We start from the raw sequence: 57,671 nt of genomic DNA on the forward strand, positions 1-57,671 counted from the left end.
AGATACAGCGATTCTGTCACTGATGGGCTTGGGTTTGGTTTGCTTGGTACGCAGGCAAAAAGAGACGTTTAGTCACAGGTTTTTAAAGGGTTAACACATGGCTGCTACCAACAATTAGCAAGTGTAGCAGCCATATTTTGACAATCTCAGCGCAGCCAACATCAATGAATATTGTCAGTTTTTTTTCAATATCAACTCAGTTAACTCGACTCATTTTTTTATCAGTGATTGCATCTAGCGCACTCTCTGCTGAAGCGATGCAAAATGGACTGTCTCCATTGGAGGGACCTCAAAATAAAAATCCATATCGGGGCAATCGCACGGCAGAAAATATTGGTTATCGGTTATATAAAGCGCACTGTGCCCTCTGTCATGGGGAAAATGCTGTCGCCCATGGCAAAGCCCCAGATTTACGTTTTTTACCTACAGCAGAAGAGGGGGATGCTTTTTACTTCAAATCCGTGCATGAAGGAAAAAACAGTAGCAATAGCAAAATATCCATGCCGGCTTTCGCAGATAAATTGACCCAAGAGGAAATATGGGCAATTCGTACCTGGTTGGAAACTATACCCAATGGCGATGAGTAATTCTAATCAGTAACATGACATACCGCTTGACTCGAGCCCGATTGTGAGAGCATGAAAGGCTATTGTCTTTTTGTGTTGTGACTAAATCAACGCTTATTCTCAACTTCTTAATCGTTTACAGACTGCTCCTGGCAGTCCTGATTAACCAATGACAAGCCAGCCACCAGCCGGTTTTCTGTATTCATTGACTCGGGTATCAATTCAAAAAATGGGGCAGATTCAAAACGATAATGCATGAATTGCCTTGCTGCGATCACCGTTATGATTTGCCATAATTGATTAATGGGGTGACAACCATGCACCATATTCCCAGGCTAGGTAGCCGTCTTTTGTTGGGCATTTTGCTGACTTTTCATACTGCGATCTATGCAGAGGAAGGCGGCGTGAGCAGTGTGTATGAGGCGATTCACCAGGGCAAATCGGTATCACAATTCCGGTTTCGTTATGAGTATGTAGACCAGGCCAACAAGCCAGACGACGCCAACGCATTGACCTTGCAGTCCTTGCTCGGATGGCAAACCGCGCCGTACAAAGACCTCAGTGTTACGGCGCAGGTGATCAATGTAAGCCATTTGAATCAGGATTTTTACGATAACAATCTGGGGCGCAATCATTCCAGTCCGTTGCCAACGGTGCAAGATCCTGAAATCACGGATATTAACCAGCTCTTTATTGATTACACCGGTATTCCTCATAGCAAAGTGCGGCTAGGCAGGCAAATCATCCGGATTGATAATACCCGTTATGTGGGCGATATTATTTTCAGGCAATCGTCTCAAGTGTTTGACGGGCTGACCTTGACCAATCACTCGCTGGCAAATACCGAGTTTTTGCTGGGGCATTATGAGCATTTACGCCAAGCTACAGGCAAATACCGTAATACCAATTTTGATATTGTGCATGCCAGTTATCAGTATGCGCCCAAGGCGAGTGTCACCGCTTACGGCTATTTTATGGATCAGCCTGAAACAGGCCAGAATACTGGCGTTTTGAATAATTCGCACAAGGATATTGGTTTGCGTTTTGATGGCGCAATCGAGGTGCACCCTGACTGGCGCTGGTTGCATACGCTGGAGCTGGCCAGGCAAACCGCCTTCCAGGGCGGCGCCAGTGCCATTGATGTGTCTTATCGCAGAATGGGCTTGGGGCTGGGTTACAAACAATGGTTTGCCAGGATCGATCAGGAAATTCTATCGAGTAACCGCGGCTTATATGCGTTTCAAACGCCGTTTGCCACCTTGCATCCTTTTCAGGGCTGGACTGATTTGTTTACCACCACGCCGAGGCAAGGCATGATAGACCGCTATTTGACGCTAGGTGGCAAGTTTGAGCAGTGGACATTGCATACCGAGTGGCACACCATGTATGCCGACCAGCGCTATCAAACGCCGTCAGGCATGGGCGATCATTACGGTAATGAGTGGGATGTTTCCTGTGCTTATCAATATACGCCCAAGTTGCAGGCCAAATTTGAGTATGCACGTTTTTATGAGGATGACACGCTAGGTAGCAGCCTTACAGCGGCCTCACGCAAGCCTGATACAACCAAGGGCTGGTTGACGTTGTTGTATCAGTTTTAATTCTTTCTTGTTGACGAGTCCCAATCGAAATGCGAGTTTTACTTGAGCGATACTAACTCAGTGGGGCTGCTGGGGACAGTCACCAGTGTCTTGAAGTTACTGTAAGGCATGGGTTTATAAAAGTAATAGCCTTGCACGAACTTGCACGAAGTGGTGTTCAAAAAGTTTAACTGCTCCAGAGACTCTATGCCTTCTGCCACTACTTCAAAGTGCAGAATTTCGGCCAGTTTGACGATGGCCTTCACCAGCTCGGTATTGTCCAGATGTAAGGGAATGTCGTTCATAAAGGCACGATCTATCTTGATCTGGCTGATCGGGTATTTGGTTAGATAGCTCAGTGAGGAGTAGCCTGTCCCAAAGTCATCCAGCGAAACTGTAATGCCCAGTGATGCGATCTGTAACAGGGTTTTTAGTACCTCTTCACTCTTCTCCAACAGCACAGACTCTGTGATCTCCAGTTTGATCCAGGCCGGATCGCACTGCCAATGGCTTAATTTTTGTTGCAAGCTGTCAAAAAACTGCGGCGCCTGAATCTGGTGCGAAGACAAATTGATTGCAATCGGGATCATGTCAAGTCGGTTCTGATTGATTTCGACGGCATAAGCGATGCCTTGATTCAGAATCCAGTCGCCTATTTCCAGAATCTGCCCGTTGCGTTCAGCCACAGGAATAAATTTATCTGGCGGGATAAAGCCTTTGAGCGGATGTTTCCAGCGGATCAAGGCCTCGGCACCGGCAATCCGGTTGTCGCGAATATCCACTTGCGGTTGCAGGTAGATTTCAAATTCCTTGTTTTCAAGCGCATGTGACAGTGCGGCTTCCATTTCAATATAATCAAGAGACTCTTGTAAAAACCCCGGGGCAAAAAACAGGTACTGCTGTAGTGTTTTTTCCGCCTTGGTTGCTGTCAGCGTCGTGTAGGGAATCAAAAGCTTGAAGTTCTCAGTATCTTGCGGCAGCTTCATGATCCCGGCAAAGGTCTTGATCTTGATGGCGCGTATGCCAAGCGAATAAGGGGCTTGCAGGCGTGCAATCAGTGTTTCAATTTCGGTCACCAGCTTTTTATCATCCCCGCATTCTTCTCTGACCCATAGAAAACTCGAATAGGCGACGCGTGCAATCATGCTGTTTGACACGACTCTTTCTTGTAGCCGTGCCAAAAACTGGTTCAATAGTTCAGTGGTGCTGGCCGGTCCAATAAACTCTGACAGCTCTTCGAGTGACTGTACCCTGATCAGGGTCGCAACGACGGGTTGGTCTGCGGAGAATCGCTGCGGGTAATGGTGCAAAAAGCCCAGTTTATTCAGCACTCCGGTTTCCCTGTCAAACAGCAAGGACTGCTGCAGACGGAACATTAGGCTGTTTTCTTGCACTTGTTGTGGCGGCGTTTGCTTGCCTTCCAGTAAACCATTAATCACACCTATAAACTCATTTGGCTCTGACCCCAACACCGCCAGAATCCTTGCATAGGTTTTTTTGCCCGCAAAATACAACACGGCCAGCAGGAGCAGCATGCTGGCCAGATAAATACCGATATTGGTAAATTCAAGATATTCCAGTGACTTGAACTCTTGCCAGGTTTGCGAAAGATTCCCGGCCAGTGCGGTGTCCACGCTGTCTATGGTCGCTTTCCCGGCATGAAACAGAGGTGTAAATCGTGTTGTCACTGAGGCTTCTGACTTATCAGCCGGTTGCTGGATGAGTAACTGGTTGAGTTCGTCTTTAAACAGATGGAAGTTGCTCTCTATTTCGTCAATCAAACTGGCATTTTGCGAGTTGATTGCAGGGAGTTGTTTCAACTGCTCCACCTTGTTAGTCAGCACATGGAGTTTGTTCAATATTTCTGGCAGGACGTGATTGCGTTCATATAAATCCTGCGTTCTGAGCGACTCTCGTACATCGGCAATCAGCATCAGGGTTTCTGTTCTGACCTCGTTCAGCGCCTCCATATTCGGGATCAAGATATTCATGATCACGCCGCGTGAGAAGTAGGTTTTATGTGTCATCCAGATCAGACAGCCAACGGTCAAGGTAATGCTGATAATCATCATGAAGACGAATTTCAACAAGGTCCGTTTGATGTTGAGTTCCTGCATTTTCATAGCTAATTCCTTGTTTTAACGTGAAAAATTCACGTTGGCGGTTATGCGCCGCTCGTCTCTCTATAACGCCATAAATAGCGCAGGCTTTAGGGTTAGCCTCAAGCATTCGATTAGGATAAATAAACCCACGCTTATTAGAGGATTAACGCATCCGTCAGTCTCTTAAAATTGAGCTAAACAAATGTAATTTCATTGGCACTACTGTAAGGATCCCATGAATGCAAAATTATTACGATCACACCGCGAGCAGCAATGATATGCCTGAATTTCACAATGAGGAATTACAGCAGTTGTGCCAATCGGTGCTGCCACTATGGGCAGATCAGATCCATGCTGCAAAAACACTGACCAGTAGCTCGATTGATGAGTTAAGTGCCAAGTTTGCAGGATTGTCGCAAAGCGTACGTGCGGTCACCAGCCATGGACAATCGCAGAGTAATGCGCAATTGCTTGAATTGCTCAATTTAAGCCAGGATCAGTTAGCCATGGTGATTGCCTTGCTCAAAAACAGCATCGAAGAAAAGCAGACGCTGCTAGAGGCCGTGTCAACCTTGTCCAGTTACACCAAAGAGCTGTTGGATATGGCGGATATCGTGACCCGCATTGCCAAGGAAACCGGGATGGTCGCTGTGAACGCGGCGATTGAAGCGGCGCGTGTAGGTGAGCGCGGCCGAGGCTTTGCCGTGGTGGCGGATGCCGTGAAACGACTTTCCTCAGATGCTGGCCGCACTGGCTCGCATATTTCTGAAACCGTGAATCGTGTGTCGCAAGCGATTAAAAATGTATCGCAAGTTTCAAAAGAGTTTGAAAAGAAAGATGCGCAAACTCTGGTTGAGGCCGAACAGATTGTGAATACCGTGCTGGATAAATTTGGCCATACCGCGAATGAAGTGGTCGCAGAGAGTCAGCAGATGGTTAAAGAAAGCCAGCATGTGGCACAAGAGATTGATCACGTGTTGTTTTCATTGCAGTTTCAGGACCGCGTCAGTCAAATGCTAAGCCACGTTCAGCAGGATATCGAAAAACTGAATCAGCGCGTGGACGATGTGAACGGACTGGGCAGTGTTGATGAATGGTTAAAACAATTGAAGTCCACTTACACCATGCGTGAGCAAACTCAGATCCACGACAAGCGATCCAGACCAACTGTTGCTGCCAGCAAAAAATCTTTCACTGCGAGTGCCGCGCCACCGGCCAGCACCAGCAACGATGCAGATGACATCACTTTCTTTTAAACGCTTTAGATAATAAGGAATTAGCCATGGCAAAAACCATACTTATTGTAGATGACTCTTCTTCTTTGCGATCCGTAGTTGGCACCGCTCTCAAAGGCGCCGGTTACGATGTGATTGAAGCCGAAGACGGCAAGGATGCACTGACCAAGTTAAACGGGCAAAAAATCCACCTCATCATTAGTGATGTGAACATGCCCAATATGAACGGCCTTGAGTTCCTCAAAGCCAGCAAGCAAATCCCCGCCTACAAATTCACACCAGTGATCATGCTCACCACCGAGAGCGCCGAAGAGAAAAAAATGCAGGGTCAGGCTGGGGGCGCCAAGGCATGGATGGTGAAACCTTTCCAACCGCCACAATTGTTGAACGCCGTGTCCAAGCTGGTGTTGCCATAGCGCATCACCCTTAGCCATCCGTCGATTTTCTATCTCAGGGAGTTCCAGTATGCCAGTCATGATTGATACCAATGAAGCGCGTTGTGCGCTGACCTTTAGTGGTGAACTAAATATTTACAACGCGGCAGAAACCATGGCACAGGTGAAGGCGGAGCTAAGCAAGACCTTGCCCTTGCAGCTTGATTTGGCTGAGGTGGACGAAGTCGATGCGGCTGGTCTACAAATTTTGATGGCAATCCGCTTGCATGCACTCTCACATGGCGTGGATTTCCAACTTGTAAATCCCAGTGATGCGGTCATGGATTTGATTGAGCTTTCTGATACCGCTGGCTTTTTTGGCATCACCCAGGTGCTGACCGAAGTTGCCGCTTGAGACCACTATTTAAGGAGGAAACAAGATGCAACTAGATGAGTCCCTACAGATTTACATCATTGAAAGCCGTGATTTGCTACAGCAGATGGAAGAAGCGCTGCTGACGCTGGAGCAGAATCCCGGAGACGAAGAAAAGATTAATGCCATTTTCCGTGCGGCCCACACTATTAAAGGCTCGGCCGGCTTGTTTGGCTTGGACTTTATCATCAGCTTCACCCATGTGGCTGAAAGCGTGCTGGATAAAGTGCGGAATGGTGAAATTGAAGTCACTGAAGAGATCGTGGCCCTGTTTCTTGAAGTGGGCGACTTTATCAGCAAGCTGATTGATCATGTGGCCGAAGGCACTACCCCAGATGCCGACACCCTGGTGGTCAACGACAGTTTGATTCACCGTCTCAATGTTTACCTGGAAGCCAAGCAGACGGCTAATGCCGTGGCTGAGTTGCCAGTTGCGGCTGTCACCGCCGCCGAGCCTGGCACGGTAGAAAGTATGGACACCGCAGAAACCGGTTGCTGGCATCTCTCCTTGCGCTTCGGCCCGGATACCTTCCGCAGTGGCATGGATCCGTTCAGCTTCTTGCGTTACATGAATACCATGGGCCGCATTGTGCACATGGTCACCCTCACACAAGCCCTGCCTGCACTCGAAGAGATGGATGCCGAGAGCTGCTTTCTGGGTTTTGAAATCAGTTACGAAAGCCAGGCCAGCAAAGTCGAGATTGAAGGTATTTTTGATTTTGTGCGTGATGATTGCGAGATTCATATCCTGCCGCCGCATGGGCAGATTCAACACTATATCGACTTGATCGACCGCCTCTCCAATGAAGACATGAAACTGGGTGAGATTTTACTCAAGTGCGGCACACTGACGCCCAATGAGCTAGAGGCGGCGCTTGCCAAACAGGCCAACCCTGCAACTGGCGACAAGCAGCCCATCGGCCAGACACTGGTCAATGAGCAACTGGTGCAACCCGCGGTGGTCAATGCGGCGCTGGAAAAACAGCGTCAGGTCAAAGAAACCAAAAATGCCGAATCCAACTATATCCGCATTGATGCCAACAAGCTGGATGAGCTGATCAATCTGGTGGGCGAACTCATCATTGCAGGGGCTGGCGCCACACTGATTTCCAATAAGATCGGTGATAGCGCCATGAATGAAGCCACTTCCAATATCTCTACGCTGGTGGAGCAAGTACGTGACTCAGCACTGGCCTTGCGCATGGTGCAAATCGGCGCCACTTTTAGCCGCTTTAACCGTGTGGTACGTGATGTCAGCAAAGAGCTGGGTAAAGATATCCGCCTGGAGATCAGTGGCGAAGAAACCGAGCTGGATAAAACCGTGGTGGAGAAAATCAGTGATCCACTCACACATCTGGTACGCAACTCCATGGACCACGGCATTGAATCAGCCGAGGTGCGTGTTGCCAAAGGCAAACCCGCTTATGGCACGCTCAAACTCAATGCTTTCCACGACTCCGGCAGCATCGTGATTGAAGTCAGTGATGATGGCGCAGGCCTTAACCGCGACAAGATTCTGGCCAAAGCCATCGACAAAGGCTTGGTCAGTCCTGAGCAGTCACTCAGTGACAAAGACATTTATAACCTGATTTTTGAAGCAGGCTTTTCTACCGCAGACGCCGTCAGCAACCTGTCTGGCCGCGGGGTGGGCATGGATGTGGTCAAACGTAATATTCAGGCCCTGCGCGGCACCATTGATATCCAGTCACGGCCTGGCTTGGGTTGCACCATGAGCATCCGCCTGCCACTCACACTCGCCATTATTGATGGCTTTCTCGTGGGCGTGGCCGACTCTTCTTACGTGGTCCCACTCGATATGGTGGTGGAATGTATTGAGCTTTCTGCAGCGGATTATGAATCCTCTGTCAATGATCAAAGAAACTTTATTAACCTGCGAGGCGAGGTGTTGCCTTACCTCAAACTCAGGGATGAGTTCGAAAGTAAAGGTGAGCCTCCTGCACGGCAAAACATCGTTGTGATGCAGTATGCAAACCAAAAAATAGGATTAGTGGTGGATAAGTTGATTGGTGAATTCCAGACCGTGATTAAACCCCTGGGTAAGGTGTTTGAGAACGTCAAAGGGATAGGCGGCTTCACCATTCTCGGCTCAGGCAGTGTGGCACTGGTATTGGATGTGCCGCGCATGATGCAACTGGCCAATATGGAAAGCATAAAAGAGCAGGCGCTTGTGGACAGTTAAGTGATCACTCTCCCAGTGGCGTAACCAAACAATTTATTGATTAAAGAAAGCGGGTTTGTAATGAAAGTTTCTCACAAGATCTCCCTCATGATTGCCATCGCAATCCTTGGATTATTCAGTTTGATCGGTCTCAGCTACAACAGTATCGACAAAGTATTTGATGCCACCAATATGTCAAATGTGAACTCTATTCCGAGTATTAATAGCTTAAACGAAGTGATGAAACGGTTTAGTCAATTACGTGTGCGCGTCTATCGGCATGTTTTGAATACCGATGCAAATGCGATGACCGGGATTGAGCAAGCGATCAATGATGCCAAGCAAGGTGTAGAAAGCGGACTAACCAAGTATGGCAATGAATATGTGGCTGATGCAAAAGATAAAGAGTTATTGGATAGGGTTCGTAAAGGTTACGAAGCTTATTTACCGGGTGTGAGTGAGGTCATTAAGTTTTCAAGAGATGGCAAGCAGAAAGAAGCCTTGGCTGTGTTGACTTCAAATGCAAAAGTGGCTGAAGACTTAAACAATGCAATCGACGAACATATGGCTTATAACCAGGCACTAGCTAAATCTTCTGCCGAAAATGCGTTGGAAATCAAGGCGACTGCGATTAAAACGGGCTTAATTATAGGTGGCTTGATTTCACTGTCTGTCTTGGCACTGGCATTTTTCATCATTCGGTCCATCACACGCCCCCTTAACAATGCAGTGATTTCTGCCAATGCCATTGCCAATGGTGATTTAACGCAAACCGTTGAAGTGACCTCCAATGATGAAATCGGCCAGATGATGGCCTCCATGAAAACCATGTCTCAAAAAATCAGCACGGTGATTAACGAGATCAAGGCCTCTGCTGACAACATTGCCAGTGCCTCCGAGCAAGTGAGTGCGACCGCACAAAGCATTAGCCAGGCGACCAATGAGCAAGCCGCTTCAGTAGAAGAGACCTCTGCTTCTGTAGAGCAGATGAGTGCTTCCATCAACCAAAACGCTGAAAACTCTAAAGTGACCGATGGCATTGCCGGTCAAGCGGCTAAAGACGCCAACGAAGGCGGGGCGGCGGTGAAAGATACCGTGATTGCCATGAAGAGCATCGCTGACAAGATCAGCATTATTGATGACATTGCCTACCAGACCAACCTGCTGGCTTTGAACGCGGCGATTGAGGCGGCACGTGCAGGCGAGCATGGTAAAGGCTTTGCCGTGGTGGCAGCCGAAGTGCGCAAACTGGCGGAACGTAGCCAGGTGGCGGCGCAAGAGATTGGTGAAGTGGCTAAGAATTCCGTGGGTCTGGCTGAGCGTGCCGGTGACTTGCTGGATGAGATCGTGCCTAGCATCAACAAAACCAGTGATCTGGTACAAGAGATTTATGCAGCAAGTGAAGAGCAAAGCAGTGGAGCCTTGCAGATTACGGCTGCGATGAATCAACTTAGCCAGGTGACCCAGCAAAACGCCAGTTCAAGCGAAGAGCTAGCAGCGACCGCTGAAGAGATGAGCGGTCAGGCCGAGCAACTGCAACAACTGATTGGATTCTTCAAGGTGGGGGTAGATGATCATCTGGTCTCGGCAGCCACTAAAAAGGTGATCAAAAAAGTCTCTAAACCAACGATTGGTCATGTGACTGGTGCCAAGTCAACTAACGACTATGCAACTCAAGTCGATGAAGCACAGTTCGTAAAATTCTAAGGAATATTGATTGTCGACATTCGCAGCAGCCTACAGGCGAGATTGCGAGAACTGCCGACAACTGTGAAAGGAAAAGTCATGAGTGAACTGAGTGTTGCAGAGCCACCAAAAACGCAGCAAGCAATATTAGAAAACGGGATTCAGCAGTACCTGACGTTTATCCTTGGTCGGGAGACCTTTGCCCTCAATATTCTCAATATCAAAGAGATTATTGAGTATGGGCAGCTCACTGAAGTGCCAAAAATGCCTGGTTTTATCAGAGGTGTGATTAATCTAAGGGGGGCGGTGGTGCCTGTAATTGATATGGCAGCGCGTTTTGACAAGCCCAGCGCAGATATCACGCGTAAAACCTGCATTGTGATTATTGAAGTCACTCATGCAGAAGGAACGCAGGTCGTTGGTGTGATGGTAGATGCCGTGAATGAGGTCGTGGATATCGAAGCAGGCAATATCGAGCCTGCGCCAAGCTTCGGTGCCAATATCCGGGCAGACTTTATTGAAGGCATGGGCAAAATTGATGGCAAGTTTGTGATTATTTTAGACGTCAATAGTGTCCTTTCGGTTGATGAAATTGCCACCTTAGCAGGTAGTACCGTCAACGGTTAAGCCAATAATTATATAAATGTTGTAGTGAGAGACTCTAAAAGTAAATCTGGATTTTAAATCCATATAAATGAAGGACATAACATGAAACTGACTGTTGCGAAAAAAATGCTGTTGTTGATATTTACGGCCATTGTTGGTTTGGTGGGCCTTGCTGTCATGGGTAGCATCCAGATGAACAAGATCTTTGATACCACCAACTATACAAACATTAACTCAGTACCAAGTCTGATTGATCTTGATCAGGCCAGAAAGCATGTGTTGCGTTTGCGGATTCAATTGAACCGTTATGTTTTGAATGTGGATCATAAAATTCAAGAAGAAGCACTTGCCAAAATTGAAGAGCACAACAAGGGGCTCAATGACGTGATAGATCATTATTTGGCAAATTATGTTTCTGATGAAAAGGATAAGGAAATTGCCCAGCGCATGAAACAAGGGGCGAGAGATTATGAAGCTGCTTATAAGCCATTAATCCTCGCTGTGCAGGAGGGAAAACGCGACCAGGCGAGAGATATTATCAACACAATCTCTCCGATTGCCGAAAGAGTCAGTGGGGCTGTAAATGATGATTTTGACTATAACGTTGAGTTAGCAAAAAAAGCAGCTGAAGAGGCGCAAGCAACCAAGTCACAAGCGAACACGATTGCGATGACGGTTGCCGGGATTGTGGTGGCGATTGCCGCTGCATTGGGTTGGTTTATCACTCAGGGTTTACTGAAACAATTGGGTGGTGAACCTGACTATGCCGCATCTGTGGTCAAAACGGTCGCTTCAGGGGATTACACCGTTCAAGTTGAAACCAAACCTGGCGATACCAGCAGCTTGTTGTATTCAATGAAGCAAATGGTCGAACAATTATTGGCTCAAATTGGTGGTGAGCCCGCCTATGCCGCAGGTATTGTAAAACGTGTCGCTGAAGGGGATTTAACCGTCAAAACGGATATCCGGGCAGGGGATACTGGCAGCATCCTGTTTGCAATTGACGGTATGGTCAACCGACTGACAGGCATTATTTCTGAAGTGCGTGGCTCTGCCGATAACATTGCCAGTGCCTCCGAGCAGGTGAGTGCGACGGCGCAAAGCATTAGCCAGGCGACCAACGAACAAGCGGCTTCTGTCGAAGAAACTTCTGCCTCCGTTGAGCAAATGAGCGCTTCTATTAACCAGAATACAGAAAACTCCAAAGTGACCGATGGCATTGCTGGCAAAGCGTCTAAAGACGCCAACGAAGGTGGGGCTGCGGTAAAAGACACTGTGATTGCCATGAAGAGCATTGCTGACAAGATCAGCATTATTGATGACATTGCCTACCAGACTAACTTGCTGGCCCTGAACGCTGCGATTGAAGCCGCGCGAGCAGGTGAGCATGGCAAAGGCTTTGCCGTGGTAGCGGCAGAGGTTCGCAAGCTGGCTGAACGTAGCCAGGTGGCCGCGCAAGAGATTGGTGAAGTGGCGAAAAACTCCGTGGGTCTGGCTGAGCGTGCCGGTGACTTGCTGGATGAGATCGTGCCTAGCATTAACAAAACCAGTGATCTGGTACAAGAGATTTATGCCGCGAGTGAAGAGCAAAGCAGTGGAGCCTTGCAGATTACGGCTGCGATGAATCAACTGAGCCAGGTGACCCAGCAAAATGCCAGCTCCAGTGAAGAACTGGCGGCGACCGCTGAAGAGATGAGCGGCCAGGCCGAGCAACTGCAACAACTGATCTCCTACTTTAAAGTGGGTTCAGAAGAGACTGCTTTTGCCTCTTCAGTGAAAAAGAGCGTTAAAAAAGTGACCACGCCAGCCAGTAGCAAGTCAGCACTTCATGTAGCGACAGCGGCCGATATTGATGAGTCACAGTTTGTGAAGTTTTAACTTGAGTGGGATCTGTGTGGCTTGTGCCGGGAAGCATAGGTCACACGGCCAGTCGGCCAGAGGTTTGTCAAATCACATGTGATCAATTTTGGGGGAAAGCATTATGTCTATCTTGAACTACAGGGCAGTCAATAAAAGTCGTATTCAAATTGCGCAGCAATATTTAATGCAATTGGCGAAGGGGCAATTGAATCAAGCCATTGATTTAAGCGTTCAAGATGAATTAACCCCCTTATTCCTGCAGATTTCTGAGTTGCAACAGCAGTTGGCGCAGAAGCAGCAATCGCTGGATGCTTTTACGCATGAGCTAAATCATATGTCTAAAGAGCATGACGCAGGCGATATCGATGTCGTCATGAATGCAGACAAGTTTCAGGGCGAGTTCAAGACCATGGCTGTGGGGGTGAACACCATGGTCGGTGGCCATATCGCCGTGAAGAAAAAAGCCATGGCAGTGATCAAAGCCTTTGGCGAGGGTAACTTTGATGCACCCATGGAGCAATTGCCGGGCAAGAAAGCCTTTATTAACGATACCATCGAAAAGATGCGCAGCAACCTCAAAGGCTTTATTGCGGACATGAGTCACATGTCCAAAGAGCATGATGCCGGCGATATTGATGTGGTGATGAATGCAGACAAATTCCAAGGCGACTTCAAGACCATGGCGGTCGGCGTGAACACCATGGTTGGTGGCCACATTGCCGTGAAGAAAAAGGCCATGGCAGTGATCAAGGCCTTTGGTGAAGGTAACTTTGATGCGCCTATGGAGCAATTGCCTGGTAAAAAGGCGTTCATCAATGACACCATCGAAAGCATGCGTAGCAACCTCAAGGGCTTTATTGCGGACATGAACCATATGTCCAAAGAGCATGATGCGGGCGATATTGATGTGGTGATGAATGCAGACAAATTCCAAGGCGACTTCAAGACCATGGCGGTCGGCGTGAACACCATGGTTGGTGGCCACATTGCCGTGAAGAAAAAGGCCATGGCAGTGATCAAGGCCTTTGGTGAAGGTAACTTTGATGCGCCTATGGAGCAATTGCCTGGTAAAAAGGCGTTCATCAATGACACCATCGAAAGCATGCGTAGCAACCTCAAGGGCTTTATTGCGGACATGAACCATATGTCCAAAGAGCATGATGCGGGTGATATTGATGTGGTCATCGATGCAGACAAATTCCAGGGTGACTTCAAGAGCATGGCGGTCGGTGTGAACACCATGGTGGGCGGCCACATTGCGGTGAAGAAAAAAGCCATGGCGGTGATCAAGGAGTTTGGTGAAGGTAACTTTGACGCACCTATGGAGCAGTTGCCAGGCAAGAAAGCCTTTATCAATGACACCATAGAGATGGTCCGCAGCAATATGAAAGCCATGTCGCGTGAAATTAACCTGCTGATTGAGGCGGCTTCACAAGGCAATTTGACCATACGTGCAGATTCCAGTTTGTATAAAGGCGATTACCGCAAGATGGTGCAAGGCCTCAATGACATGCTGGATAACATAGTCAATCCGCTGGTAGAGGTCATGGCATTGATGAAAGAGGTCGAACAGGGTGATTTGACCCAACGCATTGACAATGAATACCAAGGCCAGCTTGAAGAGTTGAAGCTGTCCGTGGTCAATACGGTAGAGCGCTTGATGCAAGTGATTGTAGAGGTCAGGGGTTCTGCAGACAACATAGCCAGTGCCTCCGAGCAAGTGAGTGCCACCGCACAAAGCATCAGCCAGGCGACCAATGAACAAGCCGCTTCTGTCGAAGAAACCTCTGCTTCAGTGGAGCAGATGAGTGCTTCGATTAACCAGAATACCGAGAACTCCAAAGTGACCGATGGCATTGCCGGTAAAGCGGCCAAAGACGCCAACGAAGGCGGGGCGGCGGTGAAAGATACCGTGATTGCGATGAAGAGCATTGCTGACAAGATCAGCATTATTGATGACATTGCTTACCAGACTAACCTGTTGGCCTTGAACGCTGCGATTGAAGCTGCGCGAGCCGGTGAGCATGGCAAAGGCTTTGCGGTGGTGGCAGCCGAAGTGCGCAAGCTGGCTGAACGTAGCCAGGTGGCGGCGCAAGAGATTGGTGAAGTGGCGAAAAACTCCGTGGGTCTGGCTGAGCGTGCCGGTGACTTGCTGGATGAGATCGTGCCTAGCATCAACAAAACCAGTGATCTGGTACAAGAGATTTCTGCCGCGAGTGAAGAGCAAAGCAGTGGTGCAGAGCAAATCACTGCAGCCATGAACCAATTAAGCCAGGCAACCCAGCAAAACGCCAGCTCCAGTGAAGAACTGGCGGCGACGGCCGAAGAGATGAGCGGCCAGGCCGAGCAACTGCAACAGTTGATCGCTTTCTTTAAAGTGAGTGGTGAGCATCACGTGCTCAAGGGGGCAGACAAGCCAAAAGCAAAATCACAGGGCAGTAAGCCTACGGTGAGCAAATCTTTCAATAGCCCAGTGATACAAACGCCTAAAACCGGCACCTTTGGTGGCGGCATTGATGAGGAGCAGTTCGTGAGGTTTTAAGTCGTCACGGCGACGTACAGTGTCGCGTGATTGTGATGCGCTTGAAACCAACAACGAGAGGATAGAAAAATGAGTGAATTGGTAATTGCAAGAGGTGAACAGCATCAGTTAAACGGTTTTTCTGATGCCATGCAGCAGTATTTGACGTTTGTCCTCGGACGAGAGGTGTTTGCGATCAATATCCTGAATGTGAAGGAAATTATCGAGTATGGGCAGTTGACTGAAGTGCCCAAAATGCCTGCGTTTATACGAGGTGTGATTAACTTGCGCGGGGCCGTAGTGCCTGTGATTGACATGGCGGCACGTTTCGACAAGCCGACGGCGGAGATCACACGTAAAACCTGTATTGTGATCATTGAGGTTGCACATGCGACGGGAACGCAAGTGGTGGGCATGATGGTGGATGCCGTCAATGAAGTGGTGGATATCGAGGCGGGCAATATTGAGCCAGCGCCAAGTTTTGGTGCCAATATCCGCGCAGATTTTATTGCAGGCATGGGCAAGATAGAGGGTAAGTTCATTATTTTACTCAACGTTAACAAGGTACTTTCTGTCGATGAAGTGTCTAGCCTGGCGACTGGCTCGACCTTGGCCAGTGAGTCCGCAGCGAGTTAAGTAGTGAAGGGGTAGCACATGGATCAGATTGAGTCATTGACAGTAAAAGAATTTGGCTTGTTTAAAAGCTTTATCTACGCACAAGCCGGCATTGCCCTGTCAGACGTTAAAAAACCGTTGGTCAGTGGCAGGCTCAGCAAACGCTTGCATTTTCATCAACTCAATTCGTTTACGCAGTATTACAAATTGATCAATGATCCCGCCAATGCCAAAGAAAAGCAGATTGCGATTGATTTGCTCACCACCAACGAAACGCATTTTTTCAGAGAGCCCAAACACTTTGACTTCTTTAAAGAGGTGATTCTGCCCAAACGTAGCAAAGGCAAGCCTTTCCGGGTCTGGAGTGCGGCGTGCTCGTCAGGTGAAGAGCCCTATACGATTGCCATGTTGCTCGATGAACATCTGGGCAAAGAGCCCTGGGAAATCGTCGCCTCAGATTTAAGCACCAAGGTCTTGCAGCAGGCGCAAAGCGGTTGTTACAACATGCAGCGTGCCTCCGAGATCCCCAGACCTTATCTGACCAAATATTGCCTGAAAGGCACCGGCGATCACGATGGTGAGCTGCTGATTGTGAAAGAGCTCCGCCAACGCATCAAATTCTTGCAGGTCAATCTGACCAAGCCTTTTCCTGATCTGGGCCAGTTTGATGTGATTTTTTTGCGTAACGTGATGATTTACTTTGATGTCGAGACTAAGCGACAGATTACTGATCAAATGTTGCCTTTGCTCAAGAATGACGGGTACTTCATGATCAGTCATTCCGAGAGCTTGAATGGCGTCACTGAGAAATTTGTCTCTGAAGCGCCTTCTATCTATAAAAAAACTGCTAATTAGTTGTTATGTTGATGCGTACCCAGCCTGCCTTGAGTTTTGGATTGTTGGATAAGAAGCCTGAAGAGGTTTTTGAGGTTTTTTTGCAGCCTGGCGAGTGGTATTGGGGCGATGCAGACACTAGAATTCGTACTATTCTGGGCTCCTGTGTGGCAGTCACGATCTGGCATCCGGCAAAACAGATGGGGGGCATGTGCCATATCCTGTTGCCGCAACGCCATGTTTCACATAAAGAAAAAAATGAAACTGCTGCTGGCAAGTCAGGCAAGTATGCAGATGAAGCGATTGCCTTGATGATGGAAGAAATGGCCAAGTGCAAGATTCGACCACAAGACTGCCAGGTGAAAGTATTCGGCGGCAGCAATATGTTCCCGAAATTGCAGATCAATCAAAAAAACCATATTGGTGACCGTAACCTGCATGCCGTTCTGATGCTTCTGGCAGAGTATGGTTTTCATGTGCATGCCAATCATTACGGTGGCGAGGACTCACGCTATATTATTTTTGATATCTGGAGTGGGTTTGCCTGGGTGAAAAGCAAGGTTTAACGAGAATATTAATTATGAAAAAAATCAGGGTCATGATTGTGGATGATTCAGCAGTGGTCAGAAAAGTCCTTGCTGAGAAAATTTCAAAATCTTCAGAGATTGAGGTCATCTCTGCAGCGGCAGATCCCATTTTCGCCATGGATAAAATGATGAAAGATTGGCCGGATGTGGTGATTCTGGATGTGGAGATGCCCAGAATGGACGGCATCACCTTTCTCAAGAAAATCATGTCGCAGCGCCCCACGCCGGTCATTATCTGTTCGACACTGACCGAGAAGGGCGCCGAAACCACCATTCAGGCGCTGGCGGCCGGGGCGGTGAGCATCGTGACCAAGCCTAAAGCGGGCTTGAAAGATTTTTTAGAAGATGATGCCAATGACATTATCAATGTGATCAAGGTCGCGGCAAAAGCCAATCTGAAAAGAATCTCGCATGCTGAGCCTGTGGCCAAGGTCGCCCCTAAACTGACGGCGGATGCGGTACTCGCGGCGACGAATCGTGCCATGGCGCAAACCACCGAGGGGATAGTGGCAATTGGGACCTCAACAGGCGGTACGCAAGCACTGGAGGCCGTGTTGACTTCGTTACCACGTGTTTGTCCTGGCATGGTGATCGTGCAGCATATGCCCGAAAACTTTACTGCAGCATTTGCCAAAAGACTGAATGAACTGTGCGAGATTGAGGTCAAGGAAGCCGCCCATGGCGATCGCGTGATTGCCGGTCGCGCTTTGATTGCGCCTGGTGGTAAGCACATGCTGCTTAAACGCAGTGGTGCTCAATACCATGTTGACGTGATTGATGGTCCGCTCGTCAGTCGCCATCGCCCTTCGGTCAATGTGCTCTTCCGTTCGGTTGCCCAGCAGGCGGGTAAGAATGCTCTGGGCATCATTATGACGGGCATGGGGGATGATGGCGCCCAAGGTCTCAAAGAAATGCGAGAGGTGGGCGCAAAAACGCTTGGTCAAGATGAAAGAAGTTGCGTTGTATACGGAATGCCTAAAGAAGCAAACAAGCTGGGAGCCGTTGAACGGGAGGTTTCTCTGGCAAAAATTCCACAAGAGATTGTGATGTATGGTAGTGGGAGATAAGGTGAAAGCGCTGATTGTGGATTCTTCCAAGTCAACAAGAAAAATATTGTCATCTTTGTTGAAGAAATACGAGATTGAGGTTGAAGAAGCTGCAAGTCCCTTACAGGCAATCGAGTTATTAGACGGGCAGCATGTTGATTTGCTTTTGTTTTCTTACCATCATAAATCCATGAATGGGATTGAATTTTTTAAAGCATTGCCTCCCAAAACACGTAGCAGCTGCGTGAGTTTGTTGGTCGCATCAAATGCCATTCACCAAATTGCGCATGAATCTATTGAGGTGGGAATTACAGCCTGCTTTAGTAAATTAAATATCTCCTCTTTAGATACATTCATTCAGAACTTTGCACAGGCTAAGCGCAATAAACTCCAAGGTCGGGTGTTGCTCATTGAAGATAGTCCGTCTCTTTCTCAAGTCTATGGCGAGCGATTAGCAAGCATCGGGCTTGATTGCGAATTTTGTGTCGATGCTGAAGGCGCGATTCAGCGCATCAGCGACAACACTTACGATTTGGTGATTACAGACTTTAGCTTAGCCGGGATAGGCGATGGATTCTCCGTGATTAGCGCAATAAGAAATTCTCATGACGCGGCTAAGTCACGTATTCCGATATTGGCTATTTCAGGCTTAAATAGTCCTGCACGGCGAACACAATTGCTCCTCAATGGTGCAAATGACTTTTACTCAAAAGACTCATCTCTGGAAGAGTTTGAAATCAGGGTCAAGCATTTGCTGGAGAGCTATCAACTATTGCTCACATATGAGATGCAATATCAAACCATGCAATCACTGGCAACGCATGATGCATTGACCAAGTTATATAACAGACATTATTTGCGTGATGTACAGCAGCAAGTCATTTCTGAAGCCTATATGTCTTCCAAACCATTGGCACTAATCGTGGCAGATGTTGATTTTTTTAAACAGATCAACGATACCTATGGCCATAAGATTGGCGATGAGGTATTAGCTGCGGCCGGTGCTTTATTTGCAAATTTCTTTGCGAATGAACTGTGCTTTCGTATTGGTGGGGAAGAGTTTTTAGTGATTTTGAAAAATACAACAACGTTAGCGGCCAGTCAGTATGCACAAGGCTTTTGCGACTACTTTGCGAATCAACATTTATCTGGTTTGAATGTCACGATCAGTGCTGGTGTTGCCTCGTATGAGTATGGAGACGATTTTGAACATCTCTTTGCGCGTGCGGATGATGCGTTAAGCAAAGCTAAACTTTCAGGTCGAAATCAGGTGGTACTTGATCAGTCCTTGAATATGTTGTCGCTGATGGCCTGATGAGTGAGATCTGATCATCGCTTAATTTATAACTTTTGATGGGGCGTTACCGTGCGTGTATTTAGTTGTGTCATCGTTTTGATTTCTCTCATTTTTTCAAGTTTTGCTCGGGCAGAAGTTGAAGAAGACGGCCGTTATTGGCTCAATATTTATGCGCAAGGTAAATTGCCGGTAGAGAATTTATACTGGAGCATGGACACGCATCCGCGCTGGCGTGATGAGGGCAAGCATTTTGATACGCTGATTCTGCGCCCGTCCATTTTTTACAAGGTGACGCCCAAGGCCAGTGTCTGGTTGGGTTATGACACGATTATCAATCATCCGGCAGGCGCCTCGGCCTATCAGGAAAACCGCTTGTGGCAGCAGTTTTCTTACCAGTTTGACCCGATTGGCGGCGTGAGCTTGAGCAGCCGTTCCAGGCTGGAAAACCGTGAGCGCGAGGACTTTAGCCAGCATGCCTATCGCTGGCGGCAAATGGTGCGCGCCAGTCTGCCTTCGAGCTTGAATCCGCAATTATCCTGGGTGGTGTATGACGAGTTGTTTATCAACTTTAACGATACGCACTGGGGTCCACGAAAAGGGTTTGACCAGAACCGCCTGTTTCTGGGCGTGAACTGGAAATTCAGTGACTTTAGCAATGCAGATATCGGCTATCTGAACCAGTTTATAAATACCAAAACCGTAGACCGTGAGAATCATGTCCTCATGACGGCGATCCGTTTTAATTTTTAGCGGAATCTGTCGTTAAATGCATATGAACTTAAGTAAGATTGTTTCGACTCTGTTGGTGTTGACCAGTAGTTTGCCACTGTCTGTCAAGGCGGAGGAGACGCCGGTAGCGGTGTCCTCACCCTTGAGCTTGAGTGGCTACCTCGAGACCTACTATGTGCGTGATTTTAATGATCCGCCCAACCATAAACGGCCCGACTTTATCTATAGCCATAACCGGGCCAATGATTTGAGCATCAATCTGGCCATGGTCAAGGCCAGTTTGAATACGCAACGTGTGCGCGGCAATCTGGCGCTGGCTTCGGGCAGTTATATGCGCGCCAATTACGCTGCCGAGCCCAAAGACTTGCAACATATCTTTGAAGCCAATGCGGGTGTCAAGCTTTCTGACAAACACGATCTCTGGCTGGATGCCGGGGTGATGCCCTCGCATCTGGGTTTTGAAAGTGCGATCGGCACCGAGAACTGGACGCTGACGCGGAGCTTGATGGCAGAGAGTTCGCCTTATTTTGAAACAGGGGCCAAACTCAGTTATACCTCAGCCGATGGCAAATGGATGGCGAGTGGCCTGGTGTTGAGTGGTTGGCAGCGCATCCGTGCACCGCAAGGCAACACAACACCGTCCATCGGCCATCAGCTCACCTATAAACCGAATGATCGGGTGACGCTCAATAGCAGCTCGTTTATCGGCAATGACAAATCTGACCGTGCGCGGCAGATGCGTTATTTTCATGACTTTTATGGCATCTTCAAGCTGGATGAGCAGTGGAGCCTGATTACCGCGTTTGATATTGGCGCCGAAGAAAAACCGCCAGGAGAGGGCGACGGCTACAATGTGTGGCTGGCGCCTGCTGTACTGGCCAAGTATCAGTATTCCAGCCAGTTCAGTGTTACCGGGCGCGTGGAATACTATCAGGACAAACAGGGGGTGATTATCAACACCGGCACTCCCAACGGTTTTAAAACCATGGGTTACTCGGTGAATGCCGATTATAAAGTGTGCCCGCGTGTCACTGTGCGTGCCGAGCTGCGTCAGTTGCAAAGCAGGGATGATATTTTTAATGAGTCGGGCCGTCGTCAGACTGATCAGAGTTTGATTGCAGCGACGGCGATTGCTATTCAGTTTTAATCAAGCCCATACTGAGGGCCAGGCAAGTGCGATGCGATGCAGACAAGGGTTTGCTTGCATGGCTCTACCCCAAAAATGTCAGTGTGTATGAGTTCATCTAAGGAAGCAGTTATGAATGCAGCGACACAAAATAACAGTGCAGACAGTGCAAGCGCAAAACAGACAGCGGGCGAATACCTGACTTTTATTCTCGGCAACGAGCAATACGGGATTGATATCCTCAAAGTACAGGAGATCCGCGGCTATGATCCGGTGACCCATATTGCCAATATGCCTGCCTTTATCAAAGGCGTGGTCAACCTGCGCGGCAAAATTGTGCCTATCGTGGATTTGCGTATTAAGTTTGATTTGGGCGAGGTGGTCTATAACGAATTCACGGTCGTCATTATTCTGAACCTCAGTGGTCGCGTCGTCGGCATCGTTGTCGATGGTGTATCGGATGTGCGGGAGTTGTACGAAGAGAATCTGCGTGAAATGCCGACACTGGTGACACGGATTAACACCAACTATGTGATTGGTCTGGCAACAGTTGAGAGTGAAATGATTATTCTGGTGGACATCGAGCGGTTGATGGCCAGTGATGAAATGGAGTTGATGGATAAGCCCGCCGAATAAATGCGCCGCTGCCAAACAAAAAAATAAACCTGCGCAAGCAGGTTTATTTATTGGTGGCTACTCAGGCTTACTTTTTAACCGTCTCGCTAGGGTTGTGATATCTCGCCAGCCAATGGGCATACGGGGCTGGCAACACCCAGGCGGCCTGATCTTGACCCAGCGCCTTGGCCGCAAAATAAGGCCAATGCGGATTTTCAAGGTGCGCGCGGCCGATCATGGCCAGATCCAGTTGCTCGTTGCGGATGGCGCCATCCGCCAGGGTGGGGGCACCAAAGCCCCAGGCGGAAGACACCGGAATCCCGGCTTCTTGACGCACGCGCTGTGCAATCGGCGCCAGAAAAGCGGGTCCCCAGGGAATATTGGTTTCAGGGATGGTAAAGCCGACACTCACACTGAGCATATCCAGGCCACGATCACGCCAGGCTTTCACCAGCTGGATAGACTCATTCAAGGTTTCTTCATCTTTGCCATCATACTCAATCACGCCAAAGCGGGCTGTCAGTGGCAGATGCTCCGGCCAGACGGCGCGAATGGCTTCCAGGGTCTCAATGGTAAACCGTGAGCGGTTTTCAAAACTACCGCCATATTGGTCGGTCCGCTGGTTAGAGTGCGCCGAGGTAAAGCTTTGCCCCAGATAACCATGTGCAAAGTGGATTTCCAGCCATTCAAAACCAGCGGCCAATGCACGTTTGGCCGCAGCCACAAAGTCATTTTGTACGCGGGCAATATCCGCTAGCGTCATGGCTTGGGGGACACGCGGCAAGCCACCACCAAAGGCCAGGGCAGAAGGTGCAATCGGTTGCCAGGCACGCGGATCACTTTCGGCCATATGGTCATCGCCCTCCCAGGGTTTGTTGGCACTGGCTTTGCGGCCGGCATGCGCTATCTGGATGCCGGGGACTGCGCCTGCAGCTTTGATGGCCGCCGCAATCTTGCGCAATTGCTCTGCTTGCGCATCATTCCAGATGCCCAGACACCCAGGTGTAATGCGGCCTTCAGGTGCTACGCCGGTCGCCTCCACAATCACCAGGCCACTGCCACCGCGGGCCAGTGTCGCGTAATGCGCCTGGTGCCAGTCATTGGCGACACCATCTTCGGCCATGTACTGGCACATGGGCGGCACCGCAATACGGTTTCTTAAGGTCACTGCTTTTAACTGGAAACGAGAAAACAAATCAGCCATAAAACGTCCTTTAACAAATGTGTGTTGCAGAATGGGTTTAAATTCTATTGTTCGAATATAATCGAACAATAGAATAATATCAAGAGGTATGATAAATTCAGACCATGCGACAAATTAAACATCCCAGCATAGAACAGGTCGAACTTACCGACCTCATGTATGCCTTGTCTGACCCAACCCGGCTAGAAATTGTCGGGCGTCTGGCAGCCGCGGGCCGAAAGATGACTTGCGGAGAGTTTGATCTTAACCGGCCCAAGTCCAGCCTGTCGCATCACTTTAAAATCCTACGCGCAGCCGGCGTGGTCGAAACCATCATCGAAGGCACCGAGCATATGAATGCCTTGCGGCTGGCAGAGATCGAACAGAAGTTTCCTGGCGTATTGCAGTCTGTGTTAAGTGCGCTCCGCCAGTCGCCCTGACGCATTGAGAAAAGCGCAGGATCTGACTGCTTCTATGCAGTCTCCGTCATCGTTACAAGTCTTGTTCAGCGTGAACGTTGACTCATCTCCCAATGATGGTTGCTTGATGTGGCTGACCATTGGGACTCACCAGTTACTCTAGGAATCAATATGTTTGCTGATCAATCCTCACTGAAATTTTCTGAAATCAAGACCAATGTGCTTAGTGGGCTCACGGTGGCGCTGGCCATGGTGCCAGAAGCCATTGCTTTCGCCTTGATCGCACATGTGTCGCCGCTCACTGGGCTGTATGCGGCAGTGCTAGTTTCTTTGATCACCTCTGTTTTCGGCGGTAGACCAGGCATGATTTCCGGTGCTGCAGGGGCCCTGGCGGTGGTGATGGTGGCGCTGGTCGTTCAGTATGGGGTGCAGTATCTGTTTGCGACAATTATCCTGATGGGCTTATTACAAATCCTGTTTGCGGTGGCCAAACTGGGCAAGTTTATTCGTATGGTGCCGCATCCAGTGATGCTGGGTTTTGTAAATGGATTGGCGATAGTCATATTTCTTGCACAGTTTAATCATTTTAAAACGATACAGGCAGATGGCTCATATGGATGGATGAGTGGTGCGCCGCTCTATATTATGCTAGGGCTGATTGCGATCACCATGGCCATTATTTATTTGCTCCCCAGATTGACGAGAGCGATTCCCTCTACGCTTGCAGCAATCATTGTGGTGTCTACGAGTGTGATTTATTTGGGGTTGGATACCAAGACGGTAGGTGATTTGGGCTCGATTGCCGGTGGATTACCAACGTTTCATTTCCCGGAAGTGCCCTGGACGTTAGAAACACTTTATATCATTTTCCCCTATGCACTCATTCTGGCTGCCGTTGGCCTGATAGAAACCTTGCTCACACTCAATTTGATTGATGAAATGACAGAAACACGAGGGCGCCCCAACCGGGAAGCCATGGCGCAAGGGATGGCAAATGTTGTGACCGCTTTTTTTGGTGGCATGGGAGGCTGCGCGATGATTGGTCAAAGCATGATCAATATCAACAATGGCGCCCTTAAAAGGCTGTCTGGCATTGCGACCTCACTTTTTCTACTGTCATTTATTTTATTTGCATCGCGCTGGATCGAAATGATCCCGCTGGCCGCGTTGATTGGCGTGATGTTTGTGGTGGCCGAGAAAACATTTGAATGGGGCACGCTGAATTTGTTTGGCAAAGTGCCTAAGCAGGATGTGTTTGTCGGCTTGTTAGTCGGTGGCGTGACTATTATCGCTGATCTGGCGATTGCTGTGATCGCTGGCGTGATTGTTTCTGCGCTTGTGTTTGCCTGGGAGCATGCCAAACAACTGAAGGTTTACACAGAAAAAGATAAGAACGGCATGACCGTACATCAACTACATGGCACCTTGTTTTTTGCATCGATTGCTAATTTCCAGGCCCTGTTTAATCCCGCCAGTGATGACGCGCAGGTTGTGATTGATTTTAAACATGCAAAAGTGATGGATCATTCTGCCTTGATGGCGATTGATAGCCTGGCTGCAAAATATCGTGCGGTAGGCAAGTCACTGCATTTACGGCATTTAAGCCCTGATTGTCAGGAACTGCTGGAAAGTGCCAAAGCCATTATAGAAGTCAATCTGCTGGAGGATCCAACGTATCGAGTCTCGGATGATAAATTGGCATAAGCAAGCACAGCCAAGTTCTACAAAATGGTATGAATAAGTAAACGATGAGTATGAGATGAGTCTGATTAAAACCTATGTGATGGCTACCCTGGCAGCGATTCTGTGGGGAGCCAATTTCAACCTGGCAAAACCTGTGCTGGCTGAAATGAGCCCTTATCTGGCCGGTGCCAGCCGCTATACGATTGCGGCGATGGTCATGATCCTGATTGCCCGGTTTTCACAGGCGGTAATTCCCTTACGTGAGTGGAAGGCGTACTTGACGCTGGGGATTGTGGGTGTCTTTGGTTTTAACTTGTTTTTCTTTTTGGGCATGGCACATTCCTCGGCGATTAATGGCGCGTTGATCATGGCCTTAAACCCGCTTTTGACCGCGATCTTAAGCTATTTCATCCTCGGTGAGCGGCCCAAGCTGGCGCAGCTGCTGGCTTTCCCGGTGGGCATTGCTGGCGTCGCCATTGTGGTGCTGGGGGCAGGGGCGGAGTGGACGATTGCGACGGGCGACCTGTATATCATGATTGCATCGCTCAACTGGGCGGTTTATAACGTGTTGGTGAAGAAAATGATGCCTAAGCAGGTGAGCGGGATTGCCAGCACTGCCGGCATCATGACCGTGGGGGCGCTGGCATTGAGCCTGGCTGCGGCATGCAACGGTAGCCCGTTGGTGATGCCAACGGCACATGCCGGGTTGGCCTTGTTGATTATGGCACTGGGCGGCGGCGTCCTGGCTTACCTGTTCTGGAATGCCAGCATTAAACATTTAGGCCCTGCCAAAGCAGCGATTTTCATGAACCTGATTCCAGTCACCACCATGGTGATTGCCGCTTTTGAGCACGTTCCACCTACGCAGGGGCAATTGTTTGGTGCCGTGCTGGTGATCAGCGCCGTCAGTTTTAGCGCGCTCTCAGGGGCAAAAGCCCGTTAAGATTCACAGGAAACTTAAGGTTGATCTTGTCACCACGGCCAATGTGAGCCCGCTCATGTTCCCGTCATGCGCATGAGAGCATCTTCCTCTTCTTCAGGCTCGGTCGACTTCCAGCTATGGGGTGTATGGTCGGGTTGATCCAGTTTGAAGCGTTGGACGGACTGGCTCAGCTGGTTAGCCTGATCCAGTAATGATTCTGCTGCCGCGGCGGCTTCTTCGACCAGTGCCGCATTTTGCTGCGTGGCTTCGTCTATGTGGGTGATTGCCTGATTCACTTGTTCTATGCCTTTGCTTTGCTCAAACGAGGCTTCACTGATGTCTCGCATGATTTCAGAGACTTTTTTCACTGAACTGACCACCTCTTCCATGGTTTTACCAGCAAGGTCTACCTGTTTGACTGCATCGTAGGTGTTATTGACCGAGGTGCTAATCAAGCCATTGATTTCTTTTGCAGCGACGGATGAGCGCTGTGCCAGTGCGCCGACCTCATTCGCCACCACGGCAAAGCCTCGGCCCTGTTCGCCGGCGCGCGCCGCTTCTACGGCTGCGTTCAAGGCCAGGATATTTGTTTGGAAGGCGATGCCATCAATCACGGCAATGATGTCTTCAATCTGGCGTGCACTTTCATTCATTGCATTCATGCTGGCAATGGCCTCGCGTACAACCTGGCCGCCGTTTTCAGCCACGTTTGATGCTGTCAGCGCCAGTTGGTTGGCTTCTTGAGCATTCTCTGCATTGTGTTTGACGATAGAAGCGAATTGCTCCATGCTGGCGGCGGTTTCTTCAAGGCTCGCTGCCTGGTCTTCCGTCCGGCGCGAAAGTTGGTTATTGCCACTGGCGATCTCACTGGCTGCAGTATCAATCGCTTCAACTGCCTGTCGTACGGCTTTAATCGGTTCAACAATCAGGTCCAGCGTCTGGTTAACGCCAGCAATCACCTTGCGGAAATCACCAGCATGTTTCATTTCGTCAGCCCGCACCTGGATACGTCCTTCCTTGGCCGCTTGTGCCAATAGCGCAGAGTCCTCGAGTAGTTGATTAATCGCCTGGATGCAAGTATTCAGGTTGTTTTTTATTTCGTTGAAATCGCCGTAATACGGGGCGGTAATCTCGGCAGGAATGTCGCCATGCGCGATCCGCGCGACATAGCTGGCCGCCATATTCAGCGGCACAATCACCGCATCCAGCGTGTGATTCACGCCCTCAATAATTTTTCTAAAATCGCCATTATGTTTACTCGCATCCGCCCGTGTAGACAGCTTGCCTTTGACGGCGGCCTGTGACAGGTGATTGGCATCCATAATCAGCGCATTGACGGCATCAATGCACTGGTTAAGGTTATTTTTAATGGTGTTGAAATCGCCATGGTAAGTGTCCGTGATTTTAGGTGGAATTTGGCCTTTGGCAATATGATCCACATATTCTGCAGCGACATTGAGTGGAGAAATGACCGCATCCAGCGTATGGTTCACGCCCTCAACAATTTTGCGGAAATCGCCTTCATGTTTGCTCGCATCTGCACGTGTAGACAAGCGTCCGGCAACCGCCGCCTCTGACAGCATATTGGCGTCCGCAATCAGCGCATTCACGGCATCAATGCAATGATTAAGATTATCTTTAATGGCATTGAAATCGCCATGATACGTTGCAGTAATCTTGTCAGGGATATTGCCTTTGGAGATATCTGCCACATAGCTCGCCGCCACATTTAACGGCACAATCACACCATCCAGCGTCTGGTTAAAGCCCTCGACCAAGCGCTTGAACTCGCCATTAAAGGCTGCCGTCTCTGCACGCGTAGACAATTGCCCTTCAATCGCTGCCTGTGCCAGCCGGTTGGTTTCCGTTGAGAGTTTGCTCAGCGTGCGTTGGAGTACCTGCATGGAGTGCGCGACACTGGTTTCATCGCCAACAGGCAATGCAATGTGCGCTGAAAAGTCACCATCAGAAAAACGGCCAGCCAACTCTGACAACTCAACAGGATCCATACCCAAACGTTTTTTAACCGTGCTGACGATGAAATAGCCTAAGCCGCTGGCAAACGCGATCAGCAGCAACACCATCACATAATTGGCGATCTCACCCTTGGAAATGACTTGCGCTGTTTCAGCTTCCAGCGTTTGCGCTGTCTTGTTTGTGTAGATGACCACCTGATCAACAATTGTTCGATGGGCCTCGTAGGCAGCGTTTAACTCGTGCAATGCAGACTCAATCTGCTTTTTATCCTGCGCATTCAGCGCAGGGATAAATTTGTGATCGTATATTGCAAAAAAAGCCTGGCCTGAGGCATACAGCTGTTCAGCCATCAAATGCTTGATCTCGGGGTTATTAAGTTTCTTCTCCCAGTAAGCATGGCGTTTTTCAAACTCGGCCCTAAGGACGCTGACTTTTTGCTGCAGGGGGCCCGCGGATGATGCATTCATGGCGACACTTTGCAGAATCAGTTGCCAGGTTTCAATCAGGTATTCCGGTGGGGGTAATACGTCAGCGACCAGATCCTTCTGGTCTATGATCTTGTTGTATTGCTCCCCATTAATCGCCACTGTTTTATTGGCCTGCATATTCAAAAATACGAACAGGCAAACAGCCAGCAGGATAGTCGTCAAAACGCTGACTATCAAGGTAGACAGCTTGAGACGTGCAATTTGCATGAAAAAAGTCCTCTTTAGTAATTGTTACACGCTATGAGTCTGCTATTAAACCTTTAAGTCGTTGGTGAGTATGTGCCAATAAAAACCGATTCATACGCTTAAATGATTGATTTTTATGAATATAATTATCTAGGATATTTATTTATGTTAATTTATTCTGGATGCTGACCTCTGCATACGATGGCATATGTCGATAGCGGCCTCAAGGCCGGATGAGGCGGTTGCATGCCAATATCCGTCAATGGCAATGGCTGGATGACGGGTTAAAACAGCGTGTTCTCGGCGGACATCGTGGTTAGCAAATAGGTACAGATGGCTTGCAATAGGGTCGGATTCGCATGATGTTTATGCCAGTAAACGCCAATCGAGCGACCAATCGCCGGTAAGGCAAAGGGGATATAGTGCACATCATGATCCTCATGGTTGATGGCTGTGCCAGGAATCACGGCCAGCCCCAAACCATGTTTGACCATCATCCTGAGCGCTTCAAAACTCACCGCCTTGAAATCATCATCTTTGTCCAAATGCTGCCGGGCAAAATTGGCATCAAAATGCTCCAGAATTTGCCGGTAATGCGACTGATCCTCCACCAGAAACAGCAGGGGTTGCTGGTTTAAATCACTGAGTTGCAGGCTTTTGCATGAGGCATAGGCATGATGGCTGGGCACGACTACGTACAACGGGTCATCCAGCAGTTTGATGCCCATCAGACTGGCATGCGTGACCGGCAATGGCAGTAAGGCAAAATCAATTTCCTGATTCACCAATAAATCGATGAGCACATCCACATCTTCTTCCACATGTTGCACTTTAAATGGCTTGAACTGCTGTTTTAGATGGAAGATGTATTGCAGTGGCAGGGCATGCCCAAGAGACGGAAAACTGCCAAAGGTGAGCTTGGCAGAGGCATGCTGCCTGGCTTCACGAGCAATGTGAACAATCTGGTTTGCATGCTCGATCACCTGCGTGGCCGCCTCAATAATCTTTTCTCCCACAGGGGTGACGCGCACAAAATGCGTGCCTCTTTCAAAGATCTCCACCTCCAGATAGTTTTCCAGCTTTCTGATCTGATTGCTCAAAGTGGGCTGCGTGGTTGCACAATGTTCAGCCGCCTTGCTAAAGTTTTTATATTCAGAGACGGCTAATAAATACTTCAAATCACGTAAGTTCATGGCTTATCGGTCCTTGGCTGAGTGTGGGGTCAGAGGCGCTGGCAGGCAATCTTTTCCACATTGGTCAAAACGAATGGTGGGGCATGCATCTCATCATTCCGGTGGCGGCGCAGGGTCAGGCCCCGGCTTGGGCAAGACAGGCGGATAGGGTTGCGGCGGACAGGAAATCCGAACCGAATGTTGACGTAACAAGGTCTGTGGTGTGTGAACTGGTGTCAATTTCAAGAGACTTGTCCCAAGCTTGGTTTCAATATCAGGACAAGGCGTATGGTCGTGTCTACACCCCCCGTCCCGGGTTCGTGTAGACATCATCAGCACTGGGCGGTTGAGGAAGTATTTACTCGCGACTCCCAAGGAGGAATGTCATCTCCTATGGGGTTTGATATTAGATGGGCATCAATCTATCGTCAAGGGAATCTCCTCCCTATTTAAGCCTTTGTAAGCTCGCCGTAAGACGCCAAAGGTTCCATTGTTTGTTTGAATAAATCCATTCAAACAAACAATTTCATTTCCTCCCAGACTCCGCGTAAATTTCACCTCACAACGTACTGTTGTTTATCACTAGGAGTCAAAAATGAAACTGTTATCTACCCTTGTTCTGTTGTCTTTTTCAGTCGCTGGTTTTGCGGCCGACAACTCAAACGCCACAGATTTGAACGCGGTTGAAACGATGCTGCATACCAAGTTTGAATCGAGCCAGGCCAGCGCACAAAGTGCGTCTGATGATAGCCTCAGCCAGAATCCCTTTATCGAGCAAGTGATGGAAAATAATGTGCAGTCACAGCATCAAGTGGCTGCTGCCCATGAACACCACGGCTAACCCATGGGGAATGATTGCGTCATCCCCGCATAATGCGCGACGACAGTGACTGGCACTGCCGTTCGCCCGCAAACAAATCACCATCATCCATCAGCGCTGATGGTGATGGTGTTTTTATGGCGTTAATCACTCACCAGCGCTTTAGCCACCAGTTGTTCAATTTCATTGGTGATGTCGGTCATGACGCTGGCGACCACGGCAAACTCCTTGCCGGCGTCGCCAGACCGTGCGGCGATGACCTGCGCGTTAAATGAAACAATCTTGGCTTCTTTGGCGATCTTCTGGATGCTGCTCATCAGGTTTTCCTGCTTTTTGCGTCTGAGCAGTTCGCAGTGTTTGGATTCATTTTCGTACGTGACCGTAATCTGGTTGAGGACGGCCACGATCAAGCTGGCCTCTTCGCCCAGCAAGGGGATCATGGCTGCAGGCAGACCCTGATTACTTTCGCAGGCGCTAATCGCCTGTTGGCAATGTTGAATAAATTGCCGGATTTTGGCCTCGTTATCTTCCGGGCCAAACAATACTTTTTCCAGCGCGGCAAAATAAACACCGGGATACTCATGGTTGCCTTTGACCAGAAGTGTATGCGTCTGGCTAAACAAGGCCAGCGCTTCTTTAGCATGGGCCAGCGCTTCTGGGTGGTGCGTACTCATCATCAGGTTGAGCACGATCCGTTGCGACAACATGCGCTGGCGGCCAGAAAGGTTGATCAGCGCCACCATGCGGTCACTATTCAGGATGGTGTGCTGGCCGGGTTTGTCGGTCTTTTTCATGGCGTGCATCGGTCTGTCCTCTGAGTCACCCTGGTTATCGTTGCACCCATATCTTGCCATCCCTGACTTCGACCGGGTAAACATTCAGACACACGGTTGCGTCCTCAAGACAGAGGCCAGTGCGTAGCTGGTAGTGATGCTTGTAAATCGGCGAGGCGACTACAGGCTCGCCGCCCAAATCACCGACCAGGCCGCGGGATAGCACATTGGCCTCGCTATGCGGGTCGTGATTATCCAGCGCGTAGAGCTGGTCGTCTTTAAGGCGGAAAATAGCAATTTGTTGGCCTTCAATCAGGGCACAGACCCCCATATTCGGCCAGATATCCTCGAGTGCGCACACTGGGTGCCATGCGCCTGCCTCGGCAGGCTGGGCGTTTGTTGCTTGTAACTGATTCATAGACGGTTTCCTTGATTACTCTGTTGCTGCCAGGATGGGGATGACCTTGGCGGCAGGTGCGGTCTGCTGTTTTTCTGCGGGCGTGGCCGGGCGGATCTGGTTGCGCTCATTGACGAAGACAATATTGTCGTCACCTGCCACACTATTGACGAAGCTGCGGAAGCGCTTGCGCACTTCGGGGTCAGTAACGGCGGTTTTCCACTCGTCCTGATAGTTGTCTACCACGTGTTGCATTTGGGATTCCAGTTCAGCGCCCAGCCCTAACGAATCCTCAATCACGACTTGCTTGAGGTAATCCAGGCCGCCTTCGAGGTTATCACGCCAGGTGCTGGTGCGTTGCAGGCGGTCAGCCGTGCGGATATAGAACATCAGGAAGCGGTCTATCATGCGGATGGCGTCTTCTTTGCTGAGGTCGCTTGCAAGCAGCTCGGCATGGCGTGGCTTCATGCCACCATTGCCGCACACATAGAGGTTCCAGCCATTTTCAGTCGCAATCAACCCCACATCCTTGCCTTGCGCTTCGGCGCATTCACGCGTGCAGCCCGAGACACCAAACTTGATTTTGTGTGGGGCGCGCAGGCCTTTGTAACGGTTCTCCAGCTGCACGGCCAGGCCGACACTGTCATCCACGCCATACCGGCACCAGGTGGAGCCGACACAGCTTTTGACGGTACGTAACGATTTGCCGTAGGCATGACCAGATTCAAAGCCGGCAGCAATCAACTCTTCCCAGATATTGGGTAATTGCTCCACGCGGGCGCCAAACATGTCCACGCGTGCGCCGCCGGTGACCTTGGTATACAAGCCATATTTTTTCGCGATCTGGCCGATGGCGATCAGGCCATCAGGCGTGACTTCGCCGCCCGGCATGCGTGGCACCACCGAGTAGCTGCCGTCTTTCTGGATGTTGCCCAAGAAGTAGTCATTGGAATCCTGCAAGGACGCCAGGTCTTTTTTCAGGATAAATTCGTTCCAGCATGAGGCCAGAATGCTAGCGGCGGTGGGTTTGCAGATATCGCAGCCCAGGCCCTGGCCGTGTTTATGCAGTAACTCGTCAAACGATTTGATCTGGCCCACACGTACCAGGTGGTAAAGCTCCTGGCGCGAGTAGGGGAAGTGTTCGCACAGGTGATTGTTGACGGTCATGCCCAGTTTCACCATCTGTGCTTTCATCACCTGCGTCACCAACGGCACGCAGCCACCACAGGCGGTACCGGCTTTGGTGCAGGACTTGATGGCGCCTATGCTGCAATTGCCAGCCGCCACCGCTTCGCCAATCGCGCCCTTACTGACATTATTGCAAGAACACAGCACCGCGGTATCCGGCAGGGCATCCACGCCCAGGCCAGGTTTTTCCTTGCCATCACTGGCTGGCAGAATCAGGAATTCAGGATTTTCCGGCAGCGGCATTTCGTTGATGGTCATCTGTTGCAGCGTGCCGTATTCATCGGCATTGCCAATCAGCACGGCGCCCAGCAGTTTTTTGCCATCTTCGCTGACGACGATTTTTTTGTAGATATTGCGCACCTCATCGGTGTACTGGTAGCTTCGGCAGCCATGGGTTTTGCCATGGGCATCGCCCACGCTGGCAACGTCCACCCCCATCAGTTTGAGCTTGGTGCTCATATCTGCGCCCTGGAAAGTGGTCGATGTTTCACCCAGCAGGTGTGCGCAGGCAGTACGGGCCATGTCATAGCCAGGGGCGACCAGGCCGAACATCTCGTCGTTCCAGCTGGCACATTCGCCGATGGCGTAAATATTGTGGTCACTGGAGCGGGAAAAGTCATCAATGGCGATACCGCCACGCGCGCCGATGGCCAGGCCGGATTCACGTGCCAGTTCATCGCGTGGACGGATCCCGGCAGAGAACACGATCATGTCGGTTTCCAGCCAGGTGTCATCAAAAAACACCATGCGGTGGCGTGCAGTCGCTCCATCGACAATCGCCGTGGTATTGCGGCTGGTGTGCACGTGTACACCCAGCTCCTCAATTTTGCTGCGCAGCACTTTGCCGCCCGCTTCGTCTACTTGCACCGCCATCAAACGGGGCGCAAATTCAACCACATGGGTTTCCAGGCCCATGTCTTTCAATGCCTTGGCACATTCCAGGCCCAGTAGGCCACCGCCGACCACCACGCCGCTCTTGGCGGTTTTGCCTGCTGCTGTCATGGCTTCGAGGTCTTCAATGGTGCGGTAGACAAAACAGTTTTCACGGTCACGCCCGGCGACAGCAGGGACAAATGGATAAGAGCCAGTCGCCAGCACCAGTTTGTCGTAGGGCAAGATCGTGTCGTCTGTCAGTGTCACGGTATGCTGGTGGCGGTCAATCTGGCTGACGCGCGCATTCAGGCGTAACGTCAGGCCTGGCCGTTCATAAAACCCAGGCTCGACCAGCGACAGGTCTTCCGCCGTGCTGCCCGAGAAAAAACTGGAGAGGTGCACGCGGTCATAAGCCGGGCGTGGTTCTTCGCCTAGCACGGTCACTTGCAGGTTGGCGGCGGCAAGGTCAGGGTGGCGTTTCACCAGTTCTTGCACAAAGTAGTGTCCCACCATGCCGTTGCCGACGACGAGGATGCGTGTGTGTTGATTCATCTTGTATTCCTAATCAGATGCAAGCAGGCAGTGTCACGTTGTTTTTCATGTCAGTTGCGAGCATTGCGTTATCAAACTCAAAGCCTAAAAACAAAAACGGCGTCCATAGCCTATGCCGCGATTGCACATTGCAATCCTGCGAAACAAGCTATGGACGCCGTTGTCCAGTATGAGATTTGCCGACGATGGAAAATCTCTGATTTAAAAATGGCATGATAAAACGCCACTTTGTGATAAAAAAAGCAATTGGCATGCCAACCGCCAGGATGGGGGCGCAGATGAATCAGGATTTATGCTAAGTCATTGTTCCTGATGTGTTTTATCTGCAAGCTTGCGTGTATGTTTGAGCTTGCGGGCACCGTGCTATCCATCTGCCATTGGTCTGGTGCACGCTAATGAGGCATGTGCACAGGATTGCACCATTCTTGGCGCAATCCTGTGCCGACAGGCGTTCAACTGCATTCAGGTGCGCGCGTGATGTCCTTATCCCGCATGGGTTTTGCCATGCAGTTTGACCAGCCGCTTGAGTTCCGGCACGCAGGAGCCGCAACTGGTGCCACATTTCAGCTTGGCTTGCAGCGTCGGTAAATCCGCTCCCATTTGACAGGTCTCGATAATCTCGTTTTCTGAGACATCCAGGCAGTTACAGACGATCTTGCCGCGTGATTTTTGTCCGGTGGGTGGGGCTGCCAGCGGCGCCAGTGCCCATTTGCGCAATTCATCGGTGAACTGGCCTTCGAGCATGACTTGCTTGAGCCAGTCTGCGGCCAGCATTTCACCAATCAGGCGCACCGCACTGACTTGGCCTTGCTCGACCAGAATGCGTTTACTGATGCCGCGTTTGACATCATCCAGCCGTAGCATGGGCGCATCTTCGACCATGCCAAGCAACTGATCCAGCCGGGCGATCAGTTGGCTATCCGGGGCAGCGTGGTGCGCCGCGCGCAGAATCAGCATGCCGTTGCCACGGCCATACAGTCCCACGGTGGCGTAATCAAAGGCCACCAACAGCGCGCGGATGTCGGCGAGCAAGTGCAGGTCGTTGCAGCTGCGCATCACCGTCATTTGCCAGGGCAAGCTCAACTTTTCGATCTTGACCGCCGTATGCTTGAGTTCCGGTTGCTTGGAGGTTTTATCAAAAGCCGGTGGCATCAACACATTCACGCCCAAGCCGTGCATAAACTGGCTGCCCCAGTGCATGGGAATAAACAGCTCCGCCGGTTTGACTTCGTCGGATTGCTGTACCTTGATGATTAACTCACCGCGCTTGTTACTCAGTTTAACGATGTCGCCCTCGCTGATCTGGCGACGTTGCATGTCATCGGCATGCATGGAGACCACGGGCTCTTCGACGTGGTTGTAAAGCTGCGCCAGGGTGCCGGTACGGCTCATGCCATGCCACTGGTCGCGCAGGCGGCCGGTCAGCAGGCGGAAGGGATGGCGCGCGTCCGGCTTGTCGGCGGTCGGCTTGTACACCGCGCTGACAAAATGCGCCTTACCGCCCGGTTTCTGGAACACGCCATCGGTGTACAAGCGGGCTTCGCCCTGGCTGGCGCCCGATTTAAACGGCCATTGTTGTGGCCCGCGGGTTTCCAGAATCTGGTAACTCAAGCCAGTGATATCAAGGTCGCGGCCACGCGTGCTTTCACGGTGCTCGTTAAAAATGGTTTCGGTATTCGGGTAGTTAAACAGGGTGTCTGGTTTACCCAGTTTTTGTGCCAAACGGTGGGCAAAGTCGACCACTGCCTCCCAGTCATGACGGGCTTCACCCGGCTTGGGGGCGGCTGGCTGCACGCGCGTGATGCGGCGCTCCGAATTGGTGACCGTGCCTTCTTTTTCGCCCCAGGTCGAGGCAGGCAGAAATACATCCGCATAGACATTGCTGTCGGTATTGTTAAACGCATCTTGCAACACGACCAGCTCAGCCTGTTGCAGGGAGGCCAACACATTGTTGAGGTCTGGCATGGAGTGGGCGGGGTTGGTGCAGGCAATCCAGATCGCCTTGATCTCGCCGCTTTTAACCGCCTCAAACATCTCTACCGCGGTTTTGCCCGGCGCGGCCGGGACGTCGGGCACGCCCCACAAGCGCGCGACTTCTGCACGGTGTTCGGCATTGGCGAGGTCGCGGTGGCCCGACAGCAGGTTGGCCATCCCGCCGACTTCGCGGCCACCCATGGCGTTGGGTTGACCGGTCAGCGAGAATGGGCCTGCGCCGGGCTTGCCGATCTGACCGGTGGCCAGATGCAGGTTGATCAGCGCGGCATTTTTTTCAGTGCCATGGATGGACTGGTTCAGCCCCATGCAATACATGGACAAGGTCGGGCCCGCACCAAACCACTTGGCGGCCTGAATGATATCGGCCTCAGGCACGCCACAAATATCGGCTACCATCTTGGGCGTGTATTCGCGCACGGTTTCCTTGAGCGCTTCAAAGCCTTCGGTATGGTTGCGGATATAAGCCATATCGAGCAAGCCTTCCCACAGCATCACATGCAACAGGCCGTTAAACAGCGCCACGTCGGTGCCGGGCAATATCGCCAGGTGCAAGTCTGCCAGCTGTGCGGTATCGGTGCGGCGCGGGTCTACCACCACAATTTTCATGTCTGGATTCTTCGCCTTGACATCTTCAATGCGGCGGAACACAATCGGGTGGGCAAAAGCGGTATTGGAGCCGGCAATGAACAGGCATTGCGTATGGTCGATATCCTCATAACAGGCCGGTGGTGCATCGGCGCCCAGCGTGGCCTTGTAACCGGCGACGGCAGAACTCATGCACAGGCGCGAGTTGGTATCGACGTTGTTGGTGCCAATCAGGCCTTTGGCCAGCTTGTTAAATACATAATAATCTTCAGTCAGCAACTGGCCGGAGATATAAAAAGCCACCGCATCCGGGCCATGGGTGTTGATAATCTCGGCAAAGCGCTCAACCACATGATCGAGCGCGGTATTCCAGCTGACGCGCGTACGCGGCAGGTCACGCGACAGGCGCAGTTCCGGGTAGAGGGCGCGTGCGTCCAGTTTGGCGGTCAGGTGCAGGGTCGAACCCTTGGTGCACAGGCGGCCAAAGTTGGCCGGATGCTCGGGGTCACCTTTGACATCGACAATCTGCTGGCCCTCGGTGGTAATGATGACGCCACAGCCGACACCGCAATAGCAGCAGGTGCTGCGGGTTTCACGTCGTTGCGGATGGAAGGAGACCGGTACTGCGGTGAGCAGATCGTTTGCAGTCTGGAGTTGTTGCTGTTGCGACATAAGGGAGCTGTCCGTGTTGCCTGAAAATTACGGGTTTAATTGCAGATAGACCATGCCATCTTCGACCTTGACTGCATAGCAGGCGGTCTGGCCGACATCGGGCGCTTCGGCCTGGCCATCGACCAGGCTGATTTTCCAGCTATGCAGCGGGCAAGCGACTTTGTCGCCGTAGATCAGGCCTTGTGACAGCGGGCCCCCTTTGTGCGGGCAACGGTTGTTGAGTGCGAATACGCGGTCATCTTCGGTACGGAACACGCCGATATCGATCTCGCCATGACGCACCACGCGCGCCCCCAGGGCAGGGATGTCATTCACTGGGCAGATTTTAGTCCAATTCATTTTTTTCCTCTTTTCGTCTTTTTCATGCGAGGCTGGTCTTACGAGACCAGCAGCAGATAAATCAATAACACATTGACGCACAATGAAATAATCGCCAGCCATTGCCACTTCACTAGGCGTGCGCGGGCAATCAACGGTGTACGCGGGATGACGATGGGCCTGAGTTCGCCATGCTCCAGTGCCAGCAGCATTTCTTCAGCGGTTTCAAAGCGGTGTTCCGGTTTGCGGGCAATCGCTTTCAGGATAATGTTTTCCAGCCAGGCTGGAATTTCCGGCCGGTAGCGGCTGGGGCGCACCGGTTCACCAAAGCGCGGGGACTGGAATGGCTCGATTTCACCATAAGGATATTTACGCGTTAGCAGGTGATACAGCGTCACCCCTGCGGCGTAAATATCGGCTTGGCGGTCCGCCAATTTGCCGTCGAACAACTCCGGTGCCATAAAACTGGGGGTGCCGGGGTTTTCCATCTGTTCGGGCATGGGCAGCGTGGTATTGAGCGCGACCCCAAGGTCCAGAATGCGCAGCCGCGTATCACTGCCGAGGTGGATATTCGCGGGTTTGATATCACGGTGCACAATATTGAGCCGGTGCAGCATGCTCAAGCCACGCAACAGATCCTGGCCGATATTGGCCACGCCGTTGATGGTGAAATGATGACCCGCGTCCAGCCGTTGCTGCAGGGTGGCCCCTTCATGCCAGGTCATCACGTAATACAAGTGCGTGCGTTGCTCGCGCGTGAGCGGCAAAATTTGCGGCACACATTGTGATACCACGCGCTTGCCCAGCCACTCCTCGTTGAGCAGGGCTTCGCAACTGGCCTTATCCTCAGCGCGGGCGGGTTGCAGGGTTTTCAGCACAAATAATTGCCCGGCGGCATTTTTTACCTGATATAACAAACTGATGCGTGCATCATGTAACACGCGGGTGACGGTAAAGCCATCCAGGGTGTCGCCCACCGCCAGCTTGGGCGGCACCGGCAGGCTCAAGGCATCGGCCAGCATGTCGGTCAGGTGGTCTTGTCCGAGCTGATCGATCCGCACCACCACGGCAGAGGCGTTATCCTGACCGCCTTGTTCCAGCGCTTGCCGGGTCAGGTGTTCGGCCATCAACTGCGGTGTATGGTAAAGCATCAATATTTTGTGCAGCTCGGCCTCGCCCAGTGCGGCCCACACACCATCACTGATAATGGCATACACATCGCCGGTTTGCAGCAGGCCTTCGGCATAATCCACGCTCAACTGGTCATCGAGGCCGACTGCACGCTTGAGTACATGCCGCATATCGGGCCGGTCCCAGACATGGTCGGTGGTCAGGCATTGCAGCGACTGCTCGCGCAGGCGATAGATGCGGGTGTCGCCGACATGCGCCAACACATAGCGCTGACCGCGTAGCACCAGCATGGACAGCGTGGTCGCCATGCCGGCCATCTGGCTGTGTTTGCGTGCCTGCGACAGCACCCAGCGGTTAGCCGCCTGAACCACCTTGTCCAGCGCATGCTGGATCGTCCAGGTATCGGGCGTGGCGTAATAATCTGCCGACACCGTGCGTATCGTCATCTCGGCAGCTTCGGCCCCGCCAGCCCCCCCGCTGATGCCATCGGCCACCGCCAGCAGAGCGCCCTTGATCTCCAGCTGCGCATCGGCAGGCGTCACCAGGCCCACGTAGTCCTCGTTACGAGGCCGCGGTCCGGTGAGGCTGCTTTCGCCGACGCTGATCCGTAATTTCATGCAGGGGTCCGTGATGACGCTAACATTTCAATCCTGGGCGGTTGTCCGATGCCATTAAATTTTGGCGCTGGTGACTGTGGCTGCGCCCCAGGTGGTGCGCCAGCGGTTTTTTACGCGGGAGAGACCGATCAGTGCCAGAATTGCCAAGCCGGCAAAAATGGTCAGGCCGACCTGATAACTGCCCGTCACTTGTTTAGAGTAGCCTAAACTGGACGCCAGGTAAAAGCCACCAACGCCCCCGGCCATGCCGACCAAGCCGGTCATGACGCCGATTTCCTTGCGGAAACGCTGTGGCACCAGCTGGAATACCGCGCCGTTGCCCATACCAAGTGCTGCCATGGCGAGCACTACTACCAGCAAGCCTAGTGACTGGCTAGCCATGCCAAAACTTAGGATAAACAGGAATACCGCTGCCAGCACATACATGGTGCTCAGTGAACGGATACCGCCGATGCGGTCGGCCAACCAACCGCCTATGGGGCGCACCAGCGAGCCGGCAAAGACACAGGCTGCGGTGAAGTAACCCGCGTGTACCGCATCCAGGCCATACTGGTCGTGGAAGTAAATGGTCAATGAAGACGCCATGCCCACAAAACCGCCAAAGGTGACGCTGTAGAAAAACATAAACCACCAGGCATCTTTATCTTTGAGCACGGCCAGGTATTGCGACAGCGATTTTGGCGCAGGCGTATCCGGGGCGTCTTTGGCCATCGTGACATAGACCAGCAACGCCAGTGCCAGTGGAATCAGTGCCAGGCCAAATACATTATTCCAGCCAAAGGCCACGGCCAGGCCAGGGGCGAACAAGGCCGCCAGGGCCGTGCCCGAGTTACCTGCACCGGCAATGCCCAGCGCGGTGCCCTGGTGCTCTGGCGGATACCAGCGCGAAGCCAGTGGCAAGGCCACTGCAAATGCAGCACCGGCAAAGCCCAAAAACATGCCTAGCAACAGCGCTTGCTGATAGGTATGAATGCCATGCAGCCAGGCTGTCAGCAGCGCGCCAATCACAATCACCTGACCAATCAGGCCGGCTTTTTTCGGCTTGAGCTGATCCACCAGCACGCCCATGACTATCCGTAGCAGCGCGCCTGTGAGTACCGGGGTGGCGACCATCAGGCCTTTTTGTGCCGGATTCAATTGCAGGTCGGCGGCGATTTGCACCGCCAGCGGCCCCAACATGACCCAGACCATAAAGCTCAGGTCAAAATAAAAGAAGGCTGAAAACAGGGTGGGTTTGTGGCCCACTTCCCAAAAACTTTTTTGCATCATCTATCTCCCGGGCGTGCAATCAGGAGAATGGCACGCCACTTTTCATTTAAACAGTATTTGTCGTTACACGGTAATTGTGTCGAACTCTTTGTGTGCATCACGTTGGTTGACGCGTTCAGCCCACGGGTCCACCGCCCCTTGCAGCGCATACAGCAAACGCTCATACGCGGCTTTGCGGCCTTCAGCATCTTCAAGAATGCGTTTTTTCACATAATCCAGCCCTACACGCTCGACCCAGTGCACGGTGCGGTCCAGGTAACGCGCTTCTTCACGGTAGAGCTGAATAAAGGCGCCTGAGTACTCAATCACCTCTTCAGCGGTCTTCACCTTGCACAGGAATTGCGCCACTTCGGTTTTGATGCCGCCGTTACCGCCGACATAAATCTCCCAGCCCGAGTCCACGCCGATCACGCCGACGTCCTTGATCCCGGACTCGGCACAGTTACGCGGGCAGCCGGAGACCGCGAATTTGACCTTATGGGGTGCCCACATATGGTCAAAGGCTTTTTCAATATCGATGCCCAGTTGCGTGGAGTTTTGCGTGCCAAAACGGCAGAACTCCGAGCCAACACAGGTTTTCACGGTGCGGATAGATTTGCCATAAGCATAGCCAGACGGCATGTCGAGGTCTGCCCACATATTGGTCAGGTCCTCTTTTTTTACACCCAGCAAATCGATACGCTGGCCACCGGTGACTTTCACCATTGGTACCTTGTACTTGTCGGCCACGTCAGCAATCTTGCGTAATTGGTCAGGCGAGGTGACGCCACCATACATACGTGGCACCACAGAGTAAGTGCCGTCTTTCTGGATATTGGCATGCACGCGCTCATTGATAAAGCGTGACTGCGGATCATCCTTGGCTTCATGCGGCCAGGTGGAGATCAGGTAATAATTCAACGCCGGCCTGCAGGTGGCGCAGCCATTCGGTGTTTTCCAGCCCATGCCCTTCATGGCGGCCTGGATGCTCAGGTATTTGTGTTTGCGGATTTCGTCACGCACCTCTTCGTGGTTAAAGTCGGTGCAGCCACACACGGCTTTGCTGCTGGAAGGCGGCGCATAACCGCCGCCCAGCGTCGAGGCCAGAATCTGCTCAACCAGGCCAGTGCAACTGCCACAACTGGAGCCAGCTTTGGTGTGTTTTTTGACGTCGTCCAGTGTAAACAGGCCTTGTGCCTGAATCGCTTTGACAATGGTGCCTTTGCAGACGCCATTACAGCCACAGACTTCCATTTCGTCGGTCATGGCAGACACCTTGTCCTGACCCTGGTGGCCGGTATTGCCCAGACTGTCCTGCCCGAACATTAAGTGATCCCGGATTTCGTGGATCGGCTTTTTGTCGCGCAGCAGCTGGAAATACCAGGCCCCATCCGTCGTATCGCCATACAGCACGGCACCGATGATGGTGTCATCTTTGATCACGAGTTTTTTGTATACCCCGCCGACCGCGTCGTGCAGCAAAATTTCTTCGGCATCGTCACTGCCCATAAAATCACCGGCAGAAAACAAATCAATGCCGGTCACCTTCAATTTTGTCGAAGTGACCGAGCCTTTGTATACACCGATGCCGAAGTTGGCCAAATGTGTGGCGCACACTTTGGCCATTTCAAATAAGGGGGCCACCAGGCCATAAGCAATGCCACGGTGGTTAACGCATTCGCCCACGGCATAAATGCGCGGATCATAGGTCTGCATGGTGTCGCTCACCACAATGCCGCGGTTGCAATAAATGCCTGCCGATTCGGCCAGCGCATAGTTGGGACGGATGCCGACTGCCATCACCACCAGGTCTGCAGGCACTTCCTGGCCGTCTTTAAAGCGCACGGCGACCACGCGGCCGTCTTTTCCGATCAATTGCTCCGTGTCTTTTTGTAGCAAGAACTGCAGCCCGCGCGTTTCTAGGGATTTTTGCAGCATCTTGCCTGCGGTCTTGTCGAGCTGGCGTTCCAGCAGCCATTCATTTTTGTGCACCACTGTGACGTCCATGCCTTGCACCTTGAGGCCATTGGCGGCCTCAAGGCCCAGCAAGCCGCCGCCAATGACCACTGCATGCTTGTAGATTTTGGCCGCAGCGATCATGTCGTTGGTGTCTTTGATATCGCGGTAGCCCAGCACACCCTGCAAGTCTGCACCTGCAATCGGCAAGATGAACGGCTTGGAGCCGGTTGCCAGCAACAGGCGGTCATATTCCACCGTGAGGCCGTTTTCGGCGGTCACGGTGCGGGCCTTGCGGTCTATCTTGTTGACCCGGGCGCTGGTATGCAAGGTAATGTTGTGTTCGGCATACCATTCGCGGCTATTGAGAATAATGTCATCGATGGTCTGCTCGTTGGCCAGCACGGGCGACAACATGATGCGGTTATAGTTTGGGTAGGGCTCATCGCCAAACACGGTAATGTCGTACATGTCAGGCGCGATCTTGAGCAGCTCTTCCACCGTCCGCATGCCAGCCATGCCGTTGCCGACTACCACCAGTTTCTGTTTTATCATTGAATCACTCCTTTCAGCGCTTATGCTGCATCGCCGATGCTGAGCCAGTGTTGCAGGTTTTGTTGCCAGTCTTGTTCTTGTTGGCTGTTTCTGGCTAATTTCACCACTTCGCCGACCACAATAATGGACGGACTTTTAAGACTTTGCTGATGGGCCAGGTAAGGCATGGCTTGCAGCGTTGAGGTCAGGCCACGCTGTTCGGCGCGTGTGCCGTTCTCCACCACCATACAGGGCATGTCTGTTGGCATGCCTGCAGCGATCAGTTCACGGCAGATTTCAGCCAGATGCTGCATGCCCATGTAAATGACCAGGGTGGTATGGCTGGCCACCAGCGCTTGCCAGGGCAGGGGGCCGCCATCTTTGGTATGGCCGGTGACCAGCGTCACGCCATGGTTGTACGCACGGTGGGTCACCGGTACCTCCATGCTGGCGCAACTGGCAAGGCCACTGGTCATGCCAGGAATAATTTCGTAATCAATATTGGCTGCACGCAGTGCCAGCATTTCTTCGCCACCCCGGCCAAACACAAACGGGTCACCGCCTTTCAGGCGGGCCACGGTTTGGCCTTGTTCGGCCAGGGCGATCATCATGCGGTGAATAAAATGCTGTGGCGTAGACTTGCAACCGCCGCGCTTGCCCACCGGCACAATACGCGCCTGCGGGCAATGCTTGAGCAGTTCAGGGTTGACCAGGTCATCGACCAGCACCACCTCTGCCAGCTGCAAGGCCTTGACCGCCTTGAGCGTGATGAGCTCAGGGTCGCCAGGACCGGCACCGATTAAATACACTTTGCTTGCTGACATGAGGGGCTCCTTTGCTTGCAGACGAGGCGTCCGTTTAGAACGTATACATGGCGGTCAGCCACAGTTTTTCGGTATCACGGATACGGCCACGTGTGCCAGCAGCATTGCCGGTCGTGTTTGCCGCAGCGGCATACTGATCATCCTCGCTGTATTTGCCATACTCGAGTTTGGTCATCCAGTTTTTATCCACATTCCAGGTGACGGCGGCGTTCCACTCGGTGCCGTAACGGCTGCCATTGCGGTTGGCGCCACTGCCCACGGTATAAAAGTCCTTATCCGAGTCGATCACGTGGTAGTCGGCAAAAAACAGAAAATCGCCATAGCGGTAAGTCGCCGTGATGAAACTGTCCTTAATGCCTTCACGCGGTGTCACCAGGAATTTGTCTACCCAGCCCTGGAACAAGTGGTTGGTACCAAATGGGGTCTGGAAGGCATATTTACCGTTGTTGCTGGAGAGTAATTCCTGGTCTACACGCAGGTTGAAGTTATCAATCCCGAAGCCACCGCCCAGCTTGTAGTAATGCGCGTCAATGCGGCTGTCACCACCGCTGTAGTCAGACTGTTTTGCGTATTCAGCGGTGTAGTGCGCGCGGTAGTTGGGCGTGAACGGATGGGTGCCGTCTAGGCGGATACCAATAATCTTGTTACTTTGGTCGGCAAACTGGTTGTTCGTGCCTTTGGGATTGTTAGAGGCCCCTGCACCAAACCAGGCATTACCAAAGCCCAGGTTTTCAAAGTCAGAGAAATATCCGTAACCGACCAGGAACTCAGTCGGGGAAATACGGTAGCGGCCATTGATGACTTCCAACGCACCATGATGCGCTGCCGTGGTGATCTGGTTCACCTTGCTAAAGTGGGCCGCATAAATTTCGGTATCCGGGATGGTCTTGTTAAATACTGAGACGCCGTCAAACACTTGCATGACCTGGCGGAAGGCAATGTCACCAATAAAACGCACATTATCCAGGTTCACTTGCTGGCGGCCCGCGCGAACACGGGTGTTTTTGATGCCAGTCCAGTCGACAAACAACTGGTTGATATCGGTGTAGTCCGGGTCCACCACTTTGGCATATTGAATGCCGCTGTTCTGGTTGGATGCGCCGTTGATCAGCACATTGTTGGTGCCGTCATTAAACTGGCTGTTCAATTGGGTCACATTGATCAACTGACCGGCCACACTCCAGTTGTGGTAAGGCGCGGTTTGCCAGCCGATCAGGCTGCGCAGGGTGTATGCATGCGCTTCTTTCAGGTTCTGGTTTGCCGTCGGGTTAGCGCTGCCATTGGCATAGGTCCCAGGCTGCAAGCCATCCTGATCGACGTTTTCATAACGCAATCTGAAGCTGCTCATGTTTTTACCGGTTTTAATCGCGTCCATAAAAGTGTATTCAGGCAGAACTTCTTCTTCTGCCATTGCAGGTGAGCCAAGTGCTGCCAGCAAGATGGCTGCGGAAACTTGACGCAAGCGGGGGTGTAGGTTAGCGTTCATGTGTTGCTCCTTTTCTCTATTGGGGTAACCTTGCTTGGATGAGGGTTGCTTTTGATAAGCAAGTGGTGCTGGCAGGTGGCTGCCTGCCAGCACCTTTCACTTAGGCCGCTTTTTTGGCGTGCCGCTCATACAGAAACTTCAAAACTTCGCTGCGCAAATGCGTGTAAGCCGGGTCTTCCACCAGCTCCAGGCGTTTGCGTGGACGGGGTAAATCGACCTCCAGAATTTCACCGATGGTGGCTGCCGGGCCGTTGGTCATCATGACGATGCGGTCTGACAGCAGCACGGCTTCGTCCACATCGTGTGTCACCATGACGGCAGTACAGCCAGAACGTGCCATGATGGCCATCAGTTCGTCTTGCAGGCCAGCACGGGTCAGCGCATCCAGCGCACCAAACGGTTCATCCAGCAGTAACACCTTGGGCTCCATGGCGAGTGCCCGGGCAATGCCTACCCGCTGCTTCATGCCGCCAGAGATTTCATTCGGGCGTTTTTCCATGGCGTGGCTTAAGCCCACCAGCTCCAGTGCTGCGCGGGTACGTTCTGCCAGTTGTGCTTTGCTTTCAGTGGCCGCAAACACGCGCTCCACCGCCAGGTAAACATTTTCATAACAGGTCAGCCAGGGCAGCAGGGAGTGGTTCTGGAACACCACGGCGCGCTCAGGACCCGGCTTGGCGATTTCACGGCCGGCACAAAACAGGTAGCCGTCTGTCGGTTGCAACAAGCCGGCAATCAGGTTGAGTACGGTCGATTTGCCACAGCCGGAGTGGCCGATGATGGAGATGAATTCGCCTTCCTGGATAGACAGGTTGATGTCTTTTAAGGCCTGGAAACTGCCTTTTTTAGTGTTGAAAATCATGTTGACGTTTTCAATCAACACATAGCGGTCTTGTTTTACAGCGGTGGTCATGATCAGAGTCCTTTACCAGTCAATGAGGTGTCGTGGTTATTCGTAGCTATAGCGTTTGGCCAGCATGACCAGGCACTGCTCCAGCAACAGACCGACGATGCCCACAATGAAAATCGCGATGATGATGTGCTCAACGTTCAGGTTGTTCCATTCATCCCACACCCAGAAGCCAATGCCCACGCCGCCGGTCAGCATTTCTGCCGCCACAATCACCAGCCAGGCGGCACCGATGGAGAGACGCACACCGGTCATCATGTAAGGCATGACATACGGCAGCAGGATTTTGGTGATGACTTTCCACTCGGACAGGTTCAGTACCTTGGCCACGTTCATATAGTCTTGCGGCACTTTGCTGACACCAACGGCGGTGTTGATAATCATGGGCCAGACCGCGGTGATGAAAATCACCCAGATTGCGGCCGGGTTGGCCGCTTTGAATACCAGCAGGCCGATCGGCAACCAGGCCAGTGGGGATACCGGCTTGAGCAGGCTGATAATCGGCGCCGCCATTTTTGACATAAAGGCATAGCGGCCGATGATAAACCCCATGGGGATGCCGACAATCGCTGCCAGTGCAAAGCCGGTGGCGACGCGTTTGAGCGAGTTCAGGATGTTCCAGCCGATGCCCATGTCATTCGGGTTGTTGATATAAAACGGGTCGCTAAACAGCTCCACCGCCGAATGCCAGGTCTGCACCGGTCCTGGCAAACCCTGAGTCAGGGCGGCCACGGTAGACCAGATGGCGCCAAAGATCAGCAAGCCAATCACAGGCGGCAACAGTCCTTCAAACACGCGTTTGGCCATTGCCGCCCATGCCCCGGCTTTTTTGCTTGCCGGGGTGGCTGCTGTTGCGGTGGCCGAGAGAGGGCTCACCACCGCGACAACCGGTTTTGCTTGCTTGGCTGGCATTGCTTTGGCAGCCTGCTCACTGTTTTGCATGATTTTTTCCTTGTTAAAGCTGACGACACTCATGGTGACTCTCCTTGAAAGAATTACGCTTTAACCTTGAAGCTGTTGGCATAGGCTTTGGGGTCTTTACCATCCCAGACCACACCGTCAATCAGCTTGCTGCTGCGCATCACGTCTGTCGGCACGCTAATGCCCAGAGATTTGGCGGCTTCGGTATAAATATCAATGCGGTTCACCTTTTTCGCCACGCCGAGGTAATCCGGGTCAGACTTGAGCAAGCCCCAGCGTTTGTGTTGGGTCAGGAACCACATGCCGTCTGACAGGTAAGGGAAGCTGACCTTGCCGTCATTGAAGAACTTCATGTAGTTGGGGTCTTCCCATTTTTTGCCGATACCATTGTCGTAGTGGCCGAGGAAGCGACCTTCAATCACTTCTTCTGGCGCATTCACGTAAGCTTTGCCTGCGATCAACTTGGCCACTTCGGCACGGTTTTTGGTCGCATCAATGTAGCGTGAGGCTTCGAGGATGGCTTTGGTCAAGGCCAGCGCGGTATTCGGGTTCTTGGCGATAAAGTCAGCGGTGGTGCCCAACACTTTTTCCGGGTGGTCTACCCAGATATCTTGTGAGGTGGCGACGGTGTAGCCGATCTTGTCGTAAATGGCACGGGCGTTCCAGGGTTCGCCCACGCAGTAGCCATCCATATTGCCAATCCGCATGTTGGCGACCATTTGTGGCGGCGGTACGACGATGGTTTTCACGTCCTGCATTGGATTGATGCCATAGGTCGCCAGCCAGTAGTACAACCACATGGCGTGCGTGCCGGTGGGGAAGGTCTGGGCGAAGGTAAAGTCGCGGTTTTCGTTATCCAGCAAACGTTTCAGCGTCGCACCACTGGTCACGCCTTTTTCCTTAAGCTGGTTAGCCAGCGTGATGCCCTGGCCGTTGTTGTTCAGCGTCATCAGCACGTTCATGTCTTTTTGCTGGCCGCCGATGCCCATTTGTACGCCGTAGATCAGGCCATACAACACATGTGCAGCATGCAATTCACCATTGACCAGCTTGTCACGTACGCCTGCCCACGAAGCTTCTTTAGACGGCACAATCTTGATGCCATATTTTTTATCAAAGCCCATTTGCGCGGCGACAATAATCGGCGCACAGTCCGTCAGCGGGATAAAGCCCACTTTCACTTCGGTGATTTCTGGCGCATCAGAGCCAGCCGCCCAAGCCTGGCTACGGATGGCGGAAGGCACCATGTTCATCATGGCGGCAGCACCAAACGCGCCTGCCAGCGTATTCATAAAGAAATGGCGGCGTTGCTGGTTCACCTGGTCAACCGGCGTTGCCTCGGTGGGGGATACATTTTTTTTGTCAGAACTGCTCATGTCGGCTCCTTGAGATTTGATTCGAAAAAGGGGTTCGGAAAATACAAAACAAAAAAGGCGTCCTGAATGCAGACCGTGGTCTACACTCAGGACGCCTTTGTCCTTTTGCTTGCAAGCCCTTTTGCTAAAAGGCTGCGGTACTTACATTAATTTAATAACGGGTATAACTCAGTTGTTAGGCAAATTACCTGATATCAGGCATTTGCCACGGAGCATATTTGACAGGATCGCCGTTGATCCAGCTTGCTCTTAGATAAGCACTAGCAAACGGCATGCCAACTTTATTTTATTTTTAAGTGATTGAATTTTAATGAAAATATTAGTTTCTTTTGTAAAGGGGCATATTATTGCCGGGCATAGTTGCACTGCTTTCGTGCGAACTGCTCAACATTGGCGCATGACTTGGGCTGGTGTGCGAGGAGCCCGAGCAACAGGATGACCATACACGCCAGTAATAGACTTAAGCCACGCCAAAAGGCCAGCGGATGACGTTCCAGCAAAGGCGGATGGGCATGACGCAGAAAGGCTGCATTCGGTTTACGCAGGTCAAATAAGAATTCAGAGGCCTGCGCATAACGTTTTTCTGCCTGCGGGTGCACGGCACGGGCGATGGCGGCGTCGACCCAGGCCGGAAACGCCGGTTGTGTATAGCGAATCTCCCGGTAATACAAACGTGACAGGTGTTGCGGATGTTTTACCTTCGCGACCTCTGTCCCATAGGGCAGTTTGCCTGTGAGGCACTGGTAAGTGATCACCCCCAAGGCATAAATATCCGATTGTGGCGTTGCTGGCCATCCCAGAAACTGTTCTGGCGCCGAGTATTGCAGCGTGCCAGGCAAGGTTACCGTGCTTTCTAGCTCGCTCATTTCTTCGAGACCAGCCACGCTCACGGCCCCAAAATCAATCAAGGTGATCTGGCCATCGGTATCGACCAGGATATTTTGCGGCTGCAAGTCGCGGTAGACCATCTCCAGTCGATGAAAGGCTTCCAGGGCGCTGGTGATCTGTTCCACCAGTTGGCGGACGGTCTCTAGGGATGGTTGCGGGTGATCCAGCAGCCATTGTTGTAAGGTTTGCCCCGGCACATAGTGCATCACACTATATAAAAACTTGCGCGGAGAAGCTGACGTATACGGCCGTAATATATGGCGATGGCTGATGCGCCTGGCCACCCATTCTTCGAGGTAAAAACGTTCCAGTGCCTGTGCATCGGCGGACAGGTCCACCGATGGGACTTTGAGGGCAACCTGGGTGCCCGTTTGCAGGTCACGTGCCAGGTAAACATGGCTGCGGTGGCTATGATGCAGGCAACGCAAAATATGGTAACCATCAAACGGCTTACCTTCTTCTATGGCCGGGGCAAAGGGGAGTGCCTGCATGCTTTGTGTCAGCGAGGCCATGTCATGGTCGGGCAGTTGTAACAAGCGCACCGCCAGTGCTGTCAGGTTATCCTCGCTACCGCGTGCATGCGCGAGTTTAACCCAGTGCTGGCAGAGACGATTGAGGTCGCTGGCGGTTTGGATATCCTGCAAGATTTCTTCTGAGGTCAGGTGTTCAAATACGCCATCAGACATCAATAAATAAACATCGCCTGCTTCCGCGGCCTCGCTGTGATAATCAATTTCTGGTTGCGGGCTCATGCCCAGGGCGCGTGCCAGATAGCTATGTTGATCATCGACCCAGAAACGGTGGTCTTCGGTCAGGCATTGCAATTGCTGGTCACGGAGACGGTAAATGCGCGTATCGCCCAGATGAAATACATGGATAGCCCGTGATTTAATGATCAGGGCGCTAAAGGTACAGACGTAGCCTCTGTTTTTGTCAAAACGATAAGGGCTGCGAAACGTCTGCGCATTGAGTGTGGCATTAATACTGCGTAAGACTTGCAACCCACCAGACTTGACTGACCATTCTACAGGGGTGAGCGCGTAATCTTGTATAAACTGCTGAATGGCCAGCGTACTAGCCTGGTCGCTGACATCGCTGCTACTGATGCCATCGGCAATGGCAAATACCCAACCTTTGCCAGTAGCAGGCGGGCTGTCTTGTGTGGTGAGGCCGAACGCATCCTGATTGACTGGTTTGCGTCCGGCCTCGGAGCAGGCGCCGCTTTCTATCTGCAAAGAGGCAGGCATGCCGTTTAGTAAGACTTGTAAGGCAGGAACTTGCCGCTCATGGTGATTTTGACGCGATCGCCTTTAGGGTCGGCTTCGCGTTGCAAATCCATATTAAAGTCAATGGCGCTCATGATGCCATCGCCAAACTCTTCGTGAATCAAGGCCTTAAATGTGGTGCCGTAGACGCTGATCAGTTCGTAAAAGCGATAAATTAATGGATCGGAGGGCACCGCAGTGGGTAACGATCCTTTATAAGGTACCACTTGTAGTTGGCTTATGGCTTCTCCAGGCAGTTGTAGCAGTTTTCCCAAGGTATTGGCTTGTTCGGCAGAGAGGGTCATTTGGCCAAGTAGGGCGGCCGTTGTCCATTCCTTGCTCAAACCAATGGCCTCAGCAAGTGTTTTCCAGGACAGTTGCAAGGCATTTTTTTGTAACACTATCAGTTCTGTGACTTCATCTCTTGTCATGATTAACTCCATTGATATCGTGTGGGACGGGCTCACTGCCACGACGAGCAGGCGAGCATTGTTTACAGTTTACGTTTGGGTTGTGTGCGCACATGGGTGGTATACAGCGTCAGGCCGGTAAAGGCCAGGCCGCCCACCAGATTGCCAAGCGCAGTCGGGATTTCATTCCATACCAGATAGTCTGCAATCGAAAAATTGCCGCCCATGATCAAAGCAAATGGAAACAGAAACATATTGACGACCGAGTGCTCAAAGCCCATGAAAAAGAACAAAAAGATTGGCATCCACATGGCGATCACCTTGCCGCTGACGTTGGTTGAAATCATGGCCCCCACCACGCCCAGCGACACCATCCAGTTGCACAACATGCCACGGATAAAAATGGTGATCCAGCCATCCAGGCCATATTTGGCGTAGCCCAGTGTTCTGGCCTCGCCTATACCGGCGACTTTGGTGGCGATGGCGCCGCCATCGGTATTAAAGCCATAGGTGAAGATAAAAGCCATCATCCCGGCCACCGTGAGCGCGCCAGCAAAATTGCCAATAAATACCAGACCCCAGTTACGCAGGATTTGCGGCCAGGTCACGCCGGGGCGTTTGTCCAGCCAGGCCAGCGGAGTCAGCATGAAAACGCCGGTCAGCAAGTCAAATCCCATCAGGTAGAGCATGCTGAAGCCCACCGGAAACATGACAGCTCCTACCAGAGGAGATTCTGTCGCCAAGGCAATACTCACTGCAAACACAGCGGCCAGCGCCAGAATGGCACCCGCCATATAGGCGCGAATCACGGTGTCACGCGTGGCCATATAAATTTTTGATTCACCGGCGTCTACCATCTTAGAGACAAATTCGGCGGGGGCTAGATAAGACATTGCATACCTCTTACTTTCTTGGATGAGTCCAAAACAAAAAGGCGTCCTGACAGTCAACCCGCTTGAGTCTACTGTCAGGACGCCTTTGTCCAGATTGCTGAATTGGTTGGTACCCGCTGTATTCAAATCACCAGGATTCAAACACAAGCCAGGGGACCACCTATTTATACCCGCGCTTCCGCCATTGGAATCGCGTTAATTGATTGATAGCAATTGTTATGCCATGTATTAATATTGCGAATAACACTTTGTTTTAATGCTGTTTTTGTCCATATTTTACGGTTTTATAGGTGTAGATATACACCGCGTATATGCACAGGCATGGTGCGCATGCCCGATCCTGAGCGGTTAATCGCGGGAAAAATGTGTCTGTGCAAGAATGTTTTCCGCGATATCCACAATTTTGCGGTTTTGAGTCATGGCCGTACTGCGCAACTGTTTGTAGGCTTCCATTTCATCAATATCAAACTTGCGCATTAGCAGGCCTTTGGCGCGTTCGATCACTTTGCGCTCTGACAAGGCTTTTTTAGTATCGGCCAAGGTGACTTCCATCTCGGCAATCTGTTGCGATTGCTGTTGCAGCAACTGCATGATAGAAGTCACGGGTGCCGTATGCCTAGCTTCATTTGCCTGAAATTGCAGCGCACTCTCGACCGGAATCGACAGGTTGAAGAAACTACTATCCAGGGGATGATTGGGATCAGCGCTTTGCGTCATGGCATCCAAATATTGCTTTGTTTGTGCCAGGTCTTTTTTCGCATGGGCAGAAAGTTCTGCCAGCATGCGGTGCATGGATTGCACCAGCTGGCATTGAATTAGCCAGATTTCACTCAGGCGCTCACTGCACAACGCAAACCAGGTATCACTGGCGCTGGTATTGAGCGTTTGCTGATCTTTGGCCACCGTCAGCTGGTGACGCAAGTGCTCATGCTGCTGTTGTAGGCGTGAGCTTTGCAGGACCGCCCATGCCTGCTGTAGCTCCTGGGCGCCAAACTGGCTGAACAGTTCAAAATGGCGATTTTGCTGTGTGATCAATTCCAGCAGTTTTTGCTGATGCTCGCTTTGCATGCTGCCTGAGCCAAATAAATAAGAGCCGACTGCACGCTCCTGACCGGCAAACTCCTTGGCTTGCACCAGGTTGTAGAGCGTCAGCAAGCTGGTGGAGACCTTGCTGTTGACCGAGCTGTCCGTGATCTCGAAAATCAGCGAGATCAAGCTTTGTATAAAGCGGTTATAAGACTCTATGCAATCCGCAAATGAGATCTTGAGTAGCGTAATTTGATGACGTAAGTTTTTAAGCTGGTCCAAACCCAGCAAAATCCAAGAGATGAGCGTCAACTGTTTGGCATCGGTCAGCGCATGGCGGTCCAGATATTGTTGCAAGGCTTGCCTGAAATCAGTTTCAATTTGCTGATTTTGCACGACGATATCCGCACGTGCCTGCGAGAAGCGTTTGCCGGAAGACGCTAAATAAAGACAGCTGGCACCACGTTCAGCCTGAATTTGATGAATGAGCTGCCCAATTCTTTCGACAAAAGTAATTGAGCTATCCAGGCGCTCCAGCTCCTCGATATGTCTGATTTTAGCCAGGGTAATGGTTTGTGCGGGGGAAATGTCGGTCATCATCGGACTTGTTCAAGCAAAAACTGTGCGCAGGAGAATCGATGCGCTTGGCAAGGGCGAGCATTCTAACGGGGTTTGGCTGGATTGGACAATAGACCGTCGGTTTGCAACAGTGCACGTGCAATGTCTTCCACCGTCACGCGTTTGAGCATGGCCTGCTCGCGCAGGACTTTGTAAGCCTCGGTTGCACTGATTCCGCGCGCATGCGCCAACATGGCTTGTGCCGCACTGATTTCGCCTGCCGCCTGCAGTTTTTCTTCCAGGCGCTGGTTACGTTTGCGCAAGGTTTTTAATTGCTGGCAATGATGCATGGTCAGGATGAGGGTGGAGAGCAAGCCTTTGGCTTGCAGAGGCCTTACCAGCATGCCATGGCAACCCAGCGCAGTGGCGGTCTCCAGCGTGGTCGGGTTTTCATAATCCAGCACTCCAATCAGCGGGATCGCCGACTCTGGTGTCAGCCACGGCAGTTTCTTTTTCGCGCTGGCTTGGGCATCTAGCAGAAAAATCACCAGCTCGGTTTGCGCGGGTAGCTCAGCCACCGGCGGCCATAGCGCGACCGTCTGGCAGCCAATCCGGTGCAGTTGCTGTGTCAATACCTCGCGGTTTTCGTCCTCAGGATGAAAAATCGTGATGCAGGCATGGCGCAAATGGCGGAACAGCTCCAGCGTGGAGTGCGGCGCCTGCGTCTGCTTGGCCTGGCGCTGACCAGGGTGAGGGGCGGCGGGTGACTCAGCCAACGCGATACTCCGCCGCATAAGGCAGGTTGTTCCAGCTGGCGCCTGGGTGCGTCACCAGATAAGGGTCGGGGATCACCGCTGCGGCACCGCCACCGGCGATGATCTCGAACTGGCCAGCCGCATTGACGCGTGCAATGCGCGGGTGTAGCCGGGTATGGTGGTTGCCGGCATCAATGGCAATACGGCCTTGCGGCGCGTCAAATGCGCGGCCCAGTAGCTGTGGCAACAGGGCATCATATTGGTCGCTCCCTGCCGCGCGCATCGCTTCGGCAAACAGGTGGGTTTGAAAATATGCTGCTTCCCAGGCCATATTAGGCGCAATCTCGTTGCCATACTGCTGCCTGAAGCGTGTGATGCAGGCCTGGTTCTCGGTACTGGCAATGCTTTGAAAATAGGGCGCAGACGTGATGTGGCCCTGGGCCGCACCGTCGCCCATTTCTGCCACCTCTGCTTCTGAGGTGGTCAGGCTGGCAATCGGGGTGTGCTGGGCATCCATGCCGATCTCGGCATAAGCCTGATACAACAGGCGGGTGGCTTGCCCCACCACGGTAGAAAACACAAAGTCTGGCGATTTGGCCTTGATGTCACGCACCACCGCTAAAAAATCTTTTTCTGTCGCCGTCAGCGGTACATAGCGCTCAGCCAGTTTTTTGCCACCCGGGACTTCAAGGATAAAGTCACTCATGATGCGGTTGGACTCATACGGGTAAATGTAGTCGCAGCCGATCATGTAGACGCGCGCGCCAAAATGTCGCGTCATGTAGTCAGCCAGTTGTGCACTGTTCTGGTTGGGCGCCGCGCCGGTGTAAATCACATGCGGCGAGAATTCAAAGCCCTCGTAAGGCGTGGGGTAAAACAGCAGCTTGCGCCATTTTTCCACCACCGGAATCACGGCTTTGCGCGTGCTGGACATATAGCAGCCAAAGATCACATTGACGCCATCTTCTCGAATCATGCGCTCGGCCAGTAACTGGTATTGTTGCGGCATGCCCTGCGGATCATAGTGGACGGGCACCAGTTCTCGGCCAGCGATGCCGCCCGCGGCATTGATTTCTGCGATGGCAAAGAAAGTGGCAAATGCCTGTGAGCGTTCTATGGTCGCCGTGGCGCCGCTGGTGGAAAACAGCACGCCGACCGGGATCGGGTCAGTGTTTGCCATGAGATTCTTTCGTCAGGGGCTCCGGCCAGACCGGAGCCATTGTGTTGCATTGAGGCGATCAGCTCTAGTGTGATCTCGCCTAGTTTCATCTAGCCTAGTGTGATCGCCAGTCAGACTATCCGACTATTCGTTAGGTAAGCCTGCGATGGGCGCCTCTTTGGTGCCCAACGTCGAGCGCGTAAACGATTCTACCATGTCGCGCGCAGCCGCCGGGTCCTGTACCCATTTGCTGTAGAAGCTATATGGACACTGCGCCACGCCCTGATCGCCATCGCCTGAATTGAGCACGCCGGTGTAGCCACGGTGCAGCAACTTGAACAGGTGGTTTTCGGACTGGCCATGTTTGCGGAAATCGCGGATCAGGTGTTTGCTTAAGGCCGCATATTGCACGCCATTTTCTTCCTCGCCGCATTCGCCCAGTGTCCGGCCATCAAAGCCGATAATCGCCGAGTGGCCGAAGTAGGAATAGACGCCATCAAAGCCTGCCGCATTGGACACGGCCACATAGGTGTTATTGGCAAACGCCATCGCCTTGCTGATCAGGATCTGCTGCTCTTTGGCCGGATACATATAGCCCTGGCAACGCACAATCAGTTCGGCGCCTTTCATGGCACAGTCGCGCCAGATTTCAGGGTAGTTGCCATCGTCACAGATAATCAGGCTGACCTTGAGGCCTTTAGGGCCTTCGCTAATAAAAGTTTCCTTGCCTGGGTACCAGCCCTCGATGGGCACCCATGGCATGATCTTGCGGTATTTCTGCACGATTTCACCTTGGTCATTCATGAGGATCAGGGTGTTATACGGCGCTTTTTTCGGATGCTCTTCGTGCTGCTCGCCGGTGATCGAGAATACGCCCCAGACTTTGGCCTTGCGGCAAGCCTCGGCAAAAATATCGGTTTCCGGGCCGGGCACGGTGGTGGCATTGTCATACATTTCCTGACCGTCATACATGATGCCGTGCGTGCTGTATTCCGGGAAAATCACCAGATCCATGCCGGGCAGACCGGCTTTCATATTGACCACCATGTCGGCGATGTTGCGACAGTTGGCCAGAATCTCGGCTTTGGTATGCAAGCGGGGCATTTTGTAATTGACGACGGCCACACCGACGGTGTCCTGGCTGCTGGAAATATCACCATGTATCATGAAGCTTCTCCTGAAAAATTTAAAAAAGGCTAATGACTCGATACATACCGATTACGCATAAAAAAAGCCCACCGGCCATCAAATGGCGGGTGAGCTTTTTTGCTCGAATCATCACCGGCGCTGTTGACGGTGTGATTAAAATATGGGGCGTAGCAGGTATTAACCTTGGTGCTAATTTAACGCCAGGCAGGCCCGCACGCCATACGTTAATTTGCGTACAAGGTCATTGATGATGCCGCTTAATGCGGGCGTTCAAAGCGCCGCAACACATGGGCAGACATGCCCTTGGCCAGTTCTTCCTCGCCAAAAAACACCGCTTCGGTCTCGCCCAGTTCTTTTTGCAGGCGCAGGTATTC

The 57,671-nt window shown here is 51.7% G+C and carries 48 protein-coding genes and 1 riboswitch (2 of these 49 running past the window's edge); of the genes, 23 read left to right on the forward strand and 25 right to left on the reverse strand.

What is annotated here, in order from left to right; translation table 11 throughout:
• The 3 genes from ACT53G_RS00860 to ACT53G_RS00870 all read left to right on the forward strand — a co-directional run.
• Positions 1-94, forward strand: the end of a protein-coding gene (locus ACT53G_RS00860; RefSeq protein WP_476168437.1) for a PEP-CTERM sorting domain-containing protein. It extends 650 nt beyond the left edge of the window; the window shows 94 of its 744 coding nt (coding positions 651-744); its start codon lies off the left edge, out of view; the stop codon is at positions 92-94.
• A 70-nt stretch (positions 95-164) separates the two neighbouring features.
• On the forward strand, positions 165-587 hold the full coding sequence (locus tag ACT53G_RS00865; RefSeq protein WP_313983597.1) for a c-type cytochrome: 423 nt from the start codon (positions 165-167) through the stop codon (positions 585-587).
• Positions 588-883: 296 nt separating this feature from the next.
• Positions 884-2,167, forward strand: coding sequence for an alginate export family protein (locus ACT53G_RS00870; protein ID WP_476168438.1), 1,284 nt, complete (start codon positions 884-886; stop codon positions 2,165-2,167).
• A gap of 38 nt (positions 2,168-2,205) precedes the next feature.
• Here ACT53G_RS00870 and ACT53G_RS00875 read toward each other — a convergent pair whose 3' ends face one another.
• Positions 2,206-4,269 (reverse strand): putative bifunctional diguanylate cyclase/phosphodiesterase, encoded by a 2,064-nt coding sequence (locus ACT53G_RS00875; RefSeq protein ID WP_476168439.1) that lies wholly within the window; start codon positions 4,267-4,269, stop codon positions 2,206-2,208.
• Between the two features lie 218 nt (positions 4,270-4,487).
• Here ACT53G_RS00875 and ACT53G_RS00880 point away from each other — a divergent pair, with 218 nt between their 5' ends.
• The 16 genes from ACT53G_RS00880 to ACT53G_RS00955 all read left to right on the forward strand — a co-directional run bounded on the left by ACT53G_RS00880 (position 4,488) and on the right by ACT53G_RS00955 (position 22,012).
• Positions 4,488-5,504, forward strand: a complete 1,017-nt coding sequence (locus tag ACT53G_RS00880; protein ID WP_476168440.1) for a methyl-accepting chemotaxis protein — start codon at positions 4,488-4,490, stop codon at positions 5,502-5,504.
• A 26-nt stretch (positions 5,505-5,530) separates the two neighbouring features.
• On the forward strand, positions 5,531-5,899 hold the full coding sequence (locus ACT53G_RS00885; RefSeq protein ID WP_194747259.1) for a response regulator: 369 nt from the start codon (positions 5,531-5,533) through the stop codon (positions 5,897-5,899).
• 49 nt (positions 5,900-5,948) lie between these two features.
• Positions 5,949-6,272: an STAS domain-containing protein gene (locus ACT53G_RS00890; protein ID WP_476168441.1), complete on the forward strand. Its 324-nt coding sequence runs from the start codon at positions 5,949-5,951 to the stop codon at positions 6,270-6,272.
• 25 nt (positions 6,273-6,297) lie between these two features.
• Positions 6,298-8,490, forward strand: coding sequence for a chemotaxis protein CheA (locus ACT53G_RS00895; RefSeq protein WP_476168442.1), 2,193 nt, complete (start codon positions 6,298-6,300; stop codon positions 8,488-8,490).
• 60 nt (positions 8,491-8,550) lie between these two features.
• Positions 8,551-10,176 carry a methyl-accepting chemotaxis protein gene (locus ACT53G_RS00900; RefSeq protein WP_313983611.1) on the forward strand — a complete coding sequence of 542 codons (1,626 nt, stop codon included), beginning with the start codon at positions 8,551-8,553 and terminating at the stop codon, positions 10,174-10,176.
• A 78-nt stretch (positions 10,177-10,254) separates the two neighbouring features.
• Positions 10,255-10,782 carry a chemotaxis protein CheW gene (locus tag ACT53G_RS00905; RefSeq protein ID WP_379077299.1) on the forward strand — a complete coding sequence of 176 codons (528 nt, stop codon included), beginning with the start codon at positions 10,255-10,257 and terminating at the stop codon, positions 10,780-10,782.
• Positions 10,783-10,863: 81 nt separating this feature from the next.
• On the forward strand, positions 10,864-12,639 hold the full coding sequence (locus ACT53G_RS00910; RefSeq protein WP_476168443.1) for a methyl-accepting chemotaxis protein: 1,776 nt from the start codon (positions 10,864-10,866) through the stop codon (positions 12,637-12,639).
• Between the two features lie 166 nt (positions 12,640-12,805).
• On the forward strand, positions 12,806-15,163 hold the full coding sequence (locus ACT53G_RS00915; RefSeq protein ID WP_476168444.1) for a methyl-accepting chemotaxis protein: 2,358 nt from the start codon (positions 12,806-12,808) through the stop codon (positions 15,161-15,163).
• Between the two features lie 69 nt (positions 15,164-15,232).
• Complete coding sequence (locus ACT53G_RS00920) at positions 15,233-15,778, forward strand: chemotaxis protein CheW (protein ID WP_476168445.1); 546 nt, start codon at positions 15,233-15,235, stop codon at positions 15,776-15,778.
• Between the two features lie 18 nt (positions 15,779-15,796).
• Positions 15,797-16,612 (forward strand): CheR family methyltransferase, encoded by an 816-nt coding sequence (locus tag ACT53G_RS00925; protein WP_194747251.1) that lies wholly within the window; start codon positions 15,797-15,799, stop codon positions 16,610-16,612.
• A gap of 5 nt (positions 16,613-16,617) precedes the next feature.
• A complete protein-coding gene (locus ACT53G_RS00930) occupies positions 16,618-17,157 on the forward strand; it encodes a chemotaxis protein CheD (protein ID WP_313983623.1) in 540 nt (179 codons plus the stop codon).
• 14 nt (positions 17,158-17,171) lie between these two features.
• On the forward strand, positions 17,172-18,245 hold the full coding sequence (locus ACT53G_RS00935) for a protein-glutamate methylesterase/protein-glutamine glutaminase (protein WP_194747249.1): 1,074 nt from the start codon (positions 17,172-17,174) through the stop codon (positions 18,243-18,245).
• A gap of 1 nt (position 18,246) precedes the next feature.
• Complete coding sequence (locus ACT53G_RS00940; protein ID WP_379077314.1) at positions 18,247-19,539, forward strand: GGDEF domain-containing response regulator; 1,293 nt, start codon at positions 18,247-18,249, stop codon at positions 19,537-19,539.
• A gap of 51 nt (positions 19,540-19,590) precedes the next feature.
• Entirely contained in the window at positions 19,591-20,271 is a 681-nt protein-coding gene (locus tag ACT53G_RS00945) for a DUF2490 domain-containing protein (RefSeq protein ID WP_476168446.1), read from the forward strand.
• 16 nt (positions 20,272-20,287) lie between these two features.
• On the forward strand, positions 20,288-21,397 hold the full coding sequence (locus tag ACT53G_RS00950) for a porin (RefSeq protein ID WP_476168447.1): 1,110 nt from the start codon (positions 20,288-20,290) through the stop codon (positions 21,395-21,397).
• Positions 21,398-21,508: 111 nt separating this feature from the next.
• Complete coding sequence (locus ACT53G_RS00955; protein ID WP_194747246.1) at positions 21,509-22,012, forward strand: chemotaxis protein CheW; 504 nt, start codon at positions 21,509-21,511, stop codon at positions 22,010-22,012.
• Between the two features lie 67 nt (positions 22,013-22,079).
• Here ACT53G_RS00955 and ACT53G_RS00960 read toward each other — a convergent pair whose 3' ends face one another.
• Complete coding sequence (locus tag ACT53G_RS00960; protein WP_194747245.1) at positions 22,080-23,195, reverse strand: NADH:flavin oxidoreductase/NADH oxidase; 1,116 nt, start codon at positions 23,193-23,195, stop codon at positions 22,080-22,082.
• A 104-nt stretch (positions 23,196-23,299) separates the two neighbouring features.
• Here ACT53G_RS00960 and ACT53G_RS00965 point away from each other — a divergent pair, with 104 nt between their 5' ends.
• The 3 genes from ACT53G_RS00965 to ACT53G_RS00975 all read left to right on the forward strand — a co-directional run bounded on the left by ACT53G_RS00965 (position 23,300) and on the right by ACT53G_RS00975 (position 26,219).
• Complete coding sequence (locus ACT53G_RS00965; protein WP_379077326.1) at positions 23,300-23,614, forward strand: ArsR/SmtB family transcription factor; 315 nt, start codon at positions 23,300-23,302, stop codon at positions 23,612-23,614.
• A gap of 150 nt (positions 23,615-23,764) precedes the next feature.
• Complete coding sequence (locus ACT53G_RS00970) at positions 23,765-25,297, forward strand: SulP family inorganic anion transporter (protein WP_379077329.1); 1,533 nt, start codon at positions 23,765-23,767, stop codon at positions 25,295-25,297.
• Positions 25,298-25,352: 55 nt separating this feature from the next.
• Positions 25,353-26,219 (forward strand): DMT family transporter, encoded by an 867-nt coding sequence (locus ACT53G_RS00975; RefSeq protein WP_379077332.1) that lies wholly within the window; start codon positions 25,353-25,355, stop codon positions 26,217-26,219.
• A gap of 53 nt (positions 26,220-26,272) precedes the next feature.
• On the opposite strand, the gene ACT53G_RS00980 is transcribed toward ACT53G_RS00975, so the two are convergent.
• Both ACT53G_RS00980 and ACT53G_RS00985 read right to left on the reverse strand, forming a co-directional pair.
• Entirely contained in the window at positions 26,273-28,870 is a 2,598-nt protein-coding gene (locus tag ACT53G_RS00980; protein ID WP_476168448.1) for a methyl-accepting chemotaxis protein, read from the reverse strand.
• 263 nt (positions 28,871-29,133) lie between these two features.
• On the reverse strand, positions 29,134-30,042 hold the full coding sequence (locus ACT53G_RS00985) for a LysR family transcriptional regulator (protein ID WP_476168449.1): 909 nt from the start codon (positions 30,040-30,042) through the stop codon (positions 29,134-29,136).
• Between the two features lie 295 nt (positions 30,043-30,337).
• Positions 30,338-30,422, reverse strand: a riboswitch (Fluoride riboswitch).
• A 194-nt stretch (positions 30,423-30,616) separates the two neighbouring features.
• Here ACT53G_RS00985 and ACT53G_RS00990 point away from each other — a divergent pair.
• Positions 30,617-30,862 carry a hypothetical protein gene (locus ACT53G_RS00990; RefSeq protein WP_194747237.1) on the forward strand — a complete coding sequence of 82 codons (246 nt, stop codon included), beginning with the start codon at positions 30,617-30,619 and terminating at the stop codon, positions 30,860-30,862.
• Between the two features lie 122 nt (positions 30,863-30,984).
• Here ACT53G_RS00990 and ACT53G_RS00995 read toward each other — a convergent pair whose 3' ends face one another.
• From ACT53G_RS00995 to ACT53G_RS01095, 21 genes are all read right to left on the reverse strand, one after another.
• Positions 30,985-31,635: a type IV pili methyl-accepting chemotaxis transducer N-terminal domain-containing protein gene (locus tag ACT53G_RS00995; RefSeq protein WP_379077337.1), complete on the reverse strand. Its 651-nt coding sequence runs from the start codon at positions 31,633-31,635 to the stop codon at positions 30,985-30,987.
• A gap of 34 nt (positions 31,636-31,669) precedes the next feature.
• A complete protein-coding gene (nirD, locus tag ACT53G_RS01000; RefSeq protein ID WP_476168450.1) occupies positions 31,670-32,032 on the reverse strand; it encodes a nitrite reductase small subunit NirD in 363 nt (120 codons plus the stop codon).
• Between the two features lie 15 nt (positions 32,033-32,047).
• Positions 32,048-34,624 carry a nitrite reductase large subunit NirB gene (nirB, locus tag ACT53G_RS01005; protein WP_476168451.1) on the reverse strand — a complete coding sequence of 859 codons (2,577 nt, stop codon included), beginning with the start codon at positions 34,622-34,624 and terminating at the stop codon, positions 32,048-32,050.
• A gap of 483 nt (positions 34,625-35,107) precedes the next feature.
• Positions 35,108-37,876 (reverse strand): nitrate reductase, encoded by a 2,769-nt coding sequence (locus ACT53G_RS01010; protein WP_476168452.1) that lies wholly within the window; start codon positions 37,874-37,876, stop codon positions 35,108-35,110.
• A gap of 27 nt (positions 37,877-37,903) precedes the next feature.
• Positions 37,904-38,215 (reverse strand): nitrite reductase small subunit NirD, encoded by a 312-nt coding sequence (gene nirD / locus ACT53G_RS01015; RefSeq protein WP_476168453.1) that lies wholly within the window; start codon positions 38,213-38,215, stop codon positions 37,904-37,906.
• A 38-nt stretch (positions 38,216-38,253) separates the two neighbouring features.
• The gene (locus ACT53G_RS01020; RefSeq protein ID WP_476168454.1) at positions 38,254-39,942 is read right to left on the reverse strand and encodes a bifunctional protein-serine/threonine kinase/phosphatase; all 1,689 of its coding nucleotides are present in this window, start codon (positions 39,940-39,942) and stop codon (positions 38,254-38,256) included.
• A gap of 54 nt (positions 39,943-39,996) precedes the next feature.
• Positions 39,997-41,208 carry a nitrate/nitrite transporter gene (locus tag ACT53G_RS01025; RefSeq protein WP_476168761.1) on the reverse strand — a complete coding sequence of 404 codons (1,212 nt, stop codon included), beginning with the start codon at positions 41,206-41,208 and terminating at the stop codon, positions 39,997-39,999.
• 66 nt (positions 41,209-41,274) lie between these two features.
• Positions 41,275-43,701, reverse strand: coding sequence for a nitrite reductase large subunit NirB (nirB, locus tag ACT53G_RS01030; protein WP_476168455.1), 2,427 nt, complete (start codon positions 43,699-43,701; stop codon positions 41,275-41,277).
• Between the two features lie 20 nt (positions 43,702-43,721).
• Positions 43,722-44,504, reverse strand: a complete 783-nt coding sequence (gene cobA, locus ACT53G_RS01035; RefSeq protein ID WP_194747229.1) for a uroporphyrinogen-III C-methyltransferase — start codon at positions 44,502-44,504, stop codon at positions 43,722-43,724.
• Positions 44,505-44,538: 34 nt separating this feature from the next.
• Positions 44,539-45,990: an alginate export family protein gene (locus tag ACT53G_RS01040; protein ID WP_476168456.1), complete on the reverse strand. Its 1,452-nt coding sequence runs from the start codon at positions 45,988-45,990 to the stop codon at positions 44,539-44,541.
• Between the two features lie 100 nt (positions 45,991-46,090).
• Positions 46,091-46,900, reverse strand: coding sequence for an ABC transporter ATP-binding protein (locus tag ACT53G_RS01045; protein ID WP_476168457.1), 810 nt, complete (start codon positions 46,898-46,900; stop codon positions 46,091-46,093).
• A gap of 36 nt (positions 46,901-46,936) precedes the next feature.
• On the reverse strand, positions 46,937-47,872 hold the full coding sequence (gene ntrB / locus ACT53G_RS01050; protein WP_194747226.1) for a nitrate ABC transporter permease: 936 nt from the start codon (positions 47,870-47,872) through the stop codon (positions 46,937-46,939).
• A gap of 20 nt (positions 47,873-47,892) precedes the next feature.
• Positions 47,893-49,194: a CmpA/NrtA family ABC transporter substrate-binding protein gene (locus tag ACT53G_RS01055; protein ID WP_338656969.1), complete on the reverse strand. Its 1,302-nt coding sequence runs from the start codon at positions 49,192-49,194 to the stop codon at positions 47,893-47,895.
• A gap of 344 nt (positions 49,195-49,538) precedes the next feature.
• Positions 49,539-51,329: a bifunctional protein-serine/threonine kinase/phosphatase gene (locus ACT53G_RS01060; RefSeq protein ID WP_194747224.1), complete on the reverse strand. Its 1,791-nt coding sequence runs from the start codon at positions 51,327-51,329 to the stop codon at positions 49,539-49,541.
• A gap of 5 nt (positions 51,330-51,334) precedes the next feature.
• Positions 51,335-51,778 (reverse strand): cyanase, encoded by a 444-nt coding sequence (cynS, locus tag ACT53G_RS01065; protein WP_194747223.1) that lies wholly within the window; start codon positions 51,776-51,778, stop codon positions 51,335-51,337.
• A 62-nt stretch (positions 51,779-51,840) separates the two neighbouring features.
• Positions 51,841-52,650: a formate/nitrite transporter family protein gene (locus ACT53G_RS01070; RefSeq protein ID WP_194747222.1), complete on the reverse strand. Its 810-nt coding sequence runs from the start codon at positions 52,648-52,650 to the stop codon at positions 51,841-51,843.
• A 348-nt stretch (positions 52,651-52,998) separates the two neighbouring features.
• The gene (locus ACT53G_RS01075; protein ID WP_194747221.1) at positions 52,999-54,276 is read right to left on the reverse strand and encodes a nitrate regulatory protein; all 1,278 of its coding nucleotides are present in this window, start codon (positions 54,274-54,276) and stop codon (positions 52,999-53,001) included.
• A gap of 62 nt (positions 54,277-54,338) precedes the next feature.
• A complete protein-coding gene (locus tag ACT53G_RS01080) occupies positions 54,339-55,028 on the reverse strand; it encodes an ANTAR domain-containing response regulator (protein ID WP_476168458.1) in 690 nt (229 codons plus the stop codon).
• Complete coding sequence (locus ACT53G_RS01085; protein ID WP_476168459.1) at positions 55,003-56,169, reverse strand: transporter substrate-binding domain-containing protein; 1,167 nt, start codon at positions 56,167-56,169, stop codon at positions 55,003-55,005. The genes ACT53G_RS01080 and ACT53G_RS01085 overlap by 26 nt, the downstream gene beginning before the upstream one ends.
• 123 nt (positions 56,170-56,292) lie before the next feature.
• Positions 56,293-57,315, reverse strand: coding sequence for an aliphatic amidase (locus ACT53G_RS01090; protein WP_338656972.1), 1,023 nt, complete (start codon positions 57,313-57,315; stop codon positions 56,293-56,295).
• Between the two features lie 239 nt (positions 57,316-57,554).
• Positions 57,555-57,671 carry the 3' portion of a cation:proton antiporter gene (locus tag ACT53G_RS01095; RefSeq protein ID WP_194747217.1) on the reverse strand. The gene runs 1,587 nt beyond the window's last position, so 117 of the gene's 1,704 nt are visible here — the last part of the coding sequence; its start codon lies off the right edge, out of view; it ends in the stop codon at positions 57,555-57,557.

The organism is Methylophilus sp. DMC18 (assembly GCF_056314005.1).

What these genes read in the sequence shown, in the direction of transcription:
- ACT53G_RS00955 (WP_194747246.1), top strand. Translation starts at nt 21,509, where the DNA reads ATGAATGCAGCGACACAAAATAACAGTGCAGACAGTGCAAGCGCAAAA.
- ACT53G_RS00905 (WP_379077299.1), top strand. Translation starts at nt 10,255, where the DNA reads ATGAGTGAACTGAGTGTTGCAGAGCCACCAAAAACGCAGCAAGCAATA.
- ACT53G_RS00885 (WP_194747259.1), top strand. Translation starts at nt 5,531, where the DNA reads ATGGCAAAAACCATACTTATTGTAGATGACTCTTCTTCTTTGCGATCC.
- ACT53G_RS00990 (WP_194747237.1), top strand. Translation starts at nt 30,617, where the DNA reads ATGAAACTGTTATCTACCCTTGTTCTGTTGTCTTTTTCAGTCGCTGGT.
- ACT53G_RS01045 (WP_476168457.1), bottom strand. Translation starts at nt 46,900, where the DNA reads ATGACCACCGCTGTAAAACAAGACCGCTATGTGTTGATTGAAAACGTC.
- cynS (WP_194747223.1), bottom strand. Translation starts at nt 51,778, where the DNA reads ATGACAAGAGATGAAGTCACAGAACTGATAGTGTTACAAAAAAATGCC.
- ACT53G_RS00965 (WP_379077326.1), top strand. Translation starts at nt 23,300, where the DNA reads ATGCGACAAATTAAACATCCCAGCATAGAACAGGTCGAACTTACCGAC.
- nirD (WP_476168453.1), bottom strand. Translation starts at nt 38,215, where the DNA reads ATGAATTGGACTAAAATCTGCCCAGTGAATGACATCCCTGCCCTGGGG.
- ACT53G_RS01025 (WP_476168761.1), bottom strand. Translation starts at nt 41,208, where the DNA reads ATGCAAAAAAGTTTTTGGGAAGTGGGCCACAAACCCACCCTGTTTTCA.
- ACT53G_RS00920 (WP_476168445.1), top strand. Translation starts at nt 15,233, where the DNA reads ATGAGTGAATTGGTAATTGCAAGAGGTGAACAGCATCAGTTAAACGGT.
- ACT53G_RS01055 (WP_338656969.1), bottom strand. Translation starts at nt 49,194, where the DNA reads ATGAGCAGTTCTGACAAAAAAAATGTATCCCCCACCGAGGCAACGCCG.
- ACT53G_RS00890 (WP_476168441.1), top strand. Translation starts at nt 5,949, where the DNA reads ATGCCAGTCATGATTGATACCAATGAAGCGCGTTGTGCGCTGACCTTT.
- ACT53G_RS00960 (WP_194747245.1), bottom strand. Translation starts at nt 23,195, where the DNA reads ATGGCTGATTTGTTTTCTCGTTTCCAGTTAAAAGCAGTGACCTTAAGA.
- ACT53G_RS00935 (WP_194747249.1), top strand. Translation starts at nt 17,172, where the DNA reads ATGAAAAAAATCAGGGTCATGATTGTGGATGATTCAGCAGTGGTCAGA.
- ACT53G_RS00975 (WP_379077332.1), top strand. Translation starts at nt 25,353, where the DNA reads ATGAGTCTGATTAAAACCTATGTGATGGCTACCCTGGCAGCGATTCTG.
- ACT53G_RS00980 (WP_476168448.1), bottom strand. Translation starts at nt 28,870, where the DNA reads ATGCAAATTGCACGTCTCAAGCTGTCTACCTTGATAGTCAGCGTTTTG.
- ACT53G_RS01040 (WP_476168456.1), bottom strand. Translation starts at nt 45,990, where the DNA reads ATGAACGCTAACCTACACCCCCGCTTGCGTCAAGTTTCCGCAGCCATC.
- ACT53G_RS00985 (WP_476168449.1), bottom strand. Translation starts at nt 30,042, where the DNA reads ATGAACTTACGTGATTTGAAGTATTTATTAGCCGTCTCTGAATATAAA.
- ACT53G_RS01075 (WP_194747221.1), bottom strand. Translation starts at nt 54,276, where the DNA reads ATGATGACCGACATTTCCCCCGCACAAACCATTACCCTGGCTAAAATC.
- nirB (WP_476168451.1), bottom strand. Translation starts at nt 34,624, where the DNA reads ATGAATCAACACACACGCATCCTCGTCGTCGGCAACGGCATGGTGGGA.
- ACT53G_RS00865 (WP_313983597.1), top strand. Translation starts at nt 165, where the DNA reads ATGAATATTGTCAGTTTTTTTTCAATATCAACTCAGTTAACTCGACTC.
- ACT53G_RS00995 (WP_379077337.1), bottom strand. Translation starts at nt 31,635, where the DNA reads ATGAAAAAGACCGACAAACCCGGCCAGCACACCATCCTGAATAGTGAC.
- cobA (WP_194747229.1), bottom strand. Translation starts at nt 44,504, where the DNA reads ATGTCAGCAAGCAAAGTGTATTTAATCGGTGCCGGTCCTGGCGACCCT.
- ACT53G_RS00880 (WP_476168440.1), top strand. Translation starts at nt 4,488, where the DNA reads ATGCAAAATTATTACGATCACACCGCGAGCAGCAATGATATGCCTGAA.
- nirB (WP_476168455.1), bottom strand. Translation starts at nt 43,701, where the DNA reads ATGATAAAACAGAAACTGGTGGTAGTCGGCAACGGCATGGCTGGCATG.
- ACT53G_RS00930 (WP_313983623.1), top strand. Translation starts at nt 16,618, where the DNA reads ATGTTGATGCGTACCCAGCCTGCCTTGAGTTTTGGATTGTTGGATAAG.
- ACT53G_RS01060 (WP_194747224.1), bottom strand. Translation starts at nt 51,329, where the DNA reads ATGCCTGCCTCTTTGCAGATAGAAAGCGGCGCCTGCTCCGAGGCCGGA.
- ACT53G_RS00915 (WP_476168444.1), top strand. Translation starts at nt 12,806, where the DNA reads ATGCAATTGGCGAAGGGGCAATTGAATCAAGCCATTGATTTAAGCGTT.
- ACT53G_RS00870 (WP_476168438.1), top strand. Translation starts at nt 884, where the DNA reads ATGCACCATATTCCCAGGCTAGGTAGCCGTCTTTTGTTGGGCATTTTG.
- ACT53G_RS00900 (WP_313983611.1), top strand. Translation starts at nt 8,551, where the DNA reads ATGAAAGTTTCTCACAAGATCTCCCTCATGATTGCCATCGCAATCCTT.
- nirD (WP_476168450.1), bottom strand. Translation starts at nt 32,032, where the DNA reads ATGAATCAGTTACAAGCAACAAACGCCCAGCCTGCCGAGGCAGGCGCA.
- ACT53G_RS00925 (WP_194747251.1), top strand. Translation starts at nt 15,797, where the DNA reads ATGGATCAGATTGAGTCATTGACAGTAAAAGAATTTGGCTTGTTTAAA.
- ACT53G_RS00970 (WP_379077329.1), top strand. Translation starts at nt 23,765, where the DNA reads ATGTTTGCTGATCAATCCTCACTGAAATTTTCTGAAATCAAGACCAAT.
- ACT53G_RS00875 (WP_476168439.1), bottom strand. Translation starts at nt 4,269, where the DNA reads ATGAAAATGCAGGAACTCAACATCAAACGGACCTTGTTGAAATTCGTC.
- ACT53G_RS00895 (WP_476168442.1), top strand. Translation starts at nt 6,298, where the DNA reads ATGCAACTAGATGAGTCCCTACAGATTTACATCATTGAAAGCCGTGAT.
- ACT53G_RS01090 (WP_338656972.1), bottom strand. Translation starts at nt 57,315, where the DNA reads ATGATACATGGTGATATTTCCAGCAGCCAGGACACCGTCGGTGTGGCC.
- ACT53G_RS00950 (WP_476168447.1), top strand. Translation starts at nt 20,288, where the DNA reads ATGCATATGAACTTAAGTAAGATTGTTTCGACTCTGTTGGTGTTGACC.
- ACT53G_RS01010 (WP_476168452.1), bottom strand. Translation starts at nt 37,876, where the DNA reads ATGTCGCAACAGCAACAACTCCAGACTGCAAACGATCTGCTCACCGCA.
- ntrB (WP_194747226.1), bottom strand. Translation starts at nt 47,872, where the DNA reads ATGAGTGTCGTCAGCTTTAACAAGGAAAAAATCATGCAAAACAGTGAG.
- ACT53G_RS01070 (WP_194747222.1), bottom strand. Translation starts at nt 52,650, where the DNA reads ATGTCTTATCTAGCCCCCGCCGAATTTGTCTCTAAGATGGTAGACGCC.
- ACT53G_RS00910 (WP_476168443.1), top strand. Translation starts at nt 10,864, where the DNA reads ATGAAACTGACTGTTGCGAAAAAAATGCTGTTGTTGATATTTACGGCC.
- ACT53G_RS01080 (WP_476168458.1), bottom strand. Translation starts at nt 55,028, where the DNA reads ATGCGGCGGAGTATCGCGTTGGCTGAGTCACCCGCCGCCCCTCACCCT.
- ACT53G_RS01020 (WP_476168454.1), bottom strand. Translation starts at nt 39,942, where the DNA reads ATGAAATTACGGATCAGCGTCGGCGAAAGCAGCCTCACCGGACCGCGG.
- ACT53G_RS01085 (WP_476168459.1), bottom strand. Translation starts at nt 56,169, where the DNA reads ATGGCAAACACTGACCCGATCCCGGTCGGCGTGCTGTTTTCCACCAGC.